48 protein-coding genes (2 of these 48 running past the window's edge) are annotated in these 57671 nt (G+C 41.7%); 25 read left to right on the top strand and 23 right to left on the bottom strand.

From position 1 onward, the window contains the following. Positions 1-1278 carry the 3' portion of a DUF3748 domain-containing protein gene (locus G563_RS36005; protein WP_157585640.1) on the top strand. It extends 156 nt beyond the left edge of the window, so the window shows 1278 of its 1434 coding nt (coding positions 157-1434); the start codon falls outside the window, past its left edge; it ends in the stop codon at positions 1276-1278. Between the two features lie 87 nt (positions 1279-1365). Further along, a complete protein-coding gene (locus G563_RS0126995; protein ID WP_028668079.1) occupies positions 1366-2559 on the top strand; it encodes an alpha/beta hydrolase family protein in 1194 nt (397 codons plus the stop codon). Between the two features lie 80 nt (positions 2560-2639). On the opposite strand, the gene G563_RS0126990 is transcribed toward G563_RS0126995, so the two are convergent. Then, positions 2640-3908, bottom strand: coding sequence for a DUF349 domain-containing protein (locus G563_RS0126990; protein ID WP_028668078.1), 1269 nt, complete (start codon positions 3906-3908; stop codon positions 2640-2642). Positions 3909-4063: 155 nt separating this feature from the next. Between G563_RS0126990 and ettA the strand changes: the two genes are divergently transcribed. Beyond that, positions 4064-5734 carry an energy-dependent translational throttle protein EttA gene (ettA, locus tag G563_RS0126985; RefSeq protein ID WP_028668077.1) on the top strand — a complete coding sequence of 557 codons (1671 nt, stop codon included), beginning with the start codon at positions 4064-4066 and terminating at the stop codon, positions 5732-5734. Between the two features lie 46 nt (positions 5735-5780). Here ettA and G563_RS0126980 read toward each other — a convergent pair whose 3' ends face one another. From G563_RS0126980 to G563_RS0126965, 4 genes are all read right to left on the bottom strand, one after another. Then, a complete protein-coding gene (locus G563_RS0126980) occupies positions 5781-6611 on the bottom strand; it encodes an HNH endonuclease family protein (RefSeq protein WP_028668076.1) in 831 nt (276 codons plus the stop codon). Between the two features lie 3 nt (positions 6612-6614). Then, entirely contained in the window at positions 6615-7865 is a 1251-nt protein-coding gene (locus G563_RS0126975; RefSeq protein ID WP_028668075.1) for an AAA family ATPase, read from the bottom strand. A 125-nt stretch (positions 7866-7990) separates the two neighbouring features. After that, positions 7991-8410, bottom strand: a complete 420-nt coding sequence (locus tag G563_RS0126970) for a hypothetical protein (protein WP_028668074.1) — start codon at positions 8408-8410, stop codon at positions 7991-7993. A gap of 18 nt (positions 8411-8428) precedes the next feature. Then, the gene (locus G563_RS0126965) at positions 8429-9451 is read right to left on the bottom strand and encodes an SDR family NAD(P)-dependent oxidoreductase (RefSeq protein ID WP_028668073.1); all 1023 of its coding nucleotides are present in this window, start codon (positions 9449-9451) and stop codon (positions 8429-8431) included. Between the two features lie 280 nt (positions 9452-9731). On the opposite strand from G563_RS0126965, the gene G563_RS0126960 reads away from it, so the two are divergent. The 6 genes from G563_RS0126960 (at position 9732) to G563_RS0126935 (ending at position 15215) form a co-directional block, all read left to right on the top strand. Further along, entirely contained in the window at positions 9732-10997 is a 1266-nt protein-coding gene (locus G563_RS0126960) for a DUF937 domain-containing protein (protein WP_028668072.1), read from the top strand. 145 nt (positions 10998-11142) lie between these two features. Continuing rightward, positions 11143-12975 carry a molecular chaperone HtpG gene (htpG, locus tag G563_RS0126955; protein ID WP_028668071.1) on the top strand — a complete coding sequence of 611 codons (1833 nt, stop codon included), beginning with the start codon at positions 11143-11145 and terminating at the stop codon, positions 12973-12975. 216 nt (positions 12976-13191) lie between these two features. Beyond that, the gene (locus G563_RS36000) at positions 13192-13587 is read left to right on the top strand and encodes a DUF3574 domain-containing protein (RefSeq protein WP_051211239.1); all 396 of its coding nucleotides are present in this window, start codon (positions 13192-13194) and stop codon (positions 13585-13587) included. Positions 13588-13603: 16 nt separating this feature from the next. After that, positions 13604-14233 (top strand): hypothetical protein, encoded by a 630-nt coding sequence (locus G563_RS0126945; RefSeq protein ID WP_028668070.1) that lies wholly within the window; start codon positions 13604-13606, stop codon positions 14231-14233. Between the two features lie 28 nt (positions 14234-14261). Then, positions 14262-14792: a LemA family protein gene (locus tag G563_RS0126940; RefSeq protein ID WP_028668069.1), complete on the top strand. Its 531-nt coding sequence runs from the start codon at positions 14262-14264 to the stop codon at positions 14790-14792. A gap of 39 nt (positions 14793-14831) precedes the next feature. Then, positions 14832-15215: a hypothetical protein gene (locus G563_RS0126935; protein ID WP_028668068.1), complete on the top strand. Its 384-nt coding sequence runs from the start codon at positions 14832-14834 to the stop codon at positions 15213-15215. 88 nt (positions 15216-15303) lie between these two features. Here the strand turns inward: G563_RS0126935 and porN are convergent, their stop codons facing one another. The 8 genes from porN to sucD form a co-directional block, all read right to left on the bottom strand. Continuing rightward, the gene (porN, locus tag G563_RS0126930) at positions 15304-16386 is read right to left on the bottom strand and encodes a type IX secretion system ring subunit PorN/GldN (RefSeq protein WP_028668067.1); all 1083 of its coding nucleotides are present in this window, start codon (positions 16384-16386) and stop codon (positions 15304-15306) included. A gap of 117 nt (positions 16387-16503) precedes the next feature. Further along, on the bottom strand, positions 16504-18102 hold the full coding sequence (porM, locus tag G563_RS0126925; protein ID WP_028668066.1) for a type IX secretion system motor protein PorM/GldM: 1599 nt from the start codon (positions 18100-18102) through the stop codon (positions 16504-16506). A gap of 77 nt (positions 18103-18179) precedes the next feature. Continuing rightward, positions 18180-18986, bottom strand: a complete 807-nt coding sequence (gene porL / locus G563_RS0126920) for a type IX secretion system motor protein PorL/GldL (RefSeq protein ID WP_028668065.1) — start codon at positions 18984-18986, stop codon at positions 18180-18182. 118 nt (positions 18987-19104) lie between these two features. Beyond that, entirely contained in the window at positions 19105-20211 is a 1107-nt protein-coding gene (gene porK / locus G563_RS0126915) for a T9SS ring complex lipoprotein PorK/GldK (RefSeq protein ID WP_028668064.1), read from the bottom strand. 254 nt (positions 20212-20465) lie between these two features. Next, complete coding sequence (locus G563_RS0126905; protein WP_051211238.1) at positions 20466-21437, bottom strand: PorP/SprF family type IX secretion system membrane protein; 972 nt, start codon at positions 21435-21437, stop codon at positions 20466-20468. Between the two features lie 210 nt (positions 21438-21647). Further along, the gene (locus G563_RS0126900) at positions 21648-22430 is read right to left on the bottom strand and encodes a uroporphyrinogen-III synthase (protein WP_028668062.1); all 783 of its coding nucleotides are present in this window, start codon (positions 22428-22430) and stop codon (positions 21648-21650) included. Between the two features lie 32 nt (positions 22431-22462). Beyond that, on the bottom strand, positions 22463-23641 hold the full coding sequence (locus G563_RS0126895; protein ID WP_051211237.1) for a DUF4271 domain-containing protein: 1179 nt from the start codon (positions 23639-23641) through the stop codon (positions 22463-22465). 95 nt (positions 23642-23736) lie between these two features. Continuing rightward, positions 23737-24612: a succinate--CoA ligase subunit alpha gene (sucD, locus tag G563_RS0126890; RefSeq protein WP_028668060.1), complete on the bottom strand. Its 876-nt coding sequence runs from the start codon at positions 24610-24612 to the stop codon at positions 23737-23739. 298 nt (positions 24613-24910) lie between these two features. Between sucD and G563_RS0126880 the strand changes: the two genes are divergently transcribed. Next, positions 24911-25483, top strand: coding sequence for a DUF6962 family protein (locus tag G563_RS0126880; protein WP_037328292.1), 573 nt, complete (start codon positions 24911-24913; stop codon positions 25481-25483). Between the two features lies 1 nt (position 25484). On the opposite strand, the gene G563_RS0126875 is transcribed toward G563_RS0126880, so the two are convergent. The 5 genes from G563_RS0126875 to G563_RS0126855 form a co-directional block, all read right to left on the bottom strand. Further along, on the bottom strand, positions 25485-26594 hold the full coding sequence (locus G563_RS0126875; RefSeq protein ID WP_028668058.1) for a mandelate racemase/muconate lactonizing enzyme family protein: 1110 nt from the start codon (positions 26592-26594) through the stop codon (positions 25485-25487). Positions 26595-26631: 37 nt separating this feature from the next. After that, complete coding sequence (locus G563_RS0126870; RefSeq protein WP_028668057.1) at positions 26632-27294, bottom strand: thiamine diphosphokinase; 663 nt, start codon at positions 27292-27294, stop codon at positions 26632-26634. A gap of 4 nt (positions 27295-27298) precedes the next feature. Next, positions 27299-28435, bottom strand: coding sequence for a hypothetical protein (locus G563_RS0126865; RefSeq protein WP_157585638.1), 1137 nt, complete (start codon positions 28433-28435; stop codon positions 27299-27301). Positions 28436-28491: 56 nt separating this feature from the next. After that, a complete protein-coding gene (locus tag G563_RS0126860) occupies positions 28492-29223 on the bottom strand; it encodes a fatty acid desaturase (protein ID WP_051211236.1) in 732 nt (243 codons plus the stop codon). A 61-nt stretch (positions 29224-29284) separates the two neighbouring features. After that, entirely contained in the window at positions 29285-30055 is a 771-nt protein-coding gene (locus G563_RS0126855; RefSeq protein WP_037328290.1) for a hypothetical protein, read from the bottom strand. Positions 30056-30355: 300 nt separating this feature from the next. On the opposite strand from G563_RS0126855, the gene G563_RS0126850 reads away from it, so the two are divergent. The 9 genes from G563_RS0126850 (at position 30356) to G563_RS0126810 (ending at position 44386) form a co-directional block, all read left to right on the top strand. After that, entirely contained in the window at positions 30356-32302 is a 1947-nt protein-coding gene (locus G563_RS0126850; protein WP_157585636.1) for a CHAT domain-containing protein, read from the top strand. Beyond that, positions 32299-33318 carry an AAA family ATPase gene (locus G563_RS35995; RefSeq protein WP_051211235.1) on the top strand — a complete coding sequence of 340 codons (1020 nt, stop codon included), beginning with the start codon at positions 32299-32301 and terminating at the stop codon, positions 33316-33318. The genes G563_RS0126850 and G563_RS35995 overlap by 4 nt, the downstream gene beginning before the upstream one ends. A gap of 97 nt (positions 33319-33415) precedes the next feature. Further along, a complete protein-coding gene (locus G563_RS0126840; protein WP_028668052.1) occupies positions 33416-34549 on the top strand; it encodes a hypothetical protein in 1134 nt (377 codons plus the stop codon). Continuing rightward, positions 34546-37626, top strand: a complete 3081-nt coding sequence (locus G563_RS0126835; RefSeq protein WP_028668051.1) for a leucine-rich repeat domain-containing protein — start codon at positions 34546-34548, stop codon at positions 37624-37626. Before G563_RS0126840 ends, G563_RS0126835 begins: the two co-directional genes overlap by 4 nt. Positions 37627-37694: 68 nt before the next feature. Then, complete coding sequence (locus G563_RS0126830; RefSeq protein ID WP_028668050.1) at positions 37695-38030, top strand: translation initiation factor; 336 nt, start codon at positions 37695-37697, stop codon at positions 38028-38030. A gap of 51 nt (positions 38031-38081) precedes the next feature. Further along, the gene (locus tag G563_RS35990; RefSeq protein ID WP_051211234.1) at positions 38082-38519 is read left to right on the top strand and encodes a DUF5990 family protein; all 438 of its coding nucleotides are present in this window, start codon (positions 38082-38084) and stop codon (positions 38517-38519) included. Between the two features lie 133 nt (positions 38520-38652). Further along, positions 38653-38994, top strand: a complete 342-nt coding sequence (locus tag G563_RS0126820) for a PadR family transcriptional regulator (protein ID WP_028668049.1) — start codon at positions 38653-38655, stop codon at positions 38992-38994. 14 nt (positions 38995-39008) lie between these two features. Further along, positions 39009-41705 carry an ABC transporter permease gene (locus tag G563_RS0126815; protein WP_028668048.1) on the top strand — a complete coding sequence of 899 codons (2697 nt, stop codon included), beginning with the start codon at positions 39009-39011 and terminating at the stop codon, positions 41703-41705. A gap of 2 nt (positions 41706-41707) precedes the next feature. Then, entirely contained in the window at positions 41708-44386 is a 2679-nt protein-coding gene (locus G563_RS0126810) for an ABC transporter permease (protein ID WP_051211233.1), read from the top strand. Positions 44387-44427: 41 nt separating this feature from the next. Here the strand turns inward: G563_RS0126810 and G563_RS0126805 are convergent, their stop codons facing one another. Then, positions 44428-45849, bottom strand: coding sequence for a DUF5723 family protein (locus G563_RS0126805; RefSeq protein ID WP_028668046.1), 1422 nt, complete (start codon positions 45847-45849; stop codon positions 44428-44430). 101 nt (positions 45850-45950) lie between these two features. Here G563_RS0126805 and G563_RS0126800 point away from each other — a divergent pair, with 101 nt between their 5' ends. Then, positions 45951-46940, top strand: a complete 990-nt coding sequence (locus G563_RS0126800; RefSeq protein WP_028668045.1) for a GSCFA domain-containing protein — start codon at positions 45951-45953, stop codon at positions 46938-46940. Here the strand turns inward: G563_RS0126800 and porU2 are convergent. From porU2 to G563_RS0126785, 3 genes are read right to left on the bottom strand one after another with little or no spacing between them, the layout of a single operon-like run. Then, on the bottom strand, positions 46937-50203 hold the full coding sequence (porU2, locus tag G563_RS0126795; protein ID WP_028668044.1) for a putative type IX secretion system sortase PorU2: 3267 nt from the start codon (positions 50201-50203) through the stop codon (positions 46937-46939). The two genes, G563_RS0126800 and porU2, sit on opposite strands and share 4 nt — an antisense overlap. A gap of 10 nt (positions 50204-50213) precedes the next feature. Further along, positions 50214-50903, bottom strand: coding sequence for a hypothetical protein (locus tag G563_RS0126790; RefSeq protein ID WP_028668043.1), 690 nt, complete (start codon positions 50901-50903; stop codon positions 50214-50216). After that, positions 50878-51225 carry a PqqD family protein gene (locus G563_RS0126785; RefSeq protein ID WP_229598576.1) on the bottom strand — a complete coding sequence of 116 codons (348 nt, stop codon included), beginning with the start codon at positions 51223-51225 and terminating at the stop codon, positions 50878-50880. The genes G563_RS0126790 and G563_RS0126785 overlap by 26 nt, the downstream gene beginning before the upstream one ends. A gap of 131 nt (positions 51226-51356) precedes the next feature. Between G563_RS0126785 and G563_RS0126775 the strand changes: the two genes are divergently transcribed. The 3 genes from G563_RS0126775 (at position 51357) to G563_RS0126765 (ending at position 54028) form a co-directional block, all read left to right on the top strand. Continuing rightward, a complete protein-coding gene (locus G563_RS0126775; RefSeq protein WP_028668041.1) occupies positions 51357-53120 on the top strand; it encodes an ABC transporter ATP-binding protein in 1764 nt (587 codons plus the stop codon). 131 nt (positions 53121-53251) lie between these two features. Next, the gene (locus G563_RS38250; protein WP_157585634.1) at positions 53252-53407 is read left to right on the top strand and encodes a hypothetical protein; all 156 of its coding nucleotides are present in this window, start codon (positions 53252-53254) and stop codon (positions 53405-53407) included. Positions 53408-53419: 12 nt separating this feature from the next. Then, positions 53420-54028, top strand: coding sequence for a GNAT family N-acetyltransferase (locus tag G563_RS0126765; protein WP_028668040.1), 609 nt, complete (start codon positions 53420-53422; stop codon positions 54026-54028). A gap of 48 nt (positions 54029-54076) precedes the next feature. Here G563_RS0126765 and G563_RS0126760 read toward each other — a convergent pair whose 3' ends face one another. Then, entirely contained in the window at positions 54077-55288 is a 1212-nt protein-coding gene (locus tag G563_RS0126760) for a saccharopine dehydrogenase family protein (RefSeq protein ID WP_028668039.1), read from the bottom strand. 204 nt (positions 55289-55492) lie between these two features. On the opposite strand from G563_RS0126760, the gene G563_RS0126755 reads away from it, so the two are divergent. Together G563_RS0126755 and G563_RS0126750 are read left to right on the top strand one after the other, a co-directional pair. Next, a complete protein-coding gene (locus G563_RS0126755) occupies positions 55493-55966 on the top strand; it encodes a DUF456 domain-containing protein (RefSeq protein WP_028668038.1) in 474 nt (157 codons plus the stop codon). 445 nt (positions 55967-56411) lie between these two features. Next, positions 56412-57671: the 5' portion of a TonB-dependent receptor gene (locus G563_RS0126750; RefSeq protein ID WP_028668037.1), read on the top strand. It continues 1110 nt past the right edge of the window; the window shows 1260 of its 2370 coding nt (coding positions 1-1260); it begins with the start codon at positions 56412-56414; the stop codon falls past the right edge of the window.

Here is a 57671-nt window from a genome sequence, read left to right as displayed (position 1 = left end):
GATTTAGACAACAATGACAATTTCTCGCCTGATAACCAATGGCTTGTCTATGATACTCGTACCGACGATGGCGGGATAGCTGCATCGGCTAAAATCGAAAAAGTCAACGTAAATACTGGCGAAAAAAAAGTGCTTTATGCCCTTTCTCAAAATCAAGAATGGGGCCCTGGAGCAGGAGCGGTGAGTTATTCACCGGTTGACCATGCCGTGGTATTCATTCATGGTTTGATGAGCGTTACCAAAGACAACCCCTATCAACAATGGCGGCGTACGGGGGTGATTATCAATGAAATTTCGCCCAATAAACCCGTATTTATGGATGCGCGCGACATCACACCGCCTTATACCAAAGGAGCCCTAAGAGGAGGTACCCACCGCCACGAATGGAGTGGCGATGGTCAATGGATTGGCTATACTTACAACGATGCCGTATTGAAAGCCTTGGAAGATAGCACTGGTCAAAAGCATAATTTACGTACCATTGGCGTCTCCAAACGAAACATGCCCGTCTCTCTAGAAAAAGATGTTGCGGGAGAAAACGTATCAGGAACCTGGTATAGCGTTTTGGTAGTAAGAGTCACTCCGACACCCACCCCTGGCTCCGACGAAATCAGCCATGCCGCAGGCGATAGCTGGGTGGGCAACAATGGTTATCTCAAACCCGATGGAATGCGCCAACTTGCACGTGCTTTTGTCGGAAAAGTAAAAGATAAAAACGGCAAGGATGTAGATGAAGTTTTCATTGTAGATATTCCAGAAAAAATCGACGAAGCCGGCGAATTTGGCCCCCTTGAAGGTACAGATACGAACTTTCCGATGCCACCCAAAGGGACTGTACAACGACGCCTTACCTTCACAGCCACCAGGCCCCAAGCAGGTTGTACAGGAATTGTTCGCTCTTCGCCCGATGGTAATATGCTCACTTTCTTAGCCAAAGATGCGCAAGGCGTTCAACAAGTTTTTATGATATCGCCCAACGGCGGCGCGCCTACTCAGCTCACTTTTCATCCAAAAAACGTAGAAGGAAGCATAAGATGGCACCCTAATGGAAAACTAGTGACCTATGTATATGACGGAAGTATTGTAGCTTGCCAAATCGGTACGGAGCCTTTTGAGCAGCGTCTCAACGTGCTCACCAAACCCACCTCTCCCTCGCCTTCCAATTTAGTATGGTCGCATGATGGCAAAACTTTAGCGTTCAACCGTACTTTGACCAATTCCGAAGGATATTCTTCAAAACAAATATTTACCATTAACCCTACAATTTCTAAAAAGTAGTGGTCTAATTAGGGGCTAAAAGCAACTTAAAAGGGAGGTTATTCGTTTAAACAAAGAACTGAATCCATGTTTTTAGCCCCATTGTTTATGAAATCCTTCAAACATTACTTTTACTACCTTTCGTTTGCTGTAGTGGTATTGCTGAGTGGTTGTAGTAAAAACTCCTCTGACCCCACCCCCGAAAATCAATACCTTGTAAGTAGCACGCTTGTTGGTGAGTTTTCAAAAGAACAGTTAGCGCAACGAATCGCCGCAGGCGACCCTTCTTTTAGTGCTATTGCTCCTTTTATTCAAAATGGAATTAAGGTGTATAAATTGGTGTACAAAACCAAAAACACCGACGGTAAAGAAATCCAAGCTTCTGGCGCATTTTTGTTTCCTGTCAAAACAGGTACCATGCCGATGATTAGCGTACAGCATGGTACGATTCGCTCCGACCAAGAAGCACCTTCATATTTTGGGGCCAATAGCGAGGCCAACATCGCAGGTTCGCTATTTGCGGCATTAGGTTATATCATTGCTTATCCTGATTATATTGGGTATGGAGCCTCCAACAGCGTTCCGCATCCCTACGAACATCGCGCTAGTTTGGCGTCGGCCTGTTTGGATATGCTAAGAGCTTCCAAAGAATTTATGCGTGAGCAAAATATTGCTTGGGACGAGCGCCTTTATCTTGCTGGATATTCGGCAGGCGGATTTGCGACGATGTCATTACAGAAAAAAATAGAAGAAGAGGCAAGTGGTGAGTTCAATTTACGTGCCTCTAGCTGCGGAGCGGGTGCCTATGACAAAACCGCCTTCATGAAATATCTCATTAGCACCAAAACCTCTGGCAATGTAAGTTCTAATCAACTTTACTTGTGGGTTACTCTCACTTACGACCGCATTTATAATCTCAACCGCCCAACCACTCAATATTTTAAAGAACCTTGGGCCGGGCTGATTCAGACAAATAAAGACAATGCTACTATCAACGTAAGTTTTAACACCATTTTTGCGGATGCCTTTGTCAAAGGAATTGCCGATGGTACTGATACTGCTTTTTTGAATGCCGTCAAAGACAATGATGTTTATGATTGGAAGCCCAATACACCTACCCGTTTATTTCATGGTACCGCCGACCAACTCGTGTTTTATTTCAATTCTGAAAACGCCGTTAAGGCTATGAAAGCACGCGGGGCTACCAATGTAGAGCTAGTTCCTATCAATGGTGCCGATCACGGTACGGCCGTTCAAGAGTTTCTTCTAAGAACATACCAATTTTTCAATACCATTCAGTAGTCAAGGAAGTATATTTTCATAAAAAAAGCCGTTAAAGATTGAAAACAACTTTAACGGCTTTTGTATTTACAAACTTAATTTTATTTCATTTTCGACTTAAACTCCTCCAAAATCTTCTCTTTCATCGTAATCTTACGACGTTGGATATTGATTTTACCCATCATCTGACGTTCAGCTTCAGGGTCGGCAGGCATATTCTGAGCACTTGCGATAGTGACATCCAAATCTGCTTTTTCGCGTTTGATAAGCCATTCCATTTCACGGGTTTTGATCGCAAGCTGGTCTTCCTCAGTTCTGATTTCGAAGGCTGGATACTTACGCGAAATCACCCGTGCCAAATAGCTCAATTCAAAGATTTTATCACAAGCAGAACGGAATCTTTCAGCCACCATTTTATCTCCGATTCTGGGTGGAAGCCTAATTTCTTTCCATTGATTAAGCAATACTTTGGCTCTTTCGGCAGCTTGTATAATGTCGTTTGAGCGAGCCAATTGCTCGGCTTCGCGGCACATTTCGCGCTGCTTCGTCACCATTGGATGCTCTCTGTTTTCGACCACAATCCCCTTGACGCGGTTGTATTTGTCGATAATCCGTTGGTTAGAACGCTTAAACTGCTTGTACAACTTAGCCGAACGCTTTACCGGAATCTCTCCTACGTCTTTCCATTCGGCCCGAATCTGACGCAATTGCCGGCTTGCTTCTTCTACATCATACATCCTGACAAGCATGTCAGACTTAGCAATAAGCTCTGTGTAGCGCTCAATTCGGTCAGCAATGATTCGATTTTGTTCGGAGAAGAAATCGCGGCGTTGTTGAAAAAATAGGTCTAATAGTTGCTGAAAAGTACCTTCTATTTCGTCTTGGTACTCTTTGTCAACTGGTCCCGTGCGAATCCACTTAGATTTAATTTCTTGAAGTTCGTCCGTAGCTGCTTGCCAGTCATCATTGACGACTGTCACCGCGCGCGTCTCATCCAAAAGCGCTCGTTTGATTTCTAGATTCTTTTCTTGGTTGGTTTTAATCAATCCTTCCAAGACTTCTTCCATTTTGTCGAGGCGTTCGAGTAGGGGTACAAAATCTCCAAGGCCATCAAAGCTTAGAAGCTTTTTTCGCAATTGTACCAGCTTTGTCAAATACGAGCCCTTGTTTTGAGCCTCTTCGACATCCTTTTCAAGCTGTTCTACTTTACCAGAAGCAATTTTAAAACGGTTCTTGAAATAATCGATGGCTTCTTGTTCGGTACGTTTTACTTCTCCAATCTGGCGGTCTGGGTTACCTAAATACCCTTTTAAGAATACTTTGCCGTCTTTGACATAGCCGTATTCGTCCATTAAGGTGGCGTTTTCCATTACAATCTTACTTTTTTATCTGCTTTTGAAGGTTTGGTGGGAACAAAGTTAAATGTTATGTCTTACAATGTTAAAAGAAAAAACCAATAGCTTTTAAGTTTTAACAATAAACTCTCATTTTTAACGATATTTGCCAACTACAAATTAAGCAAAAAATGAGCAACGAAACTATTATTTTCTCAATGTCAGGGGTAAGTAAAACAATTCCCCCTAATCGTCAAATCATCAAAAACATTTATTTATCGTTTTTTTATGGTGCTAAAATCGGTGTTTTAGGTCTCAATGGAGCCGGGAAATCGACACTTCTGCGCATCATTGCGGGTATAGATAAAAATTATACTGGAGAAGTGGTATTCTCACCAGGGTACTCTGTAGGTATGCTTGAGCAAGAACCCAAGTTTGACCCCAACAAAACTGTACTAGAGGTTGTGCAAGAAGGAACGCAGGAAGTGGTAGATTTATTGAAAGAATTTGAGCAAATTAATGAAGCTTTTGGCGAACCTGATGCCGATTTTGACAAATTGCTTGAGCGTCAAGGAGAAGTACAAGAAAAACTTGATACGCTAGATGCGTGGGATTTGGACAACAAGCTCGAACGCGCGATGGATGCTCTTCGTTGCCCGCCCTCAGAGGCGCTGATTGGTACGCTGTCGGGGGGAGAAAAGCGCCGTGTGGCCCTTTGCCGACTACTCCTCCAAAAACCCGACGTACTCTTGCTTGACGAACCTACCAACCACTTGGATGCCGAATCTGTATTGTGGTTGGAAGAACACTTACGCCAATATGAAGGTACGGTTATCGCCGTTACGCACGACCGTTATTTCCTAGACAATGTGGCAGGCTGGATTTTGGAACTTGACCGAGGCGAGGGAATTCCTTGGAAAGGCAACTACTCATCGTGGCTCGACCAAAAACAACAACGCTTAGCCAAAGAAGAAAAACAGGAATCAAAGCGACAAAAAACCCTTCAACGCGAGTTGGAATGGGTTCGGATGGCTCCCAAAGCCCGTCAAGCCAAATCCAAAGCTCGTTTGAGTGCCTACGAACGGCTGCTCGACGAAGATGGCAAACAAAAAGAAGAAAAATTGGAACTATACATTCCGTCGGGACCACGCTTGGGCAACAAGGTGATTGAAATGGAAGGCGTTTCCAAGGCATTTGGGGATAAGATTTTGTTCGAAAATCTTACGTTCTCGCTTCCACCTGCGGGGATAGTGGGAATTATTGGACCAAATGGTGCGGGAAAATCGACTTTATTTAAACTCATTACTCAGCAAGAAAAACCCGATAGCGGCACTATCACTATCGGCGAAACGGTACAAATTGCGTATGCCGATCAAGAGCATAATCAATTAGAGCCTAATAAGACAGTATATCAGCAAATCTCGGAAGGAAATGAATGGATCATGCTCGGCGGAAAACAATCAAACGCTCGTGCTTATGTAAGTCGATTTAATTTTACGGGAAGCGACCAAGAAAAGAAGATAGGCAATCTCTCTGGTGGAGAGCGAAACCGTGTGCATTTGGCTATGATGCTCAAAGAAGGCGGCAACGTGCTGCTCCTTGACGAACCCACCAACGACCTCGATGTCAATACCTTGAGAGCGTTGGAAGAAGGTCTAGAAAACTTTGCGGGCTGCGCGGTGATTATCTCCCACGACCGTTGGTTTTTAGATCGTTTGTGTACTCACATTTTAGCTTTTGAAGGAAATTCGCAAGTGTATTGGTTTGAAGGAAACTTCTCTGATTACGAAGAAAACCGTCGTAAACGCCTAGGAAATGAGGCTACACCTACTCGTATTAAGTACAAAAAATTGATGGCTTAAGCCCCTAAAGGCAAAGAGTTAACTTTATGCAAAACTCTTTGCCTTTTTACAAAACACGGTCAAAATACCTTACCATACCCGCAAACAAAGATTTGTCAGATTTCATAAAATCAATTTGTTTCAGGATATCTTTCCTTAATGAATCTGATATGTTCTCGCCAAGTACTTTTTTGAATATCCTAAATTCTCTGAACTTAGCATATCTGAAGTTTTTTAATTCGACGCGATTGATACCATAAAAATCCTCCATTACTTTGATATAAGGTTGAAAATCAGCGCGAAGCGGTACAATTTTAACTTCCTCCAACACATCATCTGCTTCATAAGCAATAAAATCTGTAGGATTTTCAATGTAAGGATTCAGCAAAAAAGCTTGCTCCTCATGATGATGCCCTAAATACATCTGTAACGAATATGCTAAATCGACTTCAAGGGGATCAAGTGATATATTTCCTGCTAATTGGTATAATTCGTCATCGCTTGAATCCATCCTGACCAATGGCGCTGGAAACAAAATCCCACCAATCGGAAAGTTATCGCTTTTATATTTTTGATTACATATCTGGCACACATACAGGTAGTTATCGTAAGTATATGCAAGCCACCAATAAATACTTTTGGGTCGGTAATGCTCCACATCTCCATGAGCTACCACCTCTGTATTTGCCTCACAATAAGCACATTTCCCAAAACTCTCTTTTTTTAACTGGGTTTTCGATAATTTCCAAAAATCACTATCAAAACTCATTTTATCAATTAAGCCATTAAGCTTATTTCTTTGTGCTTTTAGAAGTTCTAAGTCTTTGTTGCGCTTGTCTACGCCTCGATACTTAGCTTTGATGGCTTTGGCGGTTCGGAGTCGGGTTAGAGCTATCATACACTAGGGCAGATTCAAATCAGCTTCTAGTCGTGCCAACAAATCAAGGCTCTTTTGGGACACCGCAGGAATGTTTCGCTCAGGCAGATTTGTTTTTAAGTTTTTTTCTAGCTTTCTAAGTTTGTCTATTTCTTCTTCAGACTTCTCTTTTTTACTTTTAAGATTGATATACTCCGTTTTATTTTGTTCTATTTCCAGAGATTCGTCTGTTTCTAACCCAAAAACAGGCGTCATCAGAAGTTGATTTATTAAAAGATTTTTAGGAATACCGACAAAAGGAACGAGTCGTATCTGATTGGTTTCATCTCTTTTTAGCGCATAAAGCTCTCCCTCATTGGCCTGTTGAGCCGTAAGAGGCGAGTGTGTGGTGGCTATGACCTGAAAATTGGGTAGCTTACGGCTAATAAAATTAATCAACTCACGCTGCCACTTAGGATGAAGGTGCAAGTCTATTTCGTCAATCAACAATACCCCTCTCGCAGCAAAAGGATTTTTATAATCCCGGAAAGATTCCGTAATTCTATACAGCAAGTCCCCTATCCATGCGGCCATATTTTGATAGCCATCACTTAAATAATCTAAAGGGACAATGCCATCAACTGTTTGAAATAAAACCTGTTTTTTTGATTTATCAACCGAATGAAACGATGCGCTTGGTAGAAAATCATCTAAAGCCTCTCTGACGATAGTAAGTCCTTCTTCACCAGAGCGATAATCTAAATCCATAATCCATGAATTGAGAGAATTTAAGGAATAAGAGTTAGAAAATAAGCTGCGGACATTTGCCGAACGATTGCCACTGAAAGATTTCTCGAAGCTGGGAAAATTGTCGGAAGGTAGCCGTCGACTTGCGCCATAAGCAACAATAAAATAATTGCGGTCAGCGTACTGAAGGGCATCATCAATCAGGCGTAGAGATTCTTTATTGTTAGAAACGATATTGGAGAAATTATCTTTTCGATTTATGACTAAACTAATATCTCTTATATCACCTTTTTTGGTTCCTAAAGTAGCCTCAATTCGACATGAATCTTCATCATTTCTAATCCAACTATCTATATCTCCCAAGAGCTCCCCGAGTGCATTGCTACCACAAGTCACCAAGGCTATTGCTTTCAATACGTTGCTTTTACCGGTTCCGTTTTCACCTAAAATCAAAGTCCATTGACGATTTTGATTTTTTGTTTTTTCAAAAGACAATTCAATATCGGCTAAGCACTTAAAGTTTTGAAGACGAATCTTTTTTAAAAACATAGCGATGACTTGTTATATCGTAAATTTAGAACATGTTTGTGCTCAAGTCGTATTTAAAATAGTAGTTACAACTAGGTTTTTCATTCATTAAAGATAGTATTTTACAAACTACACCTTTATTATTTTCAAGGTATTTTTTCGCAGGTGGAGCTACAAGTCACGTTTGTATTAAGTGTTTCGGAAACCAGAGGGCCATATTCTACTACCAACATCGCCCCACTGAATCGTCCACTACCTGTCAATTGATTTTTTGGGTCGGCACTACTACCGTCATCAAGTATGGTAAAATAGTCACCCGTCACTTTGGCTTTTACTGATCTATAACCACTGCGGGCGGGTTCTTCGATGATTCCGATGAGCTGTACAATGTCTTTAGAGCCTGGCTCCACAGCCACGATACCGTCAGTCCATTCTTTACGATTCAAATCCGAACATAGACGCTTGACTTTATAATAACCGATAAATTTGTCGCGGTCGAGGGTAGGTTCTTTGCTACACATTGCCATCCCCACACCTACCAGAAGCCATAGAAGTCGTTTTGTCATAAGAATCTTTGTTGTAGTTTAAGGTTTATTTTTTTCTAAATACGAACAAACCCTCGCCACCGTTTCATCCAAAGTAGTATAGTCAAAATTTAGCTTGTTTTTTATTTTTTTCCCGTCAAAAATTAGTTTGGTACGGGCTGTTTTGGCAGTTTCTTTTGTGATGAGCGGGCGACTCCCCGTGAGCCAAGACCGTGCTGCTTCAAAACGCCATATCACCTCCGCCAACAGCGCTGATACTGCCTTTGAAGGTGCTTTTTTACCGAAACCGCTGGCTATCTTACCAAACAATTCTTGATAAGTAGTATATCCGCCGCTCAAAATAAAACGCTCGTTTTTGATGTCAGAAAAAAGCAACTTCACGACAGCACTAGCTACGTCAGCTACGTCTACATAATTGATAAGTCCTTGCGTATAGTACTGTTTTTCGTCATATACATATTTAAAAAGCTGGGTACTACTACGCTGCCAATCTCCCTCGCCTAGTACTACACTAGGATTGACTACCACCGCATCTAAGCCCTCTGCTACTGCACGCCAAACTTCTAGCTCAGCCAAGTATTTACTTTTCCCATAATGAGAATTTAGGGGAGATTCTTCCCATTTTTGTTCCTCATTGATGGTCGTAATCCCGCTGTTCGTCATCCGTGGGTCTGGGCGACCTAAAGCCGCTACCGAACTAACAAAAGCTAGTTTTTTCACCTTGGATTCAAGAGCCATATTGACGACATTGGCCGTACCCGCTACATTGACCTGAAACATTTGAGGGCGATCCCGTGGCGTAAACGACACTACGGCAGCGGTGTGGATTACATACACAACCTCTTTCATGGCTTCTTCAAGCGACAATACATCTAGCACATCTCCTTCCACCCATTCGATTTGCGATTCGATATCCCTAATAAAATGAAAGTTGCTTTGGGGACGACGTAGTCCCCTCACAGTATAGCCTTCTCGTAATAAAAGGCGAGCGATAGCTCCTCCAATCAGGCCATTAGCACCCGTAACCAAAATCCGTAATGAAGAATCTGCTAAACTTTTCAAAAAATTGCTCGTTTGTTATTTTTACCTTTGCAAAGGTAAATAATATACCGCCACCTAGTACTTTATTTGACATCACGATGATGCAATTAAATGGGTATTAGTGAAAAAAACTGAGCATTATTGGCTAATGACAGTATACTATTAAGTAACTTTCCGGCCAATTTTTAAAAAGAGCATACAATATAGGTCAAAAGTTGGGGGTTATATACAAAATACAGCCGCCCCTTCCCAACACCAACATTTAACCTTAAGGGTATTCACTCATAACTCATCATTAACAATGAATTTATTTGCATCTTTGAAAGAGGCGTTGACTGAGGGATTGATAAGTCAAATTGCGCAACAACACAATGTAAACTCAACCAAAATCCAAAAAGCTTTTGATGTATTACAGGCAGCCATAGTAGGGGGGCTTATCAAAAGAGTAACGACGGAGTCTGGAATGAACTATGTTTTTAATCAGGTCAAAAAAATAGAATTCCGTCCAGAAGAGTTGAGCAAAATTGTTACTAATCAAGCACAGCTTGATGCGCTCAAAAATGTGGGTGAAAAAGACTTAAACACTGTTTTGCCTGGTCTTAAAAGCTCTATCACGGGGCTTGTTGCCAAATATGCTGGTATCCAAAACTCCCTAGCATCTTCCATTTGTGGCATGGCTGTGGGTATGGTGATGACTGTTCTTAAAAAAATAGTAACCGAAAAACAATTGGATGCCGAATCTTTAGCTGCTTTTTTGGGTGACCAACGCGAGCCTCTCTTATCCATCGTACCCGACATCAACGATAAGCTCATCGAGACCGTGGGTATCCAATATCTCCTCCAAAACTTCACAGTACCACGTACTGAGCAGTCGGGAAGTGTTTCGAAAGGAGGCGATGCAGCTACTCCCTCTCAACCTTTTTTAGTAGGTGTAGATGTAGACCAATCAAGCAACAATGGCTCTTATCTCAAGTGGATAGGTTTGGGCGTATTGGTCATTGGCGTAATTGCAGCAGCGATATATTTTTGGAATCAACGGCAAGCTACTTCATCTGAAGAAGACATAGAAGCTGATACACTTAGCGAAGCTCGAACCATTCAGGAGCCGCTCCAAGATACGCTCAAAAAAGACACTGCAACGGCCATCGTCGCAGCACCCGCTACCACTACTACGACAACTTCCAACCCTATGGCTACTTACCTAGCCGACAATGTGGCTCCACAGGGAAAAGCTTTTAAGTTTGAGAATGTGGATTTTGAAGACAATACCGCCCAACTAAAACCTACCGCCACCGCAGCAGTAGCAGTTTTAGCAGATTTACTTAAAAAGTATCCCAATGCTCAAATCAAATTGGTAGGATACGCCAACGACGCTCAACCACCACTCACCAACAAAACCCTTTCCGTAAAACGAGTCTTAGCCCTAAAAGATCAATTTGTCAAAGCAGGGATTAGCTATATTCGAGTAGATGCCGAAGGACGCGGAACAGGTATCAATCCAAAAGATACCACCGGGCGCAAGCAAGTAGCAATGCGCGAAGTGTGGGTTAAGTTTGTCAAAAAATAAGCCTTTTTTCTTTTACCTTTTGTAGCAAACCTGACAGTTTCTAACTTACTGTCAGGTTTATTTTTTGTCATTCTGTCAGCATTGGTGGCGTGGAACAAAAATTGAGGGGTATACTCTAAAAAATTGCTAAATCATTCAATTGTATATGGAAGCAACCGTACAGGCCGAAAAAGGGCAATTGTCGATTCATACCGACAATATTTTTCCAATCATTAAAAAATTCCTCTATTCAGACCACGAAATCTTCTTGCGTGAGCTGGTTTCAAACGCGGTCGATGCCACCCAAAAATTGAAAAAATTAGCCAACTTTGGCGAATTTAGTGGCGAATTAGGCGAGTTGAAAGTGACCGTTAAGGTGGATGAAGCCGCCAAAACGATTACTATCAGCGACCGAGGCATCGGGATGACCGCCGATGAAATCAAAAAGTACATCAATCAGATTGCTTTTTCGGGAGCGGCTGAATTTGTAGAAAAATACAAAGAAAAGGAAGATACCCGTGGCAACATCATCGGCAACTTTGGACTAGGATTTTACTCCGCATTTATGGTGGCCAAAGAGGTCGAAATCATCACTAAATCCTATCAAGAAGGTGCCGAAGCGGTACGTTGGGTATGCGACGGTAGCACCGAATTTAGCATTGAAGCCGCCGACAAAACCGACCGTGGAACCGACATCATTTTGCACATTGCCGAAGATTCAGAAGAGTTCTTGAGCAAACATCGTATTACTGAAATCCTAGAGAAATACGGAAAGTTTTTGCCAGTAGAAATTGAGTTTGACGAAAAAATCATCAACAACCCCAATCCTATCTGGACAAAACAGCCTTCCGAACTCAAAGATGAAGATTATCTCGCATTCTATAAAGAGCTTCACCCTTTCAGCGAAGACCCTCTTTTCTGGATTCACCTCAATGTAGATTATCCTTTCAATTTGACAGGGGTTTTGTATTTTCCTAAACTCAAAAACGACTTCTCCGTCAAAAAAGAAAAAATTCAGCTCTACAGCCGTCAAGTTTTTATCACGGATGAAGTAAAAGATGTAGTACCTGATTTCTTAACACTCCTTCACGGGGTCATCGACTCGCCAGATATTCCGCTCAACGTATCACGCAGCTACTTGCAAGCGGATGGCAACGTCAAAAAAATCAGTGGGTATATCACCCGTAAAGTAGCTGACAAACTCATCGAAATCTTCCGCAACGACCGTGAAGGCTTTGAGAAGAAATTTGACGACATTGGTCTTTTTGTAAAATATGGTATCATCTCAGATGATAAATTTGGCGAAAAAGCCAAAGAAATATGTCTTGTCAAAAACATCGCAGGGAAGCATTTTACTTTTGAAGAGTATACCTCTCACGTCAAAGAAACTCAAACCGACAAAGACGGAAAAGTAGTGTGGCTTTATGCAAGTGATATTCAAAAGCAAGATGCTTACATCCAATCTGCCCAAAAACGTGGATACGATGTATTGGTACTTGACAGTGTCATTGACCCACACTTCATCAATGGTATCGAATACAAAATCGAAAATACCAGTATCAAGCGCGTCGACGCTGATACTCTCGATAAACTCATCGAGAAAGAAGTAAAACTAGAAAGCGTATTGTCGAAAGACGATGAAGAAAAAACCAAGAAACTATTTGAGCAAACGCTAGGCGGAGCCCCCAAACTTACGATTACGGTAGAAGCAATGCCTACTGACGAACTTCCAGTAGTGATTACCATTCCGGAGTTCATTCGTCGTATGAATGATATGGCCGCTACCTCAGGTCAAAAATCTATGTTTGGCGATATGCCCCAAATGCTCAACCTAGCAGTCAATGCCAATCACCCAGTGACGCAACGCATACTGAATGCTAGTGAAGACGAACAAAAGCAGCTCATTCGTCACGCCTACAACTTGGCCTTGTTGGCACAAGGAATGCTCTCTGGAAGTGAGCTGACGGCATTTGTCCAGCAAGCTGCCGCTCGATTGTAATATCAAAATTTAAGTTTCAAAAGCCTCTCTCGACCGGTCGAGAGAGGCTTTTTTGTTAGTTATCAAAACGCTTAATTGTCTTTTTTTGACGCCTAAGTCAGTCCTTTCTACGCTTCCCTTTCTTTATTTTTTACAGCCAATCTTTATTGTCCACTTTTGTATCATCATTGAAAATAATACTTAACAGCCATTCCTTCTTATCACTCTCATACAGCTATGATTCGTTTTTGCAACCTTATAAGTTTTGTAGTATTGCTAACCCTTACTGCTTGCAATACCAGCTATCGAGCCGTTAAGATGACCAAAACAGAACTCTATTTTGGTCTTTCTAAACCTGACGGCAGCATGATTTCGCCCCAAGCTTGGCAAGCTTTTGCAGACACCGTTATTGCCCCTACTTTTATCGAAGGCTCTACTATTATTGACGGACAAGGACAGTGGCTTGGGAAAAATGGTCAACTCGTATCTGAGCCTTCCAAAATATTAATTCTACTTTCCAAACTTACCCCTAAACGCTCAAAGCAGATTGAACTTGTCAGAGAAAAATACAAGAAATACTACGAGCAAGAAGCAGTGATGCGCATTGACGAGTCCATGAAAGTAGCCTTCTAATCTCATTTTTAATCTTATGAAAAATCTTTTTTTAAATATCCCTTTTTATACTTTTTTTTATTTCAGCAGCATGGCACAAACAAAAGTAACGGGCGAATATCGCCTCGTAGGAATTCACGACATGGCAGCGGGCTTTAGATTTAGTCCCCAAGGCACTTTCGATTTTTTTTACATTTATGGGGCAGTAGACCGTTTTGCCAAAGGTACGTATAGCGTAGAAGGCAACACAATCAAGCTCAAAAGCGAGAAAGAAGCAGGGCAAGATTTTATTGTTAAAAAACAAGCAAAAAAAGGGGAAGGATATACCATCAAGGTACTCGACGCCAATCCGATGCTATCCCAATATGTAAGGTGTATTATTTTCAACGGACAAGAAAAAAGTGTCGAATTTATGAATAGAAAGGGGGAACTTCACCTTCCTAGTACCAAAGTTGACAAGATTTACTTACAACATGAGCTGTATCCTGACATTGCTTGCGAAATTAAAAATGAAGCAAATTCTAACAATTATTTTGAAGTAGCCCTTCGGCCTTCTCTTCAACAAGTGAGTTTCAAAGGTATTGATTTAACCTTCAATCACGATACACTCACGTGTTTGCCCAATTATTTTATGCCTTTTGAAAAAATTAAATTTGTAAAAAATTAAGTGTTTTCATCTCCAACTGTCTTCTGTCATGAGCTTATACTATATTCTTTGGGGAGGCATTGCTGTAGCCTTTGTATGGGCAGGATGCGTCTATTATAGGCTTATTAAGCTCCGGGCTTCAATAGATGATAGTTGGGATGATATCTCTAGTATTTTAAAACTTAGGGTTGAACTTACCACTCGCTTAATAACCCTTTTTAAAAATCATGCTGATGCCAACCATGAAACATTAGAGCAAATTTTTTTATTGCGCAATGAAGGTATTTATGCTTCGCCACTTGATACAGAAGCCCAAGCCTTTAGCAGTTATGCCCTGTCCAAAGGTCTTAATGAAGTATTTGTATTGGCCAATAATTATCCTGATTTGAAAAAAGCACCCGAATTTCTTGAAATTCAAAATGCCCTACAAAAATTAGAACTCAAACTTCAAGGACTGACGCAGCAGCATAATGAGCTAGTGATTAAGTACAATCAAAAATGCACTCTCTTACCAAGTTCTCTTATTGCCAAAGTACTGCGATTTTCACAAAAAACACTTTTCTATCATAGCCTTTCTTAGAAAAAGCTAGACTCAACTATCAAAAAAACAGACTCCACAATGTCAAACATCAAGACTAAAATAGACGAATTTGAAGTACACGACCTCGAAGACAATGGCATCTTACGTATTTATGTAGAGCACAATACAGAAATGGGAAATAGAGGCGTACCAGGAATTCAAGTTTGGTACACGATTGCAGGCGGGACTTCTATCGTAAATTACGAGCCATTGCACGTAGAACGTTGGGCTTATCAAGCACAAAAAAATCAAACGAACACTTACCTCCTTTCGGATTATTCGTGGCTAACTTACGAAGATACTTACATCAAAAATTACTTAATCATCGATGAAAAGCCCAAAGCGCGGGTAGAAGTGAAAGTGCGCAGCAAAAATACGCCAGTGATTCGAGAGTATGAGCTTCCATTCTCTCTTGAAAATTAAAACTTCAAGTCAAGTAACTTTACTCAATGTCATCAAAAAAGGGCGGCCAAATGGTCGCCCTACTTTATTGGGATAAACTATCTGTGGATTAGTATTCCCATAATCCATGCTCCATTTCCATCAACTCATTTTCGAGTTGAATAGACTTCCAGAGTGCATCTTTTTCGCTTCCATAGATACTGATAAGGTCACGATCCATAGGATTTGAAGATTTTACGATACGCCCTTGAAAGAGACGAAGGTCAAAAGCATCAGCTAGGTTTTTGTGTTGAGCAGTGTTGTACTCATTAAACCATATAAACTTCTTCGGATCACTTCTAAATAGCTTGTCAAGGTCTTTATATCTAAAAGTAGCGATTGGCGTTTCCAAGCCCGTAGGATGCTGATCCGCCGGGATGTAGAGCGTTACAGTCTGAATATCATAATACAAACGTGAACGTTTACGATCAAAAATCCAATCTTCTTTTAATTCTAAAACTGATATCTGGTCAGGAAAATACTGGTTTTCTTCCAACTTGGCAGCAGCGGCGGCGGCAGCAGCAGCAGCTTCCTCAGCCATCTTTTTCTTGATAGCTGTTGAGTCAACTTGTGGCTCTGCTTTTGCGATTTGCTGTCCTTTTTTACCCTTGGTATTTTTTCCCTTGGTAGTAGTTGTTTTTTTCTTTGGCGCAGGTCCCCAGCCGTCGTCTACGGGTTGTGTTTCCTTTTTAGGAGCAGCCCCCCAGCCATCGTCCTGAGTGGTAGGAGTGGTGGTTTTGGGAGTAGTTCCCCAACCTCCGTCTTGTGTAGTTGTATTTTCTTTACCAAACCCAGCTTTCAACTCCTCCTCTGTCATGGTCTGACCTTGGTTCGGAATCTGAAGTTTTTGGTTAAAATCATTCAAGTTCATCTTTTTCTGCATGTCAGCATCTGCATATGCATCTAGCAAGCCTGCTTTGACAGCATCCATAATGTACCTAGTCACTTCATTTCCCTTCGAAAACATCGGCTGATTGACTTTTTCTTTCAAGTCCAAACGCCGCCACAGGGTACGCTTCATCATCACATCAGCGTCGTTGATTTCGCGTACCGACAACGGATTGACACCTTTGGTGTCTTTTTCTTGGGCCTCTACGCTTACGCCTAACGCCACCAAGACCGCACTTCCCAATAAGCTACTCAGTCTTCTCATTGTTATTGAATTTTATTACTTAAATGTGAATTTTAGATAAAACATAAAAATCACTAGAAATTCAGAATGATTTGCTCCAATGTATTATTAACGCCAGAACGATTCAATTATTTAGAACTAGTTCAGAATAATTGGTCTCGTGTCAGTCCCAACCCCAGCATCTACTACATCACCTTTAAAGTTACGGCGTTGTACACCCGACACTTCAATCACTAGGCGGTCTCCTGCGGTTGCTTGCTGAGCCAAAGCAGCTATTGAGCCACTAGGTCCTGAAATTACTACTGGATTTCCAACCCGACGGTTACCACGCGCTAAACTTACAGTTACTTGACCTACTCTAAAGTTAGCATCTTCGGGAGAATAGTTCACCAAGCTTTCATCAGCCACAGCTTTTACCATCACACTGCGAGCCATATTAGCAGGTACACCACGTTTATCATCAACTAGAGCTCCATTGATATAATACTCAAGACGAGGGCGTGGTACGCGGTTTACGCGGAATTTTTCTACTCCTAGCAAATTGCCTTGGTTGGTGATATTAAGAGCTACTTCACGGCTACTTGGTACGATGATTACGCTTCCTTTCTTATTACCAGTCATGGTAGAAGCTCCTTCTGCGGTAAATACAGGGTTCCAAAGTGCTCCCAACGCAGGGCTTTGTACACTTAGTACGTTTTTACAACCTAAATACAAAGGCGGCAAAGTACCCGCTTCTATTTGATAGGTAGGTTTAGCTACTTTGTATTCATAGCGCATCGTCACAGTAGTATCACGGCCGCTAGGCGTAGCAAAAGAGATAGTTCCACTCAAAGATTTAGCTGCGAGACCTTCTTTGTCATAAGCCCCACCTTGTGCCGTAAATTCGATAAGTCCTTTTCCGTCTTGTACTCGTAATGGTGCTCCATTTAAGCTCATACGAGGAGTAAGCGAGGTAGAAGAGGCGGCAATAAACATTTCACCTTTGAATTTGGTACCTGCTACTACTACATTCGACTCGGCACTAATCATAGCCAAAATCTTATCAAACTTAATATCTTTAGCTCCCACTTTAGCCGCCAAAGCATCCAATACTTCGGCTTCTAAGCGACGAATTTCCGACTGGCGTTGGCTTAATACAGCCAAGGCCGCAGGTACGGGAGTTTGTTCGAAATTAACAGCAGCAAAGTCCTTATTTCTTTGGTCTTTGTCGCGTTTAGCCAAAGGATCGTCTTTTCCGTCCAAAGCCAAAGGTGCAAAACTAGTACCCGCTAACTTATTCATCTGATCTACAAACCCATTGAGTTTGTTTTTCAATTCATAAGCTTTACCATTTCTGGTTGGTCCAATCATATAGATAGCAACCTTATCTTCTTCGTTAGGATTTTTAACTTTGCCAGTTTCGGGGTCTACTCCTCCACCAGCTTCGTTGGTAATGTGGGTTTTGATTGCATCAATTTCAGAAATCATTCCACTAGTCAGTTTACGTACTTCTTCGGCTTGTTTTACAATTGCCACTTCAAAAGCACGGTTTCCTGACTTTTCAACTTTGTCACGGATGTTGTCAAGTGTCCTTTGATTGATTTTATTAGCGGCATTTGAAGACATTTCCATGCTATTGTTCAATAACTGGAATTTCTCTAACAATGCCGAACTCACTTGCAAGGCTAACATTGCTGTTAGTACCAGATACATCATCCCAATCATCTTCTGACGGGGTGTCTCTTTTCCTCCTGCCATTTTATTTATTTACAGTTCTTAGCGTTTAAGTTTTATTTTCTGGTGTAAGCACAGGCAACGTACTTTACAAATCGATATTAGCCACGCATAGCCGTGAGCATATTGCCATAGATATTGTTCAAAGACGTGATGTTGGTTGTCAACTTCGACATCTCTGCTTTAAACTGTTGTGATTCTTTTGTTGCATCCGCCATATTTTCCATTGCAGTAGTAAGGTTGCCGTAGAAAGCATTCATGGCCTTAAGGTGCTTGGTTGTATCCTGCAATTCTAATTCATATACAGCATTCAACGCACCCATATTTTTTGTAATGTTTTGGAATTGCTCACGATATTGTTGAGCGTCTTTGGTAGCATCTGCCATCGACGACATGGCATTGATGGCTACACCATAAGACTTATTCATTTCATTGATTGCTCCTGAAGCTCCCTTTACACTTTTAGCATATTCGTTAGTTGCTACGGTAGCATCGGTCAAATCCCCAATTTTTGAAACTGTCTCAGTAAGACTTTTGAAACCTTTACCTAGGTTATTGAAAACTTCAGGAGTAATGTTGGCTTCTGCCATCAATTTATCCATATTAGCAGTAAGGCCTGTTCCTTTTCTTTCTTCTTTGCGAGCAACTGGTGCAGGAGCCGCATCATCTAATAATTCAGGGTATACTTTTTCCCAGGCGTATTCGTCTGAAGCAGGGTAGAGAAAACTTTGTATTGCATATAAAACAAAAATAAATGCTTCGGTCAAAAGACCAACTGTCAATATTTCGCCCCCACCCTCAATGTGGGTAATTTTTGCCCAAGCACCGATAATAACGACGGCTGCTCCGAGTGCGTAAGCAGTAGGAACTATTTTACTCCAGAAAACACCTTGCTTTTGTGCTGCCATGATTGAATCAAAAAAAATTAGTTAATAGAATCAGTTATAATTAATTAGGGTCGTACAAAAAGGAGGGTGCTGCCGCTTGGTGGGCAGCACCCTAAAAATTATTTGAATACTTTAAGATTTATCTTTTTTTACCACGAGTAGTTGCAGTCCGACCTGCTAAGTTTTCGACTACGCAGCGGAAACCTATGTAGGAGCGAGTATTGTTTTCATACTCCCAGCTGCGGGTACCTGTTTCGAGGAAGTAGGCTACGTCTTTCCAAGATCCGCCACGTACGATTTTGCGAGGCTCGTCAGGATTGTCATTCATAGGGTTCATATCCCAGTTTACAACAGTGGCATTGTCTGCGAAAGCATCAAGAGTCCATTCTGCTACGTTACCAGCCATATTGTAAAGACCATAATCGTTGGCGTTGTAGGCATTAGCAGGAGCGGTGTATGGGTATCCGTCTGCGTCATAGTTTCCTCTTTGGGGCTTGAAGTTAGCCAAGAAACAACCTTTTCCATTGGCTACGTAAGGGTTACCCCAAGGGTATTTGGCCGATGCCCGACCACCTCTAGCAGCCCATTCCCATTCAGCTTCGGTCGGAAGACGGAATTTAGGAGAGCGGAATTTGCCTTCTTTGGCACGATGATCATTGTAGAGATTAGAACGCCATTCGGAGAAATAACGAGCAGCTTTCCAGCTTACGCCTACCACTGGATAGGTATCAAACGCTGGATGAGAGTAATAATACTCCAGCATAGGGTCGCCATTGTGATAAGTAAAATCTTTTTTCCATACAGTAGTATCTGGATGATACTTCGCCATGATTTCTTCTTCACCTAATACTGACAATGAATCTGTCATCAAGGCATTTACAAACTGGCGATACTCGTTGTTAGTAACCTCCGTATCGTCCATGTAAAACGAAGTGATGGTCACCCGGCGGTTGAAGTTAACTTGAGTGGCGGCCACATCCTCATCGGCTTGTCCCATCATAAAAGAACCCGATGGGATAAGGACCATGCCATAAGGGGTATCTTGCTTGTAGTCTTTTCGACCAGCAGCAATCACCTCCCCGTTACGAACCCCTACCTCTTGTTTGGCTCCTTTTTTTCCACCTTTACCTCCCTTACTGTTTTTGCCAAATTTGTCTTTGACAAACCCGCAACTTTGTAGCATCATCGCTACCATCACAATCCACGTTCCTTTGGTGGCATAGCCGAAAAATACCCTTTTGCTCATGGTTATTCCCGTTAAATTCAAAATTTCAGTATAGAAAACGAAGTTCTATGTGTTTATTGTGTGCTAATTTTAAAATTTATCTTTTTTCCTATGCAGAGACAATTCTTATTCCTCAAAGTTTGGAAAAACTGTTCAAAAGTACTAAAAAAACTGTCATATTTTTATCAAACGGCGTATTGTAATTGATTATCAAAAATTTTGCCAAAAATTCTTTGTACAAAAAAAACTTTTGATTGGCGTAAAATTTCAGCAAATCAATAACGGAATCTTGGGGTTCGGACAGGCGTACGCTTGCCTTTGGTCAAGGCTGGCAAAGCATAAGATAGCATTACTTCATAAGAGGCAGGTGCTTTTATATCTTTGGTACGCCCTAGCAAATCAACAGCCGCTCCTATACGCAATGACCTATCGCTGAGCAAGTTGATTCCAGCGATGATGTTATAAGAATCTTGGAGCCGATACGTAACTCCCCCAAAAATCCATTCATCCCAAGTTGCCATCACGCCTCCTTCTACCGACAAGGTATTGCTACTAAAAGCTACGGGAGATTTCAGAAATGCAATAGGTTGAATCTCAAGCCCATATAATGGCTCCCATCGGTATCCTGCCATTATATAGGCACTAGGCGCTAAAGTGCTGTTGGAAGCATCTCCACCCAAACTAAATTTGGGTTGATTGATATGACTCACACTCGCACTCACAAAAAATGTAGTGGCATCATAATGTACACCTAGCGAAATATCTGGCTGGGTTTGACCAATACGCCCTACTGGAATAAGCGGATCTCCCGGCTCTCTCGGGATAAGTTTACTAAAATCTATATAGCGATTTTGGAGTCCAACACGTGCTCCTATCGCAAGTAAATTGTCGTTGATATTGACCCGATAGGCATATGAAAGTTGTACTTCTTGGCTCCCCGTAGCCCCGATTCGATCATTTACATAATGAATTCCTACCGCACTTTTCATGAAATTAAGTGGTACACTCCCTGAAAAAATCAATGTATTAGGCGCTCCTCCATCTCCTGAAGTAGTCTGATAACCTTGCCATTGCATCCTATTCAAGAGCTGAAAGCGAGTAGTGCCGTCTGCTCCTGCGGTAGCTGGATTCCAGTACAATTGGTTAAACATAAACATTGTAAACTGACCATCTTGCTGGGCGTAGAGATTAGGGATTTGGCTCAAATAACCAATAATAAGAAAAAGGAGAAGTCGAGGGTATTTCATATGTATCAATGCTATTTTCAATACAAACGACAATAAGCGAAAAAAATTTGATAATAAAAAAGGGTTGAAATCTCAACCCTTATCTAAACGCATAAAATGATTTAAATGTTGCAAAATGGTTTACAAACCACCTTAGTATTTTCTTTAATAAACAACTGCACCATTCAACTACTTCTTCTTGTTAAGAAATTATCTCATTGTCTTAGACGACTAGAGATTATTTGCTTTTTTGATATAAATCTCCAAAGCACCTGTCATAGATGGAGCATTTGGCATAGGAGCTTCGATATCCAAAATAAGCCCTGCGTCCGTTACGGCTTTGGCAGTAGTAGGACCAAAAGCGGCTATGCGCGTTTTGTTTTGTTTGAAATCAGGGAAATTATGAAACAAAGACGTAATACCTGAAGGGCTAAAAAAGCAAATAATGTCGTAAAAGACTTCTGTTAAATCAGACAAATCAGACGATACTGTTTCATACATTACGGCTTCTGTAAGATGTAAATCATAGTTTCCCATAAATTCGGGAATATCATTACGTCTCTTGTCAGAACATGGAAACAAAAACTTTTCGTTTTTGTGCTTCTTAATCAAATCTAACAAATCAGCGGCTGTTTTTTGGCCAGCAAAAATCTTACGTTTTCTAATTTGAATGTATTTTTGGAGATAATTAGCGGTTTGCTCAGTTACACAAAAATACTTCATCTCAGCTGGCATTTCGAGCTTGGCTTCTTTACAGATACGAAAGAAATGATCTACGGCATTGCGACTTGTAAAAATAATCGCGGTATGCTCCATAATGTTGATCCGCTGCTTACGAAAATCTTTGTAAGCAATACCCTGAATCTCGATAAAAGGGCGGAAGTCAATTTTGAGATTGTATCTACTTGCCAACTCAAAATAAGGGGACTTTTCGTCTGTGGGGCGAGCTTGGCTCACCAAAATGCTCGCTACTTTATTCAATCGGTCTTGTTGCATCAAAATCGTTTCGCTCATATCTGAAATTTGAGGGGAAAGCCACCAACTACCTAAAGGGCATACCTAACCCCGATGATGAGGGGGATAAATTCGACGATGCAAAGGTACGAAATTATATATAAATTTTTCACTGTTATGCTGCTCGTAATTGTAAAGAAGATTAAAATTGTTCTTAAAACATAGAAAACCACGCCTGGTATAATAAGCATCGTACGCAAAAGAGTAGACCACTCTAACACATAAAAAGAAGCCACTGAGACCACCAACAAAATGATACCATAAAACCAAAGCGACGACTGTACTACCTTGAAATAATGGAGATTAGCTATGCCTTCTAGCCGATACAAGGTACCTAAAATGTATAATCCTAGGTATTTTACAATCATCATCACAAAACACAATATGGCTATTTTGAAAAAAGTAAACCAATGATCTAGCGGTGACTGACCGCCTACTAAAAGCTCTTTAGAAGAAAATAAATTATATTGTTTGTCCTGCGCAAACAGATACAAATAAGCCACTTCTAAGCTCAACAATACCAAAAACAGGATATTGACACGGCTAAAAGGCTTGTTGATTAAAAATGACTCATCCCTGACGTCCACCTGCAATAAATCTCCGATGCTGTACATCTTTTCAAAAGCCCTTGGGTACCCATTAAACAGAAAAGCCATAAAGCCCAATAAGAGTAGCATTGCCAGTATAAAAAAGTTGGACATTTCGGCTTCTTCTCTTGGTTTAAGATTCAAAAATGATTCTTCTTCGATCGTAATCAACTTTTCGATAGCGGCTTTTTGATGCCCAATAAACACCGTTTTTCCAAGCTGTCCAGGAGTGCCATAAATGGTAATCATCAACTGTGGACGCTTATAAATCTTGTATAAGCTGTCGATTCTCATCACTCTCCATTGGCCCGCTTTTAGATTATCTTGTAAGGCGCCGTTGAAAAACAAGTAGTTGTCGTTTTCGACGTAGATAAGCAGATTATAATGAAGATTACTTTCTAAATCTATGATGGTATTTACCGACAATTGGGTGTTGTGCTGCTCTGCTACATAAGGTACAAATTCTTTTTCTCTTTGGTCATACACAATCCAATCTTGCGACAAATCCTTTACCAAAAAGTATTGTTTGTTTGGCCCAACCTCAGCCCAAAGAGGTGCTGCATAGCAAAACAACCACAGTAATGCAGCGTATTTAAAACTACGAAGAGTTTTGTTCTTTGTCATGCCGAGAAATCCTTTTTCAACCTTCTATATAAAAGCACAGGCAGCTTGGAAACCCAAACTGCCTGCAAATTTAGAAAAGATAATATTCATTTTGCTTAGGCTTTGCCTAATGCTTTCAACATTGTTTCGCCAATCAAAGCAGGTGATTCTACTACGTGAATACCACACTCACGCATGATACGCATCTTAGCAGCAGCTGTATCATCAGCTCCGCCAATAATCGCTCCTGCGTGACCCATACGACGACCTTTTGGAGCTGTCTGCCCTGCGATAAACCCTACTACAGGTTTGGTACCATTTTCTTTTACCCAACGAGCGGCATCAGCTTCCATGCTTCCACCGATTTCGCCAATCATCACGATGGCTTCTGTCTCGGGGTCATTCATAAGAAGTTCTACGGCTTCTTTGGTAGTAGTACCAATGATAGGGTCACCTCCAATTCCGATAGCAGTAGTTTGTCCAAGGCCTACTTTCGATAATTGGTCTACAGCTTCGTATGTCAAAGTGCCTGATTTAGATACGATTCCGATAGTTCCTTTCTTGAAAATAAAACCCGGCATAATACCAACTTTACATTCATCAGCAGTCATCACACCTGGGCAGTTGGGGCCTATCAAGCGGCAATCTTTGGTACTAATGTACTCTTTTGCCAACATCATGTCTTTGGTAGGAATACCTTCTGTAATACACACAATCACCTTGATACCGGCATCAGCGGCTTCCATGATAGCATCAGCGGCAAAGGCTGGTGGCACAAAAATAATAGAGACATCCGCAGCAGTCTCGTTTACGGCATCTGCTACAGTATTGAATACTGGACGGTCTAAGTGACTTTGTCCGCCTTTGCCTGGAGTTACACCTCCTACAACATTGGTACCGTACTCAATCATCTGTTGGGCATGAAAAGTACCTTCAGAGCCTGTAAAGCCCTGTACAATTATCTTTGAGTTTTTATTGACTAATACGCTCATTGGTGGTTAGTATAAATTGCGTGGTTCAAGATGATTAACTTTATTTTATTCAAGACAGCAGCCCAAAATTTTCCAGTAAAAGTAGGTCTAAATGAAGAAAGTACAAAAGCTAAAGTCCAAGAAAAATTAAAAAATAACAAAAAACTGTCTCAATTGCCCTCAAAAACGGCGAAATACTGATACCTTGCTAAAGCAATTTTGGGTCATTAATCACCTTCTAAAGATGCGTCTCATGAGTCTAAATTTTCAAATAGGCCTTATCTTATGAAATCCTAACTCTTAACCTATTTTTTAACTGATGGTTCAACTTTCCAATGCTATTTCTGACGCTGTTGTCTCTATCATCTGCATCGTTGTTTTTTTTAAGTTTTTCGCTTATCAGCCTTTTTATAACCGCCTTCTCTGGGGAATATTTCTGGTTACGATTGCCTTGGCGGCGGCGGCGGGCGTATTTCGCTACTTAGGTTTTCAAGAACTTACTCCTACCCATCGCTCTCTTTCGGTACTTGCAGGTAGTGTGGGGCTTAGTGCTGTCGTAGTAGCCATATGGGGCCTTGTCGTGCGCCAGACTATTACACGCCCTGCTTTTATTTTAACAATTGGAGTCGGTCTTTCTCTCTTTGTATTTCTTCTTTATCCTAGTTTTCAGGTATTTGATTCAGTAGTCCAAGCTTTTACGATGTTGCTCGTTATGCTGATTGCAGTTTTTGGCTTGCTCCGAAAATACCAAAAGGCCATTTGGATTGTGATAGGTGTCATGATTTTAGGAATCGCTACCAAAGTAGTTCAAAATCATTTGCCTCTCAATGCTACCGACACCTATCATTATGCGTTAGCAGCTATGATATGGTGTTTTGGCAAAGCCACCTAAACTAGGCTTCTACCACAAAAGATTCCATTCTTTGGAGGAAATCTGCATCAACATCTGCCCCGTGTCCATGCGCATCGGGCAGTATTACTTCATAATGATTTTGATAATAAACTCCTCCTAAAATTGGATTGTGCGCGTGTTCGAATGGAGAATCTAGGTCATAAAAAACTACATTTTGCAATGCTGAAGCAAAGTGAGCATTGGCCGAAATCCCCAACCGTGATTCTGACATGCAGCCAATCATGCATTTGATTCCCGCCGCCTCAGCGATAGCGTTGATTTTGACGGCATTGCGGAGTCCTCCACTTTTGGAGAGTTTGATATTGAAATAATCTACCGCTTCGGCAGTAATAAGTTTGATGGCATCTTGGGGTGAAAACAATGATTCATCAGCGCAGATTGGTACGCGTGCTTGTTGGCGTAGGCGAGCCAAATGTTTATAATCCCAATGTTTGACGGGCTGTTCGCAGTATTCGACATTCCAATCAGCAATCGTATTCAGTACAGTGAGTGCACTTACATAGTCCCATCCTTGATTGGCATCGGTTCGGATGGGTATCTCATGCCCAATCGCCTCTCTAATCGCCGCAATCCGCCGAATATCATCTTTGGCATTTGTTCCCAATTTCACTTTGATTGCTTCAGCTCCTCGCTCTTTGATTTTGACCGCGTCGGCTGCCATTGCTTCGGGGGTAGCAATGTAGATAGTTTCGTCAGTCACAATGCTTCGTTTGCTTCCACCCAACAATTGATACAAGGGCATTTGTGCGTACTTGGCGGCTAGGTCATAAAGTGCCATATCAAAAGCACTTTTAGCGGTAGGGTTGCCCGCCAAATATCTGTCTAAAGAAGCAATGCAACCTTCTAAATCTAAAGGATTTTTGCCAATTAATAATTTTGCAAAATCATACGAAACAGCATAGGCAGAAGCTTGGGTTTCGCCCACAATCATCCAAAATGGAGCTCCCTCTCCTACGCCATAAACCCCATCAGAGGTATGAATTTTCACCAAAATATTACGCGCTTCTTCGATAGTCCCGATAGCAATCGTGACAGGAGCTTGCAAGGGAATATTGAATTTATAGACTTCAATGCGTGTGATAGTAGGCATGTTGATGAATGTAGTTTTTGTGGTTAATATTTATGGGTTAATCCCAACATTCCATGATCAATAAATCGCCCGTTCGGGCCATAATTTTGACAAAACCATCCATTGCGGCCTCGTTGCTATTACCACTACGATAACCCAATTTCAAAAAATCATCTTGAAGATTGTACTTGAGTCCTTCGGTAGTGATGCCCTCCACCAACCCGACCGGTATGAGCGAAATAGGAGTACCTTTTTCGTACCATTTCTCAAAAGTATCGACCAAAGGAAAAATCTTAGAATAATCATCCAACATCACTATTTTAATCTGGGATTTGTAGCGCACGATATTGGTCATGTTGGTAAGGCTATGGTCAGCTCGACGCCCCGTGGCCCATACAATATTGACCGCCGGGAAGCCTCGTTCAATCAAAAATTCTATTCCCTTTTCTAAATCAGTTTTGTCTTGGTCGGGAGCCTCCACAATCTCCAAAGGATATTGGCTAGCTTGAAGTTCTTCCAAATCAATATCTCTATCAAAATCTCCTAACAAAGCATCGACTTTGATACCTAACTCCAGCACGCGATGAATAGCGTGATCAAGTACCAACACAAACGGCGACCACTCTAATAGCTGCCCCAAAAGCTCAAAACTACAGCCTTCTCCGTTGGCAATGAGCAGAGCAGGTTCTTGTTTTTCGCGGACAATGTGATGAGATGACATTTTGTTAATAGCTTTTAGGTATCGCATGAACGACCGACAACACAAAGAAAACGACAAAATACCATTTGGTTTGCTCAAATATTGCTTTTTGTGATGAAACCCATCCCAATCCTGCCACCACCGACAACGCAGAAAATGGCACTAATCGCCTGAAATACAAGCTCTCAATAGATTCATCCGTAAGATAAATGATGATTGTAAAAAACAAATAAGCGAAGGCTATTTCTAGTACTATTTTTCCAGAGAAATGCTTCTTAGGTTTGTCTTTTTCAATAAAAAACAACTTCCAAAGCACAACTCCCACGAGTGCAAGTTGAGCCAAAACCACCCCATAAATCACCCATTTGAGCGGCGAGTTTGAGACAATAGTTTTCAAATCCCAATCTCTCAAAGCAAAAAACAAAACCTCTTCACCCACTCCACTAAGCCCTCTAACAATTCGAGATAAAAAAGCTTCTTCGGGCCAAAAACCATGCCCTCCCGTAAAAGTGTGTGTATGATAAAAATTATAACTGAGATAAATCCCAATAAACAATGAATAGAAAAGAACAACGCGCCATTTTTTGTACCAAATCAACGGAATAAACAAAAAGACGGCAGCATAGCGCACCAAAAAAGCTCCTATCAGCCAAACCATCCACTCTAACTCGTGCGCGGATATTTGGATTTGATTTTTTTTTTCAAACGAAAATGCAAATCCCAATACAAAAAAGATAAACAATGCCTCTGACCAAGTGTTGGTGTATAATTGTATGAAAGAAGAACTCATCAATCCTAACCCCACAAACCAGGCTTTATCCGAAAACCTTCTGTATATCAACCAAAAGCAACCTCCTACAGCTGCGAGGTTCACGCATTTTGAAGCTATTTCGAGCGGAAAAGTGGTAAGCCAAGATACTCCGGCAATACAACAAGCGTATCCTACGGGCCATATAGCGCAGAAAGTTTCTTTACCCTCAAAATCAATCACATAACCCTTGCCTTTCAGCAGATTGTGGGCCGCTTGCAGATAGTATTGCGAATCGGGCGTTATGAAATAAGAAGCATTTGCTCTTAATTTGAGCCAAACCACACCTACAATTACTAAAAATTGTAAAACCAAAAGTGAAGGCGTGAGAAGTCGGGGAGGATGTTGCATCATAGGCCCAAGATTAGACTCCAAAGATAGAGCAAACTTCCCAATTTGGCCCCTTAGTACTATCCCTGCATGGCCTGTTCTACTTTTTCACGAGCCTTGGGAAGTTGCCACCACGGCAGATATGGATACGCATGGTGCTCCAAATGATACCCAAAAAAATAACAACTCAAAAATGCCTTTAGGTGATTGAGTGATTGGCTGCGGGCATTGAGAGGCGGATTTTGGTGTTCTCCTCTGTGGGGCAAATAAGTCCCAAAATAAAACAATTGAAAGGTACTCAACACGGCGGGAATCATCCAAAACACAACAAGGTTTTCCCACGGAAACCATAGTTTGAGGATATTGTACGTAATCGCCATCAACACAATCTGTCCAATCGAGATGTACTCTTTGGCAAACGCCACAAACCACAGAAAAAAATGGGGATGCCCGTCATGATAATCGGGGTCATCAGCTGTAGCAGCGTGCTTATGATGCAAATGATGCTTCGATGAAAGTGTTTTAAAATTGTTGAAAGCAAACAATGAAGCACTTACAAAACCAATCCAATAATTCAGAGACTTATAACGAGGCGACACTACGCCATGAATAGCATCGTGCGCTGTGATAAACACCCCCGTATAAAGATGCATCTGAACTAGCACAAACAAATATACAAAGGGGTCAGTGAAATGAAGAGGATAGTGGAGTAAAAACCATAAACTTCCTCCCCAACAACCCAACACAATAAAGGCAATCCAGAGACCTCGGTTGCCAATATCGCTAGGTTTGATAACAGGAATCGAATGCATTTCGAAGAGATTTGAGTAAAAAACAGCCCAAAGCTGTTTGCCTTTGTTTTAACACAAATCCCTATCCATTTGTTTCTACATCTACGCTGTTTAGCTCTTCTGGGTCAAAGTCCTGCACTTCCAATACTCCGTCCATTTCTTCAGTAAGGCTTTTGGTCGAAAGGCCAGGTTTTCCAAAAAGCGGATGCCTGATGCCCATGACTCGGTACAAAGGCATAATGCCGTTTTTGGCCAGAATTTTAAAGCTACTTCCTTGCTCTCTTACTACATGTAGCCCAAGTGAAGCGTCGGTTAGTTTCAAATGAGAGGTTCCTACATTGGCTTCTGCTTTTAAATCAATCTGATTGTTGCTGCTATTTGAGATAATAATAGTGGCCGATTCGGCTTCAATAAGCTGCACTACTATCAGCCAATCTTTGGGCCATTCGTCTTTTCGGTATTTTTCAATGATTGCTTTTTCGATTTCGGCCATGTTGATGATTTGGTGGGTCAGGGTTTTATCGGCCTGAAACACCACTGCCTCATTATTCTTGAAATCAATCGTAACACCCGCGTCCGCATCTGTAAGTGCACTGCCCGCTAGAGGCGCTTGTCCGGCCAATTTAAAATTGATTGATACCGAATCATAGGAAGTATAATCCCAAAACCCTTCGGTCTCATCTTCAACTACTTCTGGGATGATACCTTCTTTTTCGAGATTGGTAAAAATCGTAAAAACACCTCTTTCTAATTTGCCAATCGCTCCCACAAACAACGGTCGATTGGGCTCCCAAGTAGCGCGGTAGCCCGTCTGCTTGGCCATATGTTTAAGATAGAATTGATGAATATTCATAACGAAATCTGTTAAATTTTTTGGAATAGAAAGGTAATATTTTATTCCATAAATAACAACACAAGGATTCCGTAGCAACGTTGCAGTGCAACGTTGCTACCACATTGGCTGTCCAAAACGTTGTAAATGTAAGGCGTTGCAGCAATAAGACGTTGCAGTAATAAGACATTGCAACAAATAAGACGTTGCAGTGCAACGTCTCTACGTGGGGTATTTTCAATATGTCATGAAAAATTGGTAACTTGTTGATTCATTAAAAACAAAATTGAACAGCCTTTTACAAATGAAGAATCCATCTCAATGATGCCCAGTATTATTATCATAGGTCATGCCAATATAGCCTCCGCGCCCTTGCCTCAAGTGGGCGAAGAAATCGATTCCATTCAAAATGCCCTTAACAAAGCCCGCCAAAAAGGCTATGCCGATTGGCGTGAAGTTTCCGACTTTTCGTTCAAAAAACTAGCCTCCGAATTCAACGATGCCTACATCTCATCCCAAATCAGGATGATACACTATATTGGGCATTCAAATAAAGAAGCTATCATCAGCCAACAAAATGGCGTACCCACTTTGCTCGAAAAAGAGGATTTGGTAGCTTACCTCAAAAATCAAAAAAACCTTAAAATCATTTTCCTAAACAGCTGTTATTCAGGCGAAATAGCCAAAGAGCTTAGCAATGCAGGCGTGCCTATTGTAGTAGGTACTACCGATAAAGTCGGCGACCATGACGCTTCGCTGATTGCCGCTAAGTTTTATGAAACCCTCGGCGGACAAGCAGGCAAAACCCTACTCGCAGCTTTTGAAGAAACCAGTATTTTTTTCAAAACCAATCCTGCTTTACTTTCCAAACAGTATCATTTTCGGGGATTAAAGTCCCCTCCTCATGCTCAAAATCAAGAGTTTGCGTGGGAGATATACCATGAAAACGCCACTGAAGAAGTTCAAAAGTGGTGCTTGCTACCTCCCAAAAAATATATTTTGAGCGAAGCCAGCGACGATAGCCGTAAAAAGGTTTTTTGCTTGTATGGCCGTCAAATCAAAGAGTATTACAAACCTCTACAATTACATGGAAGCGCTCAGTTGGATGTGATTACCAATGGAGTTTGGGATATAAATGAAAATGAAACTCCCTCTTTTGAAGATTTTTTGGCAGAATGGAATGCTGCCAACTTTATACTGCACTTCCTAGACGGAAATTATGGTGAATTGAGATCATATATCCAATTTGCTAATGAAAAGAACCTCCTATCCAACAAACAACACATCTTCGTAAAAATAGATGACACTTATGAACTAGCCAAAACATTGATTTCGTCTATTTTTGACGAGAATCGTACATTCCCTTCTAGCAAAGGAATAGGAAACTGGCTTAAAACCCTGAAAGCCATCGAAAACACCCTTTCAGCCAATCCAATGGACCTTTTCCAAAAGGTATTTTGTGTGGAGCTTCCTTTATTTTTAGAACTTCAAATCAATGAAAATACACTCGTAAGCGACTTAGAAAGCCTAGATTTTGAACAAGAAAAGAAGAATTTTATAGCAGGAAAACCTAAATTGTTTTTTACCCTTATTGAAGGCAGTATCGACTGTGCTCAAACTTTGCTGGTCAAGACTATCAAAAAAAGAATGGGTGTAGCTTCAAACGTTAAAATAGAATCCATAAAAGTAGCAGGCAATCAAAGCATTAGCAACGAACTACAACTCATAGGTTCGCTTTACTCCATGCTTTTAAAAAAATTTCCTAGTAATTTTCAAACTATGGCATCTGAATGTGCTCAAGCTATTTTAGACAGAAAAGAACCTTTTATCCTAGTTTTTGATAATATAGACCTTATTTCTGCAAATCTATACCAAAGCGCTATTTTGAATCAATTTTGGGCAGAAATTACCCAACTTTACCAGCAACGCAGCCGCAATAATGGCTACCAATTGCAATATCCTATCATGATTTTTGTCCTTAATTATGACACACATCTTTTGAGTTTGCCTCTAACCACTGACGACGAAGCTATTCAAATTGAAAAGATATCGCCTATTACCCCACTTTCTGAGTCTGAATTCAACCAATGGTATGGACAGAAAGAAATGACTTATAAAAAAATCACACCAGAATTTGAGCTTAATATAAAAAACAACAAAACACAGATTGTCAATGCCCGCCGCAAAACGGCCATGATTAAAATTTGTGAATCGATTAGTCCAAAATTCGTACGAATTATTGAAGATCAAGTCTTAAAACTCTCATGATACTCTCCAACTCTAAACTCACCTACCAAGGTGAAAAACTCAACGAAACCATCAAACTACGCTACAAACTGCCAAGTAATGATGAAATAGAAGAGAAAATCGCGGAAAAAAGCCAAAAAGACGACAAAATCGAGGAGGTGATTCCGGCGTATTTTCCGAGTAAGGAGCTAGTGGCTGCCGTCGAATACGCCCGCTTGCTAGGTCGCCCTTTACTTTTGATGGGCGAGCCGGGTTCGGGCAAAACGCGCCTAGCACAGGCTTTGGCGTACGAAATGTACGGACGACAGTATCGGCGGTATTATTTTGAGTGGTTTATCAAATCTACCACCAAAGTCACCGAAGGACTTTATCAATTTGACCACTTGGCGCGCCTACGCGAAGCTAATATTCCTAGAGGAGATGATTTGGCAGAAAATGAAGACCTCAAAAAATACCGCAGATTTGGTCCATTGGGCAAGGCTTTTTTGTACTCTACCCCCCAAGCTCCCGCCGTATTGCTTATCGATGAAATCGACAAAGCCGACCTTGATTTTCCTAACGACTTGTTGCTTGAACTAGACCAGAAGCGCTTTTTTATTCCCGAAACCAACGAAGAAATCAAAGCCAAGCAATCGCCCATTATCATCATCACAAGCAACGACGAAAAAGACCTTCCTAGCGCTTTTTTGCGCCGTTGCGTATTTCATTATATCGATTTTCCGAGTCCCGATGATTTGTTTAAGATTGTCGCCGCTAAGGCAAAAGCGCAAGAAAAACTCTTTGAAATAGCTCTTCCTGAGCCACTTATCGAAAGTATCATCGTACAATTTGGGGAACTACGCCAAAAAATGTCGAGCATCCAAACGACCGATAAACTTCCCTCCACGAGTGAGCTGTTGGATTGGCTACGTGTGATTCACTATTATTATTTGACCGACAAACCACGCCTTCAACTCAATGATAAAGAAGAACTTACGAATATTCTTTTTCCAGAAGTGCTTTTCAAAACTTTAGACGATTATAAATCCAACCGTTAGTTTCGGGCTACCTATACGAGAAGTTTCTTCTTTATTTTGCGTACCCCAAAGGCAGGGGGTTTTAGGGATTCCCAAACAGTATTCTACTTAAAAATTTATGGCAAAACCAACGGCGCTCTTTTATGATTTTTTCCAAGTTCTACGCAGCCGTGGGTGGGAGTTGGGTTGGGAACAATACGAATTGTTTTTGAGAGGATTTATTTTGTCAAAATTTGAAACCAAGGCAGAATTGTTGAATTTCTGTAAAACCGTTTGGCTAAGTCGGCCTAGTCAGCGCGGAGAATTTGAGGAATTGTTTGAATACTACTATACCAAAGTGCCTGAACAGTTTCTTCCAACCCAACTCTCAAAAGCTTCCGTAAACAACAGCGACAGTTATATTCCAGAAGAAGCCTTTTCTTCACCACAGCACGTCGCTTCGCCACCTCCTGAATCCCCTACTCCTTCTCCAACACCCGCACCACCGACGGCTTCGCCTCCTTCTTTGAATTTTGACACCATAGAAGTGGCACTCAACATCGACAGCGGTCAAGGAGAAAGTTGGGCTACTGAAACACCACACACTTTCTCGGCCAAGGAGGTAAGTTTTATCTTTTCTGAACAAAAGCACATCCCTTTTACGGTACGCAAAACAGCGCAAAATTGGCGCAAAATGCGCGTTCCGACCCAAAAACGCACCACCAACCGCCTAGATGTATCCGCATTGGTACAGCAAGTAGCCCGCGAAGGCATCATCAATAAACTTCCTTATCATCGTCAAAATGTGGGTACGCAGCAAGTGATTTGGTTTTCTGACCACGGCGGGTCGATGTTGCCCTATGAGGTTTGGGAAAGACAATTACTTGATATTGTGCGCACTACGCCCAATATTCAGCGGACTGAGCAGTATTTTTTCCATGATTATCCCTCGCCAGAAGAAGCCGATTTTAAATTTTTCACTAATCGCTCCCATACCGAAATCAAAACCTTATCGGCTATTTTGAAAAACTGTAACAAACAAACGGCGATTGTGTTTTTCAGCGACGCAGGAGCCGCCCGTCGCCGATTCGACAGTGAGCGACTGTCTGTGTTTTTGAATTTAATAAATACCATCAAAAACACCACACAGCGATTGGTATGGCTCAATCCCGTCAAAAACACCGCTGGAACGGCAGCTGATTATCTGGCTTTTTTGCTCAGAGTACACTATCCTAGCAACGACGAACTCAAACGCCTGATTTTAGAGTTATGAATCATCTTGCTGCCCTTATTGCCCTCCTCCCCGATCCCACCGACCGCAGCCGTTTGGAGGCTTTTGTGCGCGATTTCCCTACCGTTGATTACCTTTGGTTGGCGCGTTGCGCGGCCTTTCCACTAGCCCTTACTACTGATTTAACCTATAAAATCTGGCTCAATTTCTGTCAAAACAACCCCACCCCCAATACTTCTCCTCCTATCAATGCCGTTGGCGATTTGCTATTGTCACCGCTTTGTCGCGAAATCGGCTATGATTTGTACGAAATATACCCTTCGATTAGAGCTGTTTTGTGGCAGAGTCTGCCGCCTGATACGGTGGCAGCACTTGCTGATTTTACACTTCGTTATTTAGATTTTTGCCGCGACAAAATCCCTTCTGAAGCATTGGCTGTGGCTCTCAAAATCGGAGCAGAACTTATTTCGTCGCCCCAAAAAGTAGCGCATTTACTACAGCAACTTCTTACTACTCGCCAACACGAAACAGGGAGCAAAATGCTGAGGGATTATATTGTGAGTTGGGTAAAAAACCGAAATCAATGGGCGCAGCAATCCGAAAGGACGATTCCTAAAAATGACGCTTTGTCGGCGCTGGTTCAACTTGGAGAAAGCATCCAACAATACCAAAAAGGCCAAATTTCAGAAGCTCAAAACACCATCGCCTCGATAGCTCATTTGTTACAAAATCCGCGCGAAAGTGGCCTGAATGTCGCTATTCCAAAAGAAATTTTAGAAAATTTGGAAGTAAACACCACCACCGAGCAAAATCAAGGAGTGATTTATGCGATTTTGGTAGGAGTCGATAGTACAGCAGTCGATCCTTCCACACTCTCTCCTGTTGTTCGAAATATTGAAGGTTGGGCAAGGTTTTTATCTAAAAAAAGGGTAGCTTCTATTGTTACTCTCACTGAACGAAGAGCCTCTAAAAATCTTATTTTAGTTTGGATTGAAGATAATCTTCGAAAAGCGACGAAAGACGATACTATCCTCATTGTGATAGCTTCAGGCATTGATTCCCCCAACAGAATCCCTACTTATGGTAGTACCATGTTTGACGAATCAAGCTACATTTCAGAAGCCGAATATAAATCGGCGCTGGCCTCTGCAAGTTCACAAAATCCCTTTGTGGTATCTATTTTAGATATTCCTACTACTGATACTGAGTGGAGAATTGCTAATAATGAGAAGCATATTACGATTGTTCCCTCATTACAAGAAAATAGAATCCTCACTACAAAGCTACCCAGTTACTCTGCATCCATACTTGAGATAGTGAATGAATTTCAAGATATTAGTTACCAAAAACTTATCCGACAAGTTTTTAAACAAACCCAAAATAAATTAATGACACCCTACCCCAAATTATTGGGGAATCAACACCTTGCTTTTTTAAATAACAAACCACAATACAATACTTATCAAGCAGAATTATTGCTTGATTGTGGTTATACAATTGACACACCTATTCAAGTTTTGTTAGAAGATTTTGGAGACTTAAGGACCAAAGACTTAACAGAAATTTTTGAAAAATATGCCCTTCTACGCCATACACGCCAACTCAAAGTGGTGCGTATTTCGTCGGGAATGAGCGTAAAACAAATTCCTATTTTCAAACAATCTTATCTCAAATCACTTCTTTACAACGTTGAAATAGAAGACATTAGCTTATTTACCAAACAAGACCGTTCGGGCTTGAAAGACAGTGCGCTGGCGGAAGAGGAATTTGAGCATAATCTTCACACCCTACGAGATGCCCACGTGATTGTGTTCATTTTGAATCAAGCCTTGGTACTTGATTTTATGCGACATGGGGAGGTTTCGCAGCTGATTGCCTATTTGAGCCGCTTTGAAAATCGAGTGGTTTGTAGTGTGCTTTGGGAAAACTGCAATTTTGAAGCGAGTTCTTTGCGCGACTATCCGATTTTCTCAAGGCGGCAGCCTTTGTCTCAGTCACTTTTTCAGAAATATAATTTTGCGCCCGAAATCGAACGAGAGATTGAAGAGCATTACCAAGATTGGCAACCTGCCCTCAACAAATGGATTAGGGATTTGGCACAATTAGGTTTTGAAAATGAACTACAAAAACGCCTGCAAAAAGCCCAAGAATCGGGAGAATTGGATTTGAGCAGCCTCGGACTCGAAGCCTTGCCCCCGCAAGTGTGGGAACTTACTGATTTGAAAAGCATTGATTTGTACAACAACAAGCTGACCGAATTGCCTGACAATCTGGCTCAATTTGAAAATCTTGAGAGGCTTTTCGCCAGCAAAAACCCCATCTCCGACCTTCCTTTTTTCCTCTCGACCCTCAAAAAATTACGACATCTCAAAATCGATGATGCCGAAATTGCGGCTTTACCTCAATGGATGTGGCGACATCCAACCTTGGAATCTATTTCATTTGAAAACAACAAAATTGAAATCATTCTCTTCGCAGCGACCCAAATGCCCAAATTGCGCTCTATGGATGTACGCCGCAATCCGATTCTCAATCTCCCACCCGAACTACACAAATGCACCAAAAATAAATTGGCATCGCATATTAAGGAGATTCGTAAAAAATATGAGATATACTCTCATTCTCTTCCCAATGATAATCAGTCTCCTTTGGGCAATCCTCTTGTTCTTTATTTATCCAAAAATAATTGGGAAGGCCAAAACATATCTCAAATCCCCTTTCCTTGCATTCATTTTCCAGATTATTTGGAAAGATTTGATGAAGTTTACTTTTTCTCCTATATTTCTTTTCCAATTATTGTACACATTTCAGAGTCATTATTTTTGGATAAAGACATTACTCCAACATTTAAACTCTTTTTAGAATACACTGAAAGGCAAACAATATTTTTCCTCAACTTTAGCAATTCAAGTACATTAGCCTACTTGTTACGCGGTCACAGTAACCATTCGCCTATCATCGCCGTAGACGGAATACTCGACGCAGCCACCGCTCAACTCGCTACAGAGGCTTTTTATGGTCATTATGCATTAAACCAAAACATAGAAGTTGCATTTGAAGGCATGGAACGTATATTGGCAGAGCATTCAGATATAAATTATGTGCTGTATAAATATTAGCGATTTTGGGGTTTCTGTTTGAAAAATGGCCAAAAAGCTACTATTTCGAGCATTCAAATTTAATAATCATGGCTAAACAAAATCGCAGCGGTATCGTTTATTCGACCAACCCTGACTTCCAATACAACGACGACTCAGAAGAAGAGGCCACTACGCCCGCACCCAATCAACAAGAATTGAAGGTGTGGCTTGAGCGCAAAGGCGGCGGTAAAGTAGTAACAGCTATCCGAGGCTGGACGGGCAAAACCGGCGATATGGAAGCCCTAGCCAAGCAACTCAAAACCCTCTGCGGTACAGGAGGCACGGCCAAAGACCGCGAAATTTTGATTCAAGGAGATTTTAGGGACAAAATCCTGACGTGGCTTCTCGCCAAAGGGTATAAAGCCAAAAAAGCAGGAGGCTAATACTTCTATTTTGCCACACTACACTTCTAGATTCACAGAAACAAACAAGCCATGGAACGAGAAATTAACCTTCGGATTATTTTAGAAAAACCAACGGCCGATACCGACTTTGGGATTCAGCAAGGCAGTGGGCATAACTATGTTACCCTTCAAAAACAAAAATCGACGGGCGAAGACCTCACATTTGAAGTAAGCGTAAAAGTAAAGTCTTCCCCCGACGAATCCCCCGTTTTTCTGGGAGCCGTTACGCAAGGCTCTCCCCAAGAACGTTTTATCTATATTGACATTGGTAAGGCTGCTGGTCAACTAGATACGCAGTGGAGCCGTCGGTTGAAGATTCCTTTGAAAAGCATTACGTGGGAGCTGATTCAGCAGCTGGAGAATACTGCACCACAAGCAGTACTGGAAGTACGCGTGCCAGGCGTTGGCAAAGACGGCGGCCCAAACTGCGGCGGCGCTAAAAACGTCCTTTTCTCGTGTCCACAATAGTACATACATTGTCCGTTTTTGGACATTATCTTTCTTCTTTATAGGCCTCAAAAGGCCAAATAATGCTGTTTTAGTGGTTGGCACAGGATTTGATTTGCATTATTATAACTAATCATCCTGAACCAATAATTCAATGAAAAGAACCTTTCTGGGAGAGTTTGAGGAAATTGTTTTGCTCGTGGTAGCGGGTTGTTCGGAAGACGCCTATGGTGTTATCATTTGGGAACAGCTACAGCAGCAAACGGGTCGAAGTATTACCATCAGTGCGGTACATGCTACGCTGTATCGGTTGGAGGAAAAAGGATTTTTAAGCTCCCAAATGGGAGGCGCAACGGCTGAACGCGGCGGACGCCGCAAACGCTTTTTTACCGTAACCGCCTTAGGAAGCCGAGCCTTACAGGAAATCCAAGCCTTGCGCGACCAACTTTGGAAGGCCATTCCGCAGGAAAAGTTACAGTTGATTGGCCACTCATAACCACGCTTTTCGTTATGCTTGACAAAAACCACCCTCATCCTCCTCGCTGGGCCGACCGCCTGTTGGAATGGTTTGTAGCACCGCACCTACGCGAAGATTTGCAAGGAGATTTGTACGAAATTTTTCAGAAGCGAGTCGAGCAGGTGAGCCTTGCCCGTGCAAAGTGGGAATATACTTGGGCAGTGCTTCATTATCTGACGCCTTATTTTTTTAAACGAAAACAAACGGAATATCCCCAACCTTCTTTTCTCACTCCAGTCATGATACGAAACTATTTAAAAATCGCCTTCCGTCAACTGTGGGCTGGTAAAATACACACTTTTATCAATATTTTTGGACTGTCGTTAGGTATTACAAGCTGTCTTATTATTTATATTTTTATACGATATGAGTTAAGTTTTGACGGAGCTCACTCCAATGCTGAACGTACGTATCGTATCGTTGAACATAGCCAAAAAGCCGATGGCATACAATATTGGCCTACCACCGCTTATCCACTGGCCGAGGCTATCCGTCGGGATATGCCAACAATGAATGTGACTCAAACCGCAGGGCCGTTGAGTCGCATCATTAACTCCGTTGATGCTCAGGGGAATGTCCATCGCTTTGAAGAAAATCGGTTGTTGTTTGCTGACGAACATTACCTACAAACCTTTGATTTTAAGAAGGCGATTCCTGAAGGGATATGGCTGGCAGGAAATGCCAAAACAGCTTTTCGGCAACCTAATGCGGTGGTGCTGACACAAAAATTGGCAGAACGCTATTTTGCCGACCAAGCGGGCAACTATGACAAAATGCTTGGTAAAATTTTAACGCTCAACAACAACGCACCATTAGTAGTAACGGGTATCATTCAGAATCCACCTAACAATACCAATTTGTTGTTTGAAATGGTGGTCAATTATCAATTTTTCAAAACGAATAATCCCTACGCCGCCACTAACTGGTCAGGAAATTATCAAGGAACTACCTATATTACTTTACCTCCCAAAGTAAGCCCCCAAGTGGTGGAACAGCAGCTAAAAGTATTGAAGAAAAAATACATGAATGAGGAGGATAACCGCCGTATTAGTTATCATCTTCAGCCCATCACCGATATTCATACTACTACTCTATACGGCGCTTCGCAGGGCAGCTATATGGTTAGTCGGGAGATGTTATGGGGGCTGGCGAGTTTGGCAATCTTTCTGGTACTCATCGCTTCTTTCAACTTCATCAATCTCACTACAGCTCAAGCCAGTCGTCGAAGCAAAGAAGTAGGCGTTCGTAAAGCCATTGGTAGCACAAAATTCCAGTTGATGGGTCAATTCATCGGCGAAACGCTCATCATAGCGACTATCGCAGGTATATTCTCGCTCGGGATATTGTCTCAACTGTTGCAATGGCTTAATCATTCATTGACCATTATCAATTTAGACTTACACCCCGATGTGACGGTTTGGCTGTTTGGGGCTGGGCTTATACTGACGGTCGCGTTTTTGGCGGGTTTTTATCCTGCTGTAGTGGTCTCAGATTTTCAGCCTATTATGGCTTTAAAAAATGTCGTTTCTGGCCAACGAGAAGGTTTCTCATTAAGGCAAGGGCTCATCATTGTGCAATTTTGTCTTACCTACTTCCTCATTGTAAGTACGTTTGTGGTGGCACAACAAATGGATTTTTTTCAGAACAAAGAATTGGGTTTTGACAAAGAAGCCGTCATTACGCTACATGGGCCACGGAATCAAGCACCAGGTAAGCTTGATGTTTTTCGACAACAATTACTGCAAAATTCCGCCATTCGAGAGGTTAGTTTTTCATCGGGCGAACCTATTACTGAAAATTATTATGGAACCGATTTTAGATTGAAATCTGAAGCTGTTAAGATGAATCGACAAGCCGAAATGAAATTGGTTGACACCAAGTACCTGCCATTATTTGGGCTGCAAACCATAGCGGGTCGCTGGTTTACGGAGTCAGATACGGTATTGAGCCGTTCGGGATTTGTGGTCAACGAAACAATGGTAAAAATGTTGGGTTTAACTCCCCAAACGGCGATTGGTAAAGTCGTGGTCATTAATGAAGGTGAGGCGGTTGTTGTCGGAGTCGTCAAAGATTTTCATAATATGTCTCTGCAACAGTCGATTACACCTTGTGTGTTGTTGTGCCAAAATACCGGCTTTTATGACCGAATCCACGTACAGTTGCAGACCCAGAATGGTTTTTTAACTGCTGTACCTCAAACCCTCAATGCCATCGAACAGACTTGGAAACGGACATTTCCGCAAGACATTTACCAATACACCTTTTTGGATGAATCATTAGCAAAAAAATACATTGTCGAGCAGTTGATTTTCGACGCCTTCCGAATTTTTGCCTCCATTTCCATTTTTATCGCTTGTTTAGGTTTGTTTGGCCTCATTACCTTCACTGCTAACCAACGAACAAAAGAAATCGGTGTGCGTAAAGTACTCGGTGCTTCGGTGGCAGGAATTGTGGCATTGCTCTCTAAAGATTTTTTAAAATTGATTGTGATTGCTATTGTCATTTCGGGGCCAGTTGCTTGGTATTTGATGAGTCAATGGCTTCAAAACTTTGAGTATCGAATTACGATTGAATGGTGGATTTTTGTATTGGCAGGACTGTTGGCCATAAGTATTGCTTTCCTGACGATTAGTTTCCGAGCTATCAAAGCAGCATTGATGAATCCTGTAAAATCACTGCGAAACGAATAAATATGAAACCTACACCACCCCAAAACGTCGGTGATGCGGCATCCCGACCTCCTCGCTGGGCCGACCGCCTGTTGGAATGGTTTGTAGCACCGCACCTACGCGAAGATTTGCAAGGAGATTTGTACGAAATTTTCCAAAAGCAAACCCAAGAAGTGGGTCTTGCGCGTGCCAGACGTGCATACGCGTGGGCGGTGCTGCATTATTTAACGCCTTTTTTCTTTAAACGAAAGCCCAATAAATACCCTAAACGCTTTTTAATCAGTCCTGATATGATACGTAATTATGTCAAAATTGCACTACGAAATTTGGTCGCCAACAAAGCATTTGCCACCATCAATATTCTAGGCCTATCGGTAGGGCTTGCGTGTTTTATGCTCATTGCGGTCTTTGTTTATGACGAATTGAACTACGATACCTACGCGGCTAATGCTCGCAATATCTACCGTATCCATGTCTCAGTGACAGGCAACGGAGACGTAGCCGTGTACCCTAGTGTCGATGCTGCGGTGGGAGATGGAATAAAAGCCGCCTTTCCTGAGGTCAAAGAGGCCGCGAGGCTGTTATCGGTGAGTGATTTTGTAAAATTTGAAGATAAACAATTCAAAGAAGAGCACCTAGCATTTGCGGACGCCAATTTTCTACCCCTGTTTTCAATTCCGTTTTTGGAAGGAAAGGCAGTAGATGCCTTGAAAGAGCCCAACAGCATCGTTATTACCGAAGATCTTGCAAAAAAATACTTCGGGAATAAAAATCCCCTGGGCAAATCCTTGACGATTGGCCCCCAAAAAGCAGCTTATAAAGTAACGGGAGTCATCTATAAACTACCCGACAATTCTCATTTTCATTTCGATGCCTTTTTGAGCCTTTCGACATTCAAGATTCCTTACCCTACTTGGAGCAATGTGGGGTATTATACTTATTTGGAACTGAATGACAATGCAGACCCTAAAAAACTAGAAGCGAAGTTTCCACAGTTAGTAGCCAAATATGTAGTACCAGAAGTACAGCAAGATATGGGAATCAGCTTGGCCGAAGCGCAAAAATCAGTCGAAACGTTTCGTTTTAAGTTACAACCACTGACTGAGATTCACTTGCATTCGCACACTAAATACGAACTTGAACCCAACGGCGATATTCAATATGTGTATATTTTTTCAATTTTGGCATTTTTCATTTTGCTACTGGCCTGCGCCAATTTTACCAACCTTTCTACGGCGTATGCCGCCCGACGCTCGCGTGAGGTGGGGATTCGAAAAGTAATGGGTTCTATCAAAAGACATATCGTTTTTCAGTTTTTAACCGAGTCGGTGTTACTTACGTTTTTTGCCATGTTACTGGCATACTTAATGATTTTACTCTTGCTTCCTGTCTTTAATCAAGTAACAAACAAAACCATCACTTTTACTTTTTTCCTTAAAGGGCAAATGCTATTGGGGTTGGGATGTGTAAGCCTTTTGGCGGGCATAATTGCAGGTATCTATCCAGCCTTTTTCTTGTCGTCTGTTAATATTCTAAAAAACTTAAAGGGCACATTGTCGAGTCCAAAAACGCAAAAGAAGTCGCTGCATAATGGGCTGATTGTCTTTCAGTTTTTTATTTCTACGGTTTTGATTATTTCTACAATCGTTGTAAACCGCCAATTGGATTATATGCAAAATAAAAAATTGGGGTACGATAAAGACCAACTCTTGTTTTTGCCTGACACTAGGGCGTTGGCTCACAATCAAGTGGCATTTCAACAAAAGTTATTACAGCATAAAAATGTGATTTCAGCCAGTATTTCAAGAAATGTACCCACTAGTTCGATCATTGACGGCACTCAAATTTTCCCAAAAAACGATACCGGCAATGGGACTGAAATTCATGCCGATATTTTTCACATAGACTATGATTATGTCCGTACGTTGAGTCTTACACTGGTAAAAGGAAGGGATTTTTCAAAGGAATTCACCACGGATTCGTCGGGAGTAATTATCAACGAATCGGCCGTGAGAGAATTGGGCTGGAATAAAACCAATCCTATCGGCAAAACAATTGTACGCTCGGGGCAGGCAGAATTTAAGGTAATAGGGGTTGTCAAAGACTTTAATTATACGTCGGTTAAACAAAAAATCGCTCCGCTTCTGATGATGTTGGGCAACAACGGCGGGGGGCTGGTACTGAAAATCAAAACCAATGAGGTTCCCAATTTTCTGGCAGATTTACGAAAACAATGGCAGGCATTTAATCCTGACGTACCTCTACAATATCATTTTGTGGACGAAAAATACGCTTCGTTGTACGTAGCCGAACAACGCACCCAGCAGTTATTTACGATATTTTCGTTGTTGGCGGTCATGATTGCGGGTCTTGGCTTGTTTGCTCTTTCTGCTTTTGTTATTGAGCAGCGTACCAAAGAGATAGGTGTTCGGAAGGTAATGGGCGCTTCTGTTGTCGGAATTGTAGCACTTCTTTCCAAAGATTTTCTAAAACTCATTCTGGTAGCGATCGTCATTGCGTCGCCTATTGGCTGGTATGTTATGACGCATTGGCTCGAAAATTTTGCGTATCGAATTGAAATAAAGTGGTGGATTTTTGCCTTGGCGGGCGTAGGAGCTTTGGCCATTGCGTTATTAACGGTCAGCTTTCAGGCTGTCAAAGCCGCGCTCATGAACCCCGTAAAAAGCCTCCGAAGTGAATGATAATGAAGCCAATCATCACATTCTCAACCAAAAGGCTTTCCTTATTTTTTTCGTTTGGTCAAAGCTTTTTCGTTGAGTTTCCAGATCTGAATGCCAAAATAAGCCAATGAACCTCTTGGCTGTACGCTTCTACTCGCCAAAGCGCCAAAGTTGCTAAATCCAATATAAGCGGGGCCAAATCGCAAAGAGAAACCGATAGTGGGGTTGTCGTTGCCTTTAATCCAACTGATAGGCAGCGTAAACTCCACATCTTCTCCTTCAAAACGAGGCGTAAGGCTAAATACTTCAGGTTGGTAAAGGTACGAGGGAAGTTTACCGCTATTGGCAGGTTTCATCCATGTAGCATTCACAAAAAATGATTTCGCAAATTGCACATCTGCATCCATATTGAGCATACTAGGCAGGTGGGTTTCATAGCTGTATTCTTTCGGGTCTGATTTCCCAAAAGTAGTTTCGAGATTTTGAGAAGAATTATTACCAATATCAATGATACGTGCCTGATTAAAGGTCAATTTATTCACAGTTCCCGCATACACTTTCCCACCTTTAGGATAGGTAATCTTTCCTACGTCCGTAAGGGCTGCGCCAATTCGGATGATATAATTGGCGCGATATTGGGCGTGGTCCTGAATCTGTCCCAATTCCAACGTAGCTCCCAAATCTACCGCCGCCCCAGACCCGTAGGCCGACGAGAACAAACTTCCTAAACTAAACGATTGGACGGGTTGGGTATAGCCATATTCATAATTTACGTTCGACAAATCGAGCACATATTCATCCTGATTAAGCGGACGTAATTGATAATTAGCACTTTTTATATTCAAAAATACATTTCTAGCCCCCGACAGCCTTTTGAGCGTAGCTCCTACTTTCAAGCGAGCGATGCCCTCTAGGCGCACGGGCATGGCCGCAAAAGTGACGCCTGTTTCAAAAAACGAATGCTGATTGACCACAAAATCCTTAAAACTGCCCGACTCAGGCTTGTTAAGACCGTAATCGAGGCGGTCGGTATAGACCTGTGAAATCACCGACGGTACGCCCGAACCTTGCACAAAACCCCGCATCCGCGTCTGAAATCCCACCACAAGCCAGTTGTTTCTGCCCAAACCCAGATAGCCCGACGGCGTGCGAAGTTCGGCAGAAAGATTAAGTTGGTCACCTTCAATAAGCGATCCCGTCAGCTTAGATTTTCCGTACATATCTACTTCGGTGTAAGGGTGCTTGAAAGGATGAAACAAAGCATCAGACCGAAAGTATTTAAAGTAACGATTGGTGACAGTGGCGTTGAAAGAAATCAAATTGAGATGATAACGATAACGAGTACCAGCAATAGCCGAAGGATTGAAGGTAGCCCGATTGATACCCGCATAATTGCTACTGTGTTGTCCGATAAACTGCTGTGCATATATTTGTTGGCTCAATATCGAAAGTACAAAAAAGCCAATATCCCGAATAGATTTCATGAAAGTAAGTTCAGTGCTGTTTTAGGGAAAACGAAAATTATGCCAAAATTGAGCAAAACTTTTCTTTAAATGATACCAAATAATAAATAGTGTTTTCTGATATGGACTTTCGTACCACACTCAATCTTACTTCAAGCCCTCATTCCATTACGCATTCAACGGCCATTCTGACCATAGGTTCGTGTTTTGCCGATGTGATTGGGAGCCGTTTGTATCACAACAAACTCCCTACTTTGGTCAATCCTTACGGTACGATTTTCAATCCCATTTCAATAAGCAAACTCCTCAAACAAGCACTCCAAAAACAAGTTCCTCAGGAGGGATTGTATGTGTTGCAACAAGAAAGTTGGTTTCATTACGATTTTCATTCGTCTATTTGGGCTACTTCAAAAACCCAACTTCAAAATTTTACTCAGCAGCGCCTACACGAAGTCTATCAATGGCTCCACCAAACGGATGTTCTTATTATCACCCTTGGTACTGCCTATGTCTATCGGCATTTGGAGACGGGGCAAATTGTAGCCAACTGCCATAAAACACCTGGTAAGTTTTTCAAAAAAGAACTCTTAGGGGTTGACACTTGTACCAACGAACTCACCGAACTACTGGAGCAAATACGGGTAGTGCGCCCCAATATACGCGTCATTCTGACCGTCAGCCCTGTACGACATACGCGCGATACGCTCCCGCTCAATGCCGTCAGCAAGTCGGTACTTCGATTGACGTGTCATTGTTTGAGTGAGGCGCTGAATTACGTAGATTATTTCCCTGCTTATGAGCTACTTTTGGACGATTTACGAGATTATCGGTTTTACAAATCAGACCTGATTCACCCATCTGAAGTAGCCGAAACGTATATTTTCAATCAGTTTTCTGATGTTTATTTTTCCGAAGATTTAAAAAAATTTGTGCTCGAATGGCAGAAGATACAGCAAGCTTTGGCACATCGCCCGCTACAACCCAATACGAGTGCACATCGTCAATTTTTAGAAAAGCTTTTAGAAAAACTCACCTCACTTTCTTCCCAAATCGACGTACAAACAGAAATAGCACACGTAGAAGAACAATTACTTAATTTTGCTGCTAACTAGCGACGAATCAATTTCCCCGTAAAAATCTCCTCTTTTTCTTTGTTTTGTAACAATACGCGATAATACATCAAATCAGGCGCGTTCAAAGGGGCTTCCCAATAAATAATATTGGACGGATATAAAAGACTCTGATTTTTTTCACTTAGCAGCCGTCCTTCTTGATTAAATATTTGGAGAATAGCCCTGTCGTATTTTTTTGTTGAGGGATTTGTAATGTCGAAAATCACATAATTTTCAAACGGATTAGGGTACGCTTTGACCTGAGTCTGCGAAGGAGCATCGAGAATAGTAAATGACAATATCAAAGGGGTTAGAAAAGCCCGATTACCCTCTAAATCAAAAGCTTGTAATCTCATTTCGTACTCACCCGCAAGCAAGGTCACAGGCATTGACCACTGTGCATGATTGTTTTTACTGAAAAAATCTAAGTATAGCCATTGCCTCTGAAAAACACACTGATTACACTTTTGCCGTATTTCTACTACCACTTTAGCCGTGTCGGTAGACGACAAAAGCGGACGATTGTCATAAACCCTAAAATGAAACACGCTACCTCTTATCACAGTGGCACCGTCGCTGATTGGAGAGTCGTTGAGGGTAATATCTACCAAAGGTCTAATACCATCTCCAATGCTGCTGGGAGGATAAATACTTTCGGATTTTAATATTTCGGGGTCTAAGCTTAAAACATATGCATTGTTTTGCTCATTCAGTTCTTCAATTTGGTTTTTGCTATCAATCCAACATTCAAGTTTAGGGCTATTTTTTTCATTTTTAATTTCCAAATACAAGGTGTCTACGTTGGCCGTAGGAGTTAGCACAAACTCATAAACGCCCAGTCCTTTGATTGTCAACATGTATTTTTGGGAGAGGCTAGGGTCGTGTTTTCCTACATTACTCACTACAGCCCCTACCCGCCAAGTAGTTGCTAACGCCAAAGGTTGAGTTGGGTTATTGCTTTCCACAAAAACCTTCTGCAACTGATAATCAGGCTTTTTAATCTCAAACGCCCTCACCGCAGGGTCGCCAAGTATCAACATTTCTTGCAGATTCACCCTATCTACAAAAGTGGGATTGTTCTTACTGATGTGCTCGGCAGCTTGTTTTAGTATTTTCCCTAGCGACTGTGCATACAAATCAGGATGCTGAAACTGTAACTTATAAAATACCTCCATGTATTTTTCAATCGCACTTAAGTCATTTTGATGTGACTGACCCACCACGGCTATGGCTCCTTTTTGAGGGGTAAAAAGCCAATCCATAGCTTGGGAAGAAGCATTTCGAAAAACATTGGCATAACTACAACCATTGAAAAAGAGAATCGGATATTTCTGATTTTCGGCGTAGCCACGACTTTTATCGGAAATATCTCCAACGTTAAAATCGGTATTATTGGCCGAGGAATGTCCCAAAAAACTCATAAACCCCACTCCCTCGTTGACATCTTGCACAACTGGCGCAGCTTCTATATACTCAAGTTGCTGTTTTGCCAACGCCCTTACTTGTGCGCCTACATAGGCCCCCTCCGCGATACCTTGCAGGGTTTTGAGCTTGGTTTTTAGACGGCCTATCTCATAGCTATTGCTCCCTCCCGAAAGATGAAGGATTTTTTTGCGCCAAAGTTCAAAAGGGGCCTGTTCATAATGTTTTAGTTTTTGTAGATAGTCATTCAATTGCTCATTGGTCGTAGCAGGGATACGGCCCGTCAAAAAAGCGGGGACTTCGGCTACTGCGCCATCGAGTCCACTAGTGAGTAATTGGTCAGAAGCAGGATAGCCTATAGTGGGTATCAAATCCAATTGTTCGAGGCGAGACCTCACATCAAAAGCCGAATAAGCCTTGCCCAGCAATAGCAAATAAGGCTCTACGACAGACGACTGCAACACATAATCGGCCATTTGTCTAATAGCCAATGGACTATGTTCGCCAAAACTGAATTGATTGTATAAATCATGAATATTGAGCAACAATGTGTTGTAACCTCCTCCTTCTCTACTCTTTCGGTAAGATTCATAAGCACTTGCGGCCTGCTTGAGCCGAGGATGATATACCATTACGTAATCAGCATTCTTTGCCTTTATTTCCTCAAACTTAACAGGCGTTAACGCTCCAACACGCAGGATTTTATCGGTCATCAGAAGCCTACGTGGGAGTTGGGTACTAGGTATCAATGCACTCCACCCACTTCCATACAATTGGTAGGGGATTTGGTGAGGGTGAGTTTCGTCCGTTATGTCATAAAAAGCCTTTATTTTCTCACTATCGCCTTCTCCTATTACCCAAGATGTATCGGCAGGATTAGGACGAGTATAAAATATCTTTTCTTGCCCATTGTATATCCATTTTTGGGGATAGGTAATTTCCAACAAACTCAGCGAATAAGCATCTGCTTTATGGGAAGATGTAGAATGGGTCGTAAAATTGAGTTCATGTACTGCTCCTAATATAGGTAATGAAAACCTTTTTTGCTGATGCTCAAAACCAGTCAGAGAAAAAGTATCTACCGCCGTTTGTTGCAATTCATTAGTTATCCCAACCGTAAGTTGGCGCGCTAAGAAAGTTCGACCATTGAGGATAAAATCAACGGGGATTTTTTGATCGAGCGCAGGAACAAAGTCAGATAATTCAAAACGTTGAACATAGGTAGTATCACCTTTTCGGCGTACTCCCGTCATTCCTTCTCCTTTGTCTAAGCTACTCAATTGATAAGTAGGCACCGGCCCGGTAAAAGTATTGAACGAAAATTCGTCAGTGTACAAAAAACGTTCCGTCGCTAGATGATAGGGTTCTGGCTTACGAGCATGATTAGGATTCAAGGGTGTCTGTTTTATCTTTTTTCCTATTTCATTACCCACCGTCAGAAAATAATAGGTGGTATCCGAAAAAAGGCTGTAGTACGGATGAGGCATCGCACTAGGAGGCGAGTATAAGAGCGAGTCTGAAGTTCCGTCGCGTTTTTTGGCATAAAATTCCAGAAAATCATCTTCTTTCAAAACACCCTCTGTTGTTTTATAAAGTGCCATTTCTTGACCATGATGAAACACTTGAAGGTAGCGGGCTTGTAGGGTATCCAAGGGCAAACCCGCCTCTAAAAGCACCTTATAATCAAGGCGATAAATACCATTTTGGGCAATGGGGAATTTAAAATACGGTTGCTGAAAACGAATCCATTCATTGCCATAGCGTAATGTTTGAGCCTGTACTACGTCCATTTTCCCCCAACTTACGATGAGGATATAAAACCACAGTAAATGTTTTTTCATAGTAAGCTTATTAATCTTGACCGATGACTAAGAGTTTCTTTTCTATGCGATACCCAGACTCTATCTGCCCTTTGCCGATACAATCAGTCGAAGATTGACAATAATTCAAATCGGTATTTTGACGATAAATCAAGCCTGCATGAGGAGCAAATACCGCAAATTTTCGGCGAAGTGATAGTAAAGATGCTTCGTCTTCTAGTTGTACCGTTATACAATCCTCGTAGTTTTTGGCACTAACTTGATAAGAGGTTTTGAGCATGTTGTATTGAGCACGGGGCGGCTCAGAAGTCCATAGCTCATAAGGCCATTCAAGTGCTGTTTGCACCGGAAACACTAATTCCTGAAACACGTTTTCGGTAGTCTGCCGTAAGAGTTTATTGGGATACCATTTCAGCAATTCATATCCCACGGTTTGCCACGGTTGGCTACTATCTTTTCGCTCGGCTATTTGGATTTCAATGAGTTGATAGGTTTCTTTTTGAGATAAGGCTATGGTAGCTTCTTTCTGTTGAAAATGGCGAATTTTGGGCGCTTCATTCACGGCATAATAAGCCTCCTCTATTTCATAAATACGGTACTGTCCTACCTGATAGTTTATATAGTCTTGTGGCCTAAACCTCTCTACCGTAGGCAAATGACACGCTAGCATTCCCACCCCCAATAGCCCCAGGGCACTATATTTTTTCCACCAGTTTTTCATCCGAAAGAGCTTTAAGTAGTGCATAAATATCATTTTCACAGGTAGCTTCATCTATGTCATATTCGGCCAAAACTCCCGATTTTAATTCTGCAACAGTCATCGGTTTTTGTTGAAGCATTTTCCAAATAAATGTCCCCACCTCATCTAAAGTATAATAGACACCTCTTTCGTAATCGAGGATTACGGTTTCGTTTTCTAAAGTTGACGATACTTGCTGGGCAGAAGCTCGAAAGACTTGTGTTGAGTTTATTTTCATACTAAATGCATTGAAAACCAGATTTCCAGAATTAGACCTATCATCCATTAGACGACCTCGTTTCATGTTGGTATCAAAAAGCTTTTCTTTTTTTATAGATTGTTAGGTCTTGCTTCGCATTTTGAAGAAGAAAATAAGATTTCATCTCAACTTTCTTTTCGGTTTCGGTGTTTGTTTTATGCATAATATCTCTACGCATGAACGAAGAAAAGAAAAGCGGTAAAATTTTTGACCTTCCTACCTTACGCCGCCTGTACACTTTTGTCAGGCCTTATCAAAAGCAATTTTATATCCTTGTAACTATCATTTTGATAAGTGCGACCTTGTCGCCCCTTAGTCCCCTTTTGATTCGCTATACGATAGACAATGAGATTGCGGCAGGCGATTATAATGGCTTGGCTATCATGCTACTTTGGATGATTTTGGTATTGTTTCTACAAGCCATTTTTCAGTTTATCAACACTTATTTGGCAGGATGGTTAGGGCAAAATATCATTAGAGATATTAGAGTTCAGCTCTACGAAAAAATCCTCAATCTTCGCCTCAAATTCTTTGACAATACTCCCATTGGTAGGCTTGTAACTCGTACTGTATCAGATGTAGAAACCCTCTCTGATGTTTTTAGCGATGGTATGGCAGCGGTGGCAGGAGATATTTTACAATTGATATTGATTATTGGGGTAATGTTTTATACCGACTGGCGACTTTCTTTAATAAGTCTGGCAACAGTACCCTTTATGCTAATAAGCACTTATATTTTTAAAGAAAAAATCAAAGACTCTTTCAACGAAGTCCGAACGGCTGTCTCTAACCTTAATTCTTTTGTTCAAGAACACATCACCGGCATGAATATCGTACAGATATTTAGTGCCGAAAAAATAGAATACCAGAAGTTTAAACAAATCAACGGCGTCCATAGAGATGCCCACATCCGTTCTATTTGGTACTACTCGGTATACTATCCTGTGGCGGATGTTATCGCTGCTGCCGCTACGGGGCTGATTGTGTGGTATGGCGCCCGTCAAGTCATTCAATACGACGTTACCTTCGGTACCATCACGGCTTTTATTATTTTTATCAACCTGTTTTTCAGGCCCATACGGATGCTAGCCGACCGCTTTAATACCCTTCAAATGGGTATCGTAAGTACTGATCGTATCCTTAAACTCCTCGATAGCGACGACTATACTGTCAACAACGGCACTTATGTTTCAGAACATCTAAAAGGAGATGTCTCTTTTAAAAATGTGTGGTTTGCTTACAACGATGACAAGTACGTACTCAAAGATATTTCTTTTGAGGTAAAGTCAGGCGAAACCATCGCGTTTGTGGGCGCTACTGGCGCTGGAAAATCCTCGGTTATCAATCTTTTAAGTCGTTTTTATGACATCAATAAAGGCGAGATTTTGGTAGATGGTGTCGAAATCCATAACTATGAACTAGGCGCGCTGAGGAAGCAAATTGGGGTAGTACTCCAAGATGTTTTTTTGTTTTCGGATACCATTCACAACAACATTACCTTGGGTGATACAAGTATCAGTCGCGCTCGTATCATCGAAGCGGCGCAACTCGTAGGTGCGCATGAATTTATCGAAAAACTTCCCGGAGGGTATGATTACAATGTAATGGAGCGCGGCGCGACGCTATCAGTAGGGCAACGTCAATTGATTTCGTTTGTAAGAGCATTGGTACATGACCCCAAAATCATCGTTTTGGACGAAGCCACTTCGTCGGTAGATACCGAAACCGAAGAACTCATCCAAAATGCTATCCTAAAACTCATGAAAGGCCGCACGGCTATGGTAATAGCCCACCGCTTAAGTACTATTCAGAAAGCAGATCAGATTGTGGTACTAGACAAAGGGGAGATTCAGGAAAAAGGCACTCACGAGCAATTGCTAAGCCACGAAGGGTTTTATGCCAATCTCTACCGAATGCAATATAAAGAAGTAGCGAACTAAAAAAGAGAGATTAACAACAAAAACATTCAGAGAAACTAAAACTCAGTCTAGCGGATAGATTGAGCTCGTTTTATCCTCCATTGTTGTTATAAATATTAATCCTCTATCTTTGTAATGTAAATATAACAACTATGGCAACCGCAATTAAAAACATACCTGTATTGAAAAAAGAAGCGGCATCTACTTTTAATGAGAAGATTGAAAAAAATATTGCCAATAGAGCAAGTGTAGACTTTTCAAAAAAAGTATCTATTTCTAGTAAAATACTTGCTAAGGCTAAGTCATAAAATCTACTCAAGGTGGGATTCCTATTAGAAAAATGCACCTTTAGACCCTACAACCAAGAGATTTTAGATTCTTGTGAGCCTTTTGACTGTGGCAACTCTGATTTAAACGGATTTTTCTCCAAAGATGTAATCAAATACACTTCTGAATTATTGGGTAAGAGCTATTGCTTCACTCTAGATGAAAACCCAAAAGTAATAGTATGCGCCTTTACGGTTTCTAATGACAGTATCAAAGTCCAGACACTGCCCAATTCTCGAAAAAAGAAAGTAACAAAACGTATACCACGTGAAAAAGAGACAAGAAGCTACCCTTCTGTGTTGATTGGAAGACTTGGGGTCAACAAAAATTTCGGAAGATTGGGAGTAGGCTCCGACTTAATGGATTTCATAAAATCTTGGTTTGTTCATCCAGGAAATAAAACAGGTTGTCGGTTTATCGTTGTTGACTCCTATAATACACCCAAACCACTTCTTTATTATACAAATAATGGTTTCGAGCCTTTATTTAGTACCGAGGAACAAGAAAAAGAAGCGATGAATTTACCATTGGATAAACCATTAAAAACTAGACTACTATATTTTGACTTAATCTTACTTAAGATTGAGGAACAAACAGAATAATAACTCTGGCGACGCCACAAGCGTCGCCAGAGTTAGGCATTTTATCGATTAATATTCGTGTGGCAAAAGCTGATTGACTTGCTCATGCCAAGGCAACCCGTGCTGATTGAGTAAGTCCATAAAAGGATCAGGATTAAGCTCTTCGCAGTTCCAAACGCCCGCTTTCATCCACTCAGGATTGGTGAGCATGAGCATTGCCCCAATCATCGCTGGTACGCCCGTAGTATAACTTACAGCTTGCGCTCTTACTTCTTTCCAGCATTCGGCGTGGTCGCAGTTGTTCCATACATAATAAGTCGCATCAGCTCCGTCTTTGATGCCTTTGATTTGACAACCGATCGAAGTCTGCCCCGTGTAGTTTTCGCCGAGCGAATCTGGCGGAGGCAATACCGCCTTCAAAAACTCCAACGGAACAATATCTATACCCTGAAACTTGATAGGAGCGATACTCGTCATTCCTACGTTTTGGAGTACTTCTAAGTGCGTCAAATATTGCTGTCCGAAAGTCATCCAAAAACGCGCGCGCTTGAGCGTTGGGAAGTTTTTGACCAACGACTCCAACTCTTCGTGATACAACACGTAGCTTTCTTTAGGACCAATGCCCGGATAATCAATCGGCTTATGAATACTCATGGCGGGAATCTCTACCCAAGCACCATTTTCCCAATAACGGCCCGGCTGCGTGATTTCACGAATGTTGATTTCGGGGTTGAAGTTGGTCGCAAACGCCTTGCCATGATTTCCAGCATTACAATCGATAATATCAAGATAGTGTATTTCATCGAAGTAATGCTTGTTGGCATAAGCCGTAAACACCTGCGTTACGCCTGGGTCAAATCCACAGCCCAAAAGCGCCATGAGTCCCGCTTGTTCAAAACGCTCTTTGTAAGCCCATTGCCAGCTATATTCAAATTTGGCTACGTCTTTTGGCTCGTAGTTTGCAGTATCCAAATAGTGTACGCCTGTTTCCAAACACGCATCCATAATGGTCAAATCTTGGTAGGGCAAAGCCACATTGATGACCATTTTGGGTTGAAAAGATTGGATGAGCGCAACCAGCTCGGGCACAATATCAGCATCTACCGCTGCCGTTTGGATTGTCACTCCGTGCATTGCCTGAATATCAAGGGCAATTTTATCGCATTTAGATTTGGTACGGCTTGCCAGCATGATTTCCGTAAATACATGCGAGTTCATGGCGCATTTGTGTGCCACTACGCCCCCTACTCCTCCAGCTCCAATGATTAGGACTTTTGACATCTCTTCCTTTATTTGTGATTTTGTGGTTCGGTGATGAGTAATTTTAGGTCACTCAAAAATTAGTGGGCAAAGATACGATTCGTACTAGTTTTTTATGTTATTTGAGGATAGATTTTGTAAAGAGCCAACCAAGGCTTTCCAAGTTTTGGCTGCTATTTATAACTTAAAACTTGGAAAGCCTCTTATCATCGACCTACTTCACTTATGGATATTTTACTGCTTATTTTGGGAATTGCCGGCTTGCTTGTAGGACTAGCAGGAGCTGTGCTCCCCCTTCCTGGCCCGCCTTTGAGTTTTGTGGGATTGTTGTGTTTGCATTTTAGTAAATACGCCGAGTTTAGTCAGTTTACACTTTATACCTTAGGAATCGTTACCCTCATTATTAGCGTATTGGATTATTATGTACCGATTTGGGGGGTCAAAAAATTTGGTGGTACCAACTACGGCGCTTGGGGCTCAACGGTGGGGTTATTGATAGGCTTCTTTTTTGTCCCAGCCATTGGGATATTTTTGGGTGCGTTTTTGGGTGCTCTTATTGGCGAGCTCATCGGTGGTATGGCTGCCGACAAAGCCCTCAAAGCAGCTTTTGGTTCTTTTTTAGGTTTTTTAGGAGGCATTACCATGAAAGTCATCTTGTGTTTAGTGATGATTGGCTATGCGGTAGCTGCCTTTTTTTAAAAGCCCGAGGCTGTAAGTAATAAGCATTTTTTGCGAAGTTTTTAGACAATCACAGCGGAGACCTATTGAGTACGTAAAACCTTCTTTACGAGAAAGCTTATTGCTTACGGCCTAAAGCATATTGCCAAGCGACCACGAAACACAACACACTCATTTCCAATATACTACAGAAATACTTTTTATTTTATTACATTTTTTTCAAATTTCTCATGGGGGTCTTGGGGAGTTGGAATGTCTTATTTCCAAACAGCCAAGAATTCAAATAAAACAACACTTTCAATGCACTGATGTTGGGTCAATGACGAAGTTTGCCGTCACTTGATTGTGCCCAACATCAGTTTTTTATTCATCAAAATCTTAACATCAAAAATTCATCCGAAGGCTCTAGCCTCCGACACGGTACTCTTTTTGTCAAAAAACAGCCATGCAAAACAATCGTCTATCCATGAAAACTTCTGCCAAATACTGGTCATTTTTTGTTGTTTCTGTATTTTTCCTATTTCAATCAGCTCATGCCCAAACCCTCACCCAAACGATTCGGGGGGTGGTGGTTGATAAAAACCTACAGACTCCTATCGTTGGGGCTTCGGTCATTTTGGTAGGCTCGCAACCACTCAAAGGCACTATCACTGATGCCGAAGGATCTTTCCAAGTGTCGCAAGTAGCTATCGGCCGCCAAACTATCAAAATCACTTACATGGGCTATAAAGAATTGACACTGAGCAATGTAGTAGTCAACGCAGGCAAAGAACTCATTATCAATGCCGGTATGGAAGAAGACATTACGCAGCTTTCTGAAATTACCATCAAACCTACTGTCGAAAAAGACAAGCCCCTCAACGATATGGCAGCCGTAAGTGCACGTACTTTTTCGGTAGAAGAAACCCAACGTTATGCGGCGGCTATCAACGACCCCGCCCGTATGGCTACCGCCTTTGCGGGGGTGATTTCGGGCGATGACGGTGGCAACAATATCGTCATTCGGGGCAATGCACCGAGCGGGTTGCTATGGCGTATGGAGGGTATCGACATTCCCAACCCTAACCATTTTTCGAGCTTAGGAGCAGCGGGCGGAGGTGTTTCTATTTTGAGTGCCCAAGTACTATCCAACTCTGATTTTATGACGGGTGCTTTTCCGGCAGAATATGGCAATGCTCTATCGGGGGTTTTTGACCTCAAACTTCGCAAAGGAAACAATCAAAAACGCGAATACACCTTTCAGGCTGGACTGATGGGGATAGACGTAGCCGCCGAAGGCCCTTTCTCAAAAAACTATAAAGGGTCTTATCTCATCAATTATCGCTATTCTACCCTCGACCTGCTGGGTCGCGTAGGCGTACCAATAGGAGATGCCGCGCAGCGTTTTCAGGATATTTCTTACAATATCTCTTTACCTACCAAAAAATCGGGCAAATTCACGTTGTTTGGCTTTGGGGGCTTGAGTAGTACCCTGTGGGAAGGAAAAGCCGACTCCACACTCTGGCAGACAGAAGGCGGAAAGCGGTTTGACGAAAACTTTAAATCCAATACAGGCGCATGGGGAATGACACACGCTATCAATCTTGGCTCCAAAGCTTTCTTGAAAACGGTAGCTTTGTACTCAGCCTACGATAATGGTTTTCGTCAACATCGATTCAACAACAATTATACTTCTGAACTCCGCTACAACGAAAATTATTCTCTACGAAAAATGGCTATTTCGAGT

This window comes from Runella zeae DSM 19591 (genome assembly GCF_000423565.1).
In the GTDB taxonomy this organism is placed as follows: domain Bacteria; phylum Bacteroidota; class Bacteroidia; order Cytophagales; family Spirosomataceae; genus Runella; species Runella zeae.
The sequence above is the reverse complement of the archived record's forward strand: the minus strand, read 5'-3'. Positions and strand labels throughout refer to the sequence as shown.

Excerpts from the sequence above, each read along its gene's own strand:
- G563_RS0126995 (WP_028668079.1), top strand. The coding sequence starts at position 1,366 with ATGAAATCCTTCAAACATTACTTTTACTACCTTTCGTTTGCTGTAGTG.
- G563_RS0126990 (WP_028668078.1), bottom strand. The coding sequence starts at position 3,908 with ATGGAAAACGCCACCTTAATGGACGAATACGGCTATGTCAAAGACGGC.
- ettA (WP_028668077.1), top strand. The coding sequence starts at position 4,064 with ATGAGCAACGAAACTATTATTTTCTCAATGTCAGGGGTAAGTAAAACA.
- G563_RS0126980 (WP_028668076.1), bottom strand. The coding sequence starts at position 6,611 with ATGATAGCTCTAACCCGACTCCGAACCGCCAAAGCCATCAAAGCTAAG.
- G563_RS0126975 (WP_028668075.1), bottom strand. The coding sequence starts at position 7,865 with ATGTTTTTAAAAAAGATTCGTCTTCAAAACTTTAAGTGCTTAGCCGAT.
- G563_RS0126970 (WP_028668074.1), bottom strand. The coding sequence starts at position 8,410 with ATGACAAAACGACTTCTATGGCTTCTGGTAGGTGTGGGGATGGCAATG.
- G563_RS0126960 (WP_028668072.1), top strand. The coding sequence starts at position 9,732 with ATGAATTTATTTGCATCTTTGAAAGAGGCGTTGACTGAGGGATTGATA.
- htpG (WP_028668071.1), top strand. The coding sequence starts at position 11,143 with ATGGAAGCAACCGTACAGGCCGAAAAAGGGCAATTGTCGATTCATACC.
- G563_RS36000 (WP_051211239.1), top strand. The coding sequence starts at position 13,192 with ATGATTCGTTTTTGCAACCTTATAAGTTTTGTAGTATTGCTAACCCTT.
- G563_RS0126945 (WP_028668070.1), top strand. The coding sequence starts at position 13,604 with ATGAAAAATCTTTTTTTAAATATCCCTTTTTATACTTTTTTTTATTTC.
- G563_RS0126940 (WP_028668069.1), top strand. The coding sequence starts at position 14,262 with ATGAGCTTATACTATATTCTTTGGGGAGGCATTGCTGTAGCCTTTGTA.
- G563_RS0126935 (WP_028668068.1), top strand. The coding sequence starts at position 14,832 with ATGTCAAACATCAAGACTAAAATAGACGAATTTGAAGTACACGACCTC.
- porN (WP_028668067.1), bottom strand. The coding sequence starts at position 16,386 with ATGAGAAGACTGAGTAGCTTATTGGGAAGTGCGGTCTTGGTGGCGTTA.
- porM (WP_028668066.1), bottom strand. The coding sequence starts at position 18,102 with ATGGCAGGAGGAAAAGAGACACCCCGTCAGAAGATGATTGGGATGATG.
- porL (WP_028668065.1), bottom strand. The coding sequence starts at position 18,986 with ATGGCAGCACAAAAGCAAGGTGTTTTCTGGAGTAAAATAGTTCCTACT.
- porK (WP_028668064.1), bottom strand. The coding sequence starts at position 20,211 with ATGAGCAAAAGGGTATTTTTCGGCTATGCCACCAAAGGAACGTGGATT.
- G563_RS0126905 (WP_051211238.1), bottom strand. The coding sequence starts at position 21,437 with ATGAAATACCCTCGACTTCTCCTTTTTCTTATTATTGGTTATTTGAGC.
- G563_RS0126900 (WP_028668062.1), bottom strand. The coding sequence starts at position 22,430 with ATGAGCGAAACGATTTTGATGCAACAAGACCGATTGAATAAAGTAGCG.
- G563_RS0126895 (WP_051211237.1), bottom strand. The coding sequence starts at position 23,641 with ATGACAAAGAACAAAACTCTTCGTAGTTTTAAATACGCTGCATTACTG.
- sucD (WP_028668060.1), bottom strand. The coding sequence starts at position 24,612 with ATGAGCGTATTAGTCAATAAAAACTCAAAGATAATTGTACAGGGCTTT.
- G563_RS0126880 (WP_037328292.1), top strand. The coding sequence starts at position 24,911 with ATGGTTCAACTTTCCAATGCTATTTCTGACGCTGTTGTCTCTATCATC.
- G563_RS0126875 (WP_028668058.1), bottom strand. The coding sequence starts at position 26,594 with ATGCCTACTATCACACGCATTGAAGTCTATAAATTCAATATTCCCTTG.
- G563_RS0126870 (WP_028668057.1), bottom strand. The coding sequence starts at position 27,294 with ATGTCATCTCATCACATTGTCCGCGAAAAACAAGAACCTGCTCTGCTC.
- G563_RS0126865 (WP_157585638.1), bottom strand. The coding sequence starts at position 28,435 with ATGATGCAACATCCTCCCCGACTTCTCACGCCTTCACTTTTGGTTTTA.
- G563_RS0126860 (WP_051211236.1), bottom strand. The coding sequence starts at position 29,223 with ATGCATTCGATTCCTGTTATCAAACCTAGCGATATTGGCAACCGAGGT.
- G563_RS0126855 (WP_037328290.1), bottom strand. The coding sequence starts at position 30,055 with ATGAATATTCATCAATTCTATCTTAAACATATGGCCAAGCAGACGGGC.
- G563_RS0126850 (WP_157585636.1), top strand. The coding sequence starts at position 30,356 with ATGATGCCCAGTATTATTATCATAGGTCATGCCAATATAGCCTCCGCG.
- G563_RS35995 (WP_051211235.1), top strand. The coding sequence starts at position 32,299 with ATGATACTCTCCAACTCTAAACTCACCTACCAAGGTGAAAAACTCAAC.
- G563_RS0126840 (WP_028668052.1), top strand. The coding sequence starts at position 33,416 with ATGGCAAAACCAACGGCGCTCTTTTATGATTTTTTCCAAGTTCTACGC.
- G563_RS0126835 (WP_028668051.1), top strand. The coding sequence starts at position 34,546 with ATGAATCATCTTGCTGCCCTTATTGCCCTCCTCCCCGATCCCACCGAC.
- G563_RS0126830 (WP_028668050.1), top strand. The coding sequence starts at position 37,695 with ATGGCTAAACAAAATCGCAGCGGTATCGTTTATTCGACCAACCCTGAC.
- G563_RS35990 (WP_051211234.1), top strand. The coding sequence starts at position 38,082 with ATGGAACGAGAAATTAACCTTCGGATTATTTTAGAAAAACCAACGGCC.
- G563_RS0126820 (WP_028668049.1), top strand. The coding sequence starts at position 38,653 with ATGAAAAGAACCTTTCTGGGAGAGTTTGAGGAAATTGTTTTGCTCGTG.
- G563_RS0126815 (WP_028668048.1), top strand. The coding sequence starts at position 39,009 with ATGCTTGACAAAAACCACCCTCATCCTCCTCGCTGGGCCGACCGCCTG.
- G563_RS0126810 (WP_051211233.1), top strand. The coding sequence starts at position 41,708 with ATGAAACCTACACCACCCCAAAACGTCGGTGATGCGGCATCCCGACCT.
- G563_RS0126805 (WP_028668046.1), bottom strand. The coding sequence starts at position 45,849 with ATGAAATCTATTCGGGATATTGGCTTTTTTGTACTTTCGATATTGAGC.
- G563_RS0126800 (WP_028668045.1), top strand. The coding sequence starts at position 45,951 with ATGGACTTTCGTACCACACTCAATCTTACTTCAAGCCCTCATTCCATT.
- porU2 (WP_028668044.1), bottom strand. The coding sequence starts at position 50,203 with ATGAAAAAACATTTACTGTGGTTTTATATCCTCATCGTAAGTTGGGGG.
- G563_RS0126790 (WP_028668043.1), bottom strand. The coding sequence starts at position 50,903 with ATGAAAAACTGGTGGAAAAAATATAGTGCCCTGGGGCTATTGGGGGTG.
- G563_RS0126785 (WP_229598576.1), bottom strand. The coding sequence starts at position 51,225 with ATGAAACGAGGTCGTCTAATGGATGATAGGTCTAATTCTGGAAATCTG.
- G563_RS0126775 (WP_028668041.1), top strand. The coding sequence starts at position 51,357 with ATGAACGAAGAAAAGAAAAGCGGTAAAATTTTTGACCTTCCTACCTTA.
- G563_RS38250 (WP_157585634.1), top strand. The coding sequence starts at position 53,252 with ATGGCAACCGCAATTAAAAACATACCTGTATTGAAAAAAGAAGCGGCA.
- G563_RS0126760 (WP_028668039.1), bottom strand. The coding sequence starts at position 55,288 with ATGTCAAAAGTCCTAATCATTGGAGCTGGAGGAGTAGGGGGCGTAGTG.
- G563_RS0126755 (WP_028668038.1), top strand. The coding sequence starts at position 55,493 with ATGGATATTTTACTGCTTATTTTGGGAATTGCCGGCTTGCTTGTAGGA.